42 protein-coding genes and 1 riboswitch (1 of these 43 only partly in view) are annotated in these 44,763 nt (G+C 70.1%); of the genes, 20 read left to right on the plus strand and 22 right to left on the minus strand.

The genetic code is table 11. The features are described from left to right. Both murJ and ACIQMU_RS12995 read right to left on the minus strand, forming a co-directional pair. Positions 1 to 651: the beginning of a murein biosynthesis integral membrane protein MurJ gene (murJ, locus tag ACIQMU_RS12990; RefSeq protein WP_352239216.1), read on the minus strand. 1,512 nt of this gene lie to the left of the window's left edge; the window shows 651 of its 2,163 coding nt (coding positions 1-651); it begins with the start codon at positions 649 to 651; its stop codon lies beyond the left edge, outside the window. Positions 652 to 701: 50 nt separating this feature from the next. Then, complete coding sequence (locus ACIQMU_RS12995) at positions 702 to 2,996, minus strand: DUF6049 family protein (RefSeq protein WP_402688853.1); 2,295 nt, start codon at positions 2,994 to 2,996, stop codon at positions 702 to 704. A 180-nt stretch (positions 2,997 to 3,176) separates the two neighbouring features. On the opposite strand from ACIQMU_RS12995, the gene ACIQMU_RS13000 reads away from it, so the two are divergent. After that, on the plus strand, positions 3,177 to 4,619 hold the full coding sequence (locus tag ACIQMU_RS13000) for a CCA tRNA nucleotidyltransferase (RefSeq protein ID WP_402688854.1): 1,443 nt from the start codon (positions 3,177 to 3,179) through the stop codon (positions 4,617 to 4,619). Positions 4,620 to 4,721: 102 nt separating this feature from the next. Here ACIQMU_RS13000 and ACIQMU_RS13005 read toward each other — a convergent pair whose 3' ends face one another. From ACIQMU_RS13005 to ACIQMU_RS13015, 3 genes are all read right to left on the minus strand, one after another. After that, a complete protein-coding gene (locus ACIQMU_RS13005) occupies positions 4,722 to 5,990 on the minus strand; it encodes an MFS transporter (protein WP_352239213.1) in 1,269 nt (422 codons plus the stop codon). A gap of 125 nt (positions 5,991 to 6,115) precedes the next feature. Continuing rightward, positions 6,116 to 7,198 (minus strand): inositol-3-phosphate synthase, encoded by a 1,083-nt coding sequence (locus tag ACIQMU_RS13010; protein WP_352239212.1) that lies wholly within the window; start codon positions 7,196 to 7,198, stop codon positions 6,116 to 6,118. 59 nt (positions 7,199 to 7,257) lie between these two features. Next, positions 7,258 to 7,965: a helix-turn-helix transcriptional regulator gene (locus ACIQMU_RS13015; RefSeq protein ID WP_352239211.1), complete on the minus strand. Its 708-nt coding sequence runs from the start codon at positions 7,963 to 7,965 to the stop codon at positions 7,258 to 7,260. 400 nt (positions 7,966 to 8,365) lie between these two features. Here ACIQMU_RS13015 and ACIQMU_RS13020 point away from each other — a divergent pair, with 400 nt between their 5' ends. Continuing rightward, positions 8,366 to 11,083 (plus strand): transglycosylase domain-containing protein, encoded by a 2,718-nt coding sequence (locus ACIQMU_RS13020; protein WP_402688855.1) that lies wholly within the window; start codon positions 8,366 to 8,368, stop codon positions 11,081 to 11,083. A gap of 172 nt (positions 11,084 to 11,255) precedes the next feature. Beyond that, positions 11,256 to 12,773 carry a glycosyltransferase 87 family protein gene (locus ACIQMU_RS13025; RefSeq protein WP_352239209.1) on the plus strand — a complete coding sequence of 506 codons (1,518 nt, stop codon included), beginning with the start codon at positions 11,256 to 11,258 and terminating at the stop codon, positions 12,771 to 12,773. A gap of 43 nt (positions 12,774 to 12,816) precedes the next feature. Here the strand turns inward: ACIQMU_RS13025 and ACIQMU_RS13030 are convergent, their stop codons facing one another. The 3 genes from ACIQMU_RS13030 to ACIQMU_RS13040 form a co-directional block, all read right to left on the minus strand. After that, complete coding sequence (locus tag ACIQMU_RS13030) at positions 12,817 to 13,848, minus strand: alanine racemase (protein WP_352239208.1); 1,032 nt, start codon at positions 13,846 to 13,848, stop codon at positions 12,817 to 12,819. 83 nt (positions 13,849 to 13,931) lie between these two features. After that, positions 13,932 to 15,050, minus strand: coding sequence for a peptidoglycan bridge formation glycyltransferase FemA/FemB family protein (locus tag ACIQMU_RS13035; protein WP_352239207.1), 1,119 nt, complete (start codon positions 15,048 to 15,050; stop codon positions 13,932 to 13,934). A gap of 196 nt (positions 15,051 to 15,246) precedes the next feature. After that, the gene (locus ACIQMU_RS13040) at positions 15,247 to 15,591 is read right to left on the minus strand and encodes a hypothetical protein (RefSeq protein ID WP_352239206.1); all 345 of its coding nucleotides are present in this window, start codon (positions 15,589 to 15,591) and stop codon (positions 15,247 to 15,249) included. A gap of 332 nt (positions 15,592 to 15,923) precedes the next feature. Here ACIQMU_RS13040 and rpsF point away from each other — a divergent pair, with 332 nt between their 5' ends. The 4 genes from rpsF (at position 15,924) to rplI (ending at position 17,663) form a co-directional block, all read left to right on the plus strand. Further along, on the plus strand, positions 15,924 to 16,214 hold the full coding sequence (gene rpsF, locus ACIQMU_RS13045; protein ID WP_018957345.1) for a 30S ribosomal protein S6: 291 nt from the start codon (positions 15,924 to 15,926) through the stop codon (positions 16,212 to 16,214). Positions 16,215 to 16,288: 74 nt separating this feature from the next. Beyond that, complete coding sequence (locus ACIQMU_RS13050) at positions 16,289 to 16,918, plus strand: single-stranded DNA-binding protein (RefSeq protein WP_352239205.1); 630 nt, start codon at positions 16,289 to 16,291, stop codon at positions 16,916 to 16,918. A 43-nt stretch (positions 16,919 to 16,961) separates the two neighbouring features. Beyond that, the gene (rpsR, locus tag ACIQMU_RS13055; protein WP_003967857.1) at positions 16,962 to 17,198 is read left to right on the plus strand and encodes a 30S ribosomal protein S18; all 237 of its coding nucleotides are present in this window, start codon (positions 16,962 to 16,964) and stop codon (positions 17,196 to 17,198) included. A gap of 18 nt (positions 17,199 to 17,216) precedes the next feature. Then, a complete protein-coding gene (gene rplI, locus ACIQMU_RS13060; protein WP_030576021.1) occupies positions 17,217 to 17,663 on the plus strand; it encodes a 50S ribosomal protein L9 in 447 nt (148 codons plus the stop codon). Positions 17,664 to 17,867: 204 nt separating this feature from the next. On the opposite strand, the gene ACIQMU_RS13065 is transcribed toward rplI, so the two are convergent. Continuing rightward, positions 17,868 to 19,205, minus strand: a complete 1,338-nt coding sequence (locus tag ACIQMU_RS13065) for an MATE family efflux transporter (RefSeq protein WP_402688856.1) — start codon at positions 19,203 to 19,205, stop codon at positions 17,868 to 17,870. A 458-nt stretch (positions 19,206 to 19,663) separates the two neighbouring features. Between ACIQMU_RS13065 and dnaB the strand changes: the two genes are divergently transcribed. Continuing rightward, positions 19,664 to 21,139 (plus strand): replicative DNA helicase, encoded by a 1,476-nt coding sequence (gene dnaB, locus ACIQMU_RS13070; protein ID WP_356729260.1) that lies wholly within the window; start codon positions 19,664 to 19,666, stop codon positions 21,137 to 21,139. Positions 21,140 to 21,233: 94 nt separating this feature from the next. Here dnaB and ACIQMU_RS13075 read toward each other — a convergent pair whose 3' ends face one another. From ACIQMU_RS13075 to ACIQMU_RS13085, 3 genes are all read right to left on the minus strand, one after another. Beyond that, complete coding sequence (locus ACIQMU_RS13075; protein WP_402688857.1) at positions 21,234 to 21,812, minus strand: TetR/AcrR family transcriptional regulator; 579 nt, start codon at positions 21,810 to 21,812, stop codon at positions 21,234 to 21,236. Between the two features lie 222 nt (positions 21,813 to 22,034). Continuing rightward, positions 22,035 to 23,426, minus strand: coding sequence for an amidase (locus ACIQMU_RS13080; protein ID WP_402688858.1), 1,392 nt, complete (start codon positions 23,424 to 23,426; stop codon positions 22,035 to 22,037). Next, positions 23,413 to 23,622 (minus strand): hypothetical protein, encoded by a 210-nt coding sequence (locus ACIQMU_RS13085; RefSeq protein ID WP_352239200.1) that lies wholly within the window; start codon positions 23,620 to 23,622, stop codon positions 23,413 to 23,415. Before ACIQMU_RS13085 ends, ACIQMU_RS13080 begins: the two co-directional genes overlap by 14 nt. A gap of 127 nt (positions 23,623 to 23,749) precedes the next feature. On the opposite strand from ACIQMU_RS13085, the gene ACIQMU_RS13090 reads away from it, so the two are divergent. Both ACIQMU_RS13090 and ACIQMU_RS13095 read left to right on the plus strand, forming a co-directional pair. Continuing rightward, positions 23,750 to 25,084, plus strand: coding sequence for an MFS transporter (locus ACIQMU_RS13090; protein ID WP_402688859.1), 1,335 nt, complete (start codon positions 23,750 to 23,752; stop codon positions 25,082 to 25,084). 123 nt (positions 25,085 to 25,207) lie between these two features. Next, entirely contained in the window at positions 25,208 to 26,110 is a 903-nt protein-coding gene (locus ACIQMU_RS13095) for an MBL fold metallo-hydrolase (protein ID WP_402688860.1), read from the plus strand. Between the two features lie 60 nt (positions 26,111 to 26,170). Here ACIQMU_RS13095 and ACIQMU_RS13100 read toward each other — a convergent pair whose 3' ends face one another. Then, a complete protein-coding gene (locus ACIQMU_RS13100) occupies positions 26,171 to 27,343 on the minus strand; it encodes an epoxide hydrolase (RefSeq protein ID WP_402688861.1) in 1,173 nt (390 codons plus the stop codon). A gap of 102 nt (positions 27,344 to 27,445) precedes the next feature. Here ACIQMU_RS13100 and ACIQMU_RS13105 point away from each other — a divergent pair, with 102 nt between their 5' ends. Together ACIQMU_RS13105 and ACIQMU_RS13110 are read left to right on the plus strand one after the other, a co-directional pair. Next, positions 27,446 to 28,024 (plus strand): CGNR zinc finger domain-containing protein, encoded by a 579-nt coding sequence (locus tag ACIQMU_RS13105; protein WP_352239196.1) that lies wholly within the window; start codon positions 27,446 to 27,448, stop codon positions 28,022 to 28,024. Positions 28,025 to 28,166: 142 nt separating this feature from the next. Continuing rightward, complete coding sequence (locus ACIQMU_RS13110; protein WP_402688862.1) at positions 28,167 to 28,838, plus strand: M15 family metallopeptidase; 672 nt, start codon at positions 28,167 to 28,169, stop codon at positions 28,836 to 28,838. A gap of 72 nt (positions 28,839 to 28,910) precedes the next feature. Here the strand turns inward: ACIQMU_RS13110 and ACIQMU_RS13115 are convergent, their stop codons facing one another. Together ACIQMU_RS13115 and ACIQMU_RS13120 are read right to left on the minus strand one after the other, a co-directional pair. Next, a complete protein-coding gene (locus ACIQMU_RS13115) occupies positions 28,911 to 29,645 on the minus strand; it encodes a dienelactone hydrolase family protein (protein ID WP_352239424.1) in 735 nt (244 codons plus the stop codon). A 268-nt stretch (positions 29,646 to 29,913) separates the two neighbouring features. Beyond that, entirely contained in the window at positions 29,914 to 30,489 is a 576-nt protein-coding gene (locus ACIQMU_RS13120; protein ID WP_352239194.1) for a TetR family transcriptional regulator, read from the minus strand. 150 nt (positions 30,490 to 30,639) lie between these two features. On the opposite strand from ACIQMU_RS13120, the gene ACIQMU_RS13125 reads away from it, so the two are divergent. Together ACIQMU_RS13125 and ACIQMU_RS13130 are read left to right on the plus strand one after the other, a co-directional pair. Further along, positions 30,640 to 31,224, plus strand: coding sequence for a dihydrofolate reductase family protein (locus ACIQMU_RS13125; protein WP_352239193.1), 585 nt, complete (start codon positions 30,640 to 30,642; stop codon positions 31,222 to 31,224). Positions 31,225 to 31,394: 170 nt separating this feature from the next. Continuing rightward, entirely contained in the window at positions 31,395 to 32,774 is a 1,380-nt protein-coding gene (locus ACIQMU_RS13130) for a serine hydrolase domain-containing protein (RefSeq protein ID WP_352239192.1), read from the plus strand. A 219-nt stretch (positions 32,775 to 32,993) separates the two neighbouring features. On the opposite strand, the gene ACIQMU_RS13135 is transcribed toward ACIQMU_RS13130, so the two are convergent. Further along, the gene (locus ACIQMU_RS13135) at positions 32,994 to 33,446 is read right to left on the minus strand and encodes a GNAT family N-acetyltransferase (RefSeq protein ID WP_352239191.1); all 453 of its coding nucleotides are present in this window, start codon (positions 33,444 to 33,446) and stop codon (positions 32,994 to 32,996) included. Between the two features lie 92 nt (positions 33,447 to 33,538). After that, positions 33,539 to 33,997 carry a MarR family transcriptional regulator gene (locus ACIQMU_RS13140; protein WP_352239190.1) on the minus strand — a complete coding sequence of 153 codons (459 nt, stop codon included), beginning with the start codon at positions 33,995 to 33,997 and terminating at the stop codon, positions 33,539 to 33,541. 140 nt (positions 33,998 to 34,137) lie between these two features. Here ACIQMU_RS13140 and ACIQMU_RS13145 point away from each other — a divergent pair, with 140 nt between their 5' ends. Continuing rightward, complete coding sequence (locus ACIQMU_RS13145; RefSeq protein ID WP_352239189.1) at positions 34,138 to 35,349, plus strand: MFS transporter; 1,212 nt, start codon at positions 34,138 to 34,140, stop codon at positions 35,347 to 35,349. An 81-nt stretch (positions 35,350 to 35,430) separates the two neighbouring features. On the opposite strand, the gene ACIQMU_RS13150 is transcribed toward ACIQMU_RS13145, so the two are convergent. The 4 genes from ACIQMU_RS13150 to ACIQMU_RS13165 form a co-directional block, all read right to left on the minus strand. Continuing rightward, positions 35,431 to 36,324 carry a GNAT family N-acetyltransferase gene (locus ACIQMU_RS13150; RefSeq protein WP_402688863.1) on the minus strand — a complete coding sequence of 298 codons (894 nt, stop codon included), beginning with the start codon at positions 36,322 to 36,324 and terminating at the stop codon, positions 35,431 to 35,433. A 219-nt stretch (positions 36,325 to 36,543) separates the two neighbouring features. After that, positions 36,544 to 37,023, minus strand: coding sequence for an NUDIX hydrolase (locus ACIQMU_RS13155; protein ID WP_352239187.1), 480 nt, complete (start codon positions 37,021 to 37,023; stop codon positions 36,544 to 36,546). Positions 37,024 to 37,067: 44 nt separating this feature from the next. Further along, a complete protein-coding gene (locus ACIQMU_RS13160; protein WP_352239186.1) occupies positions 37,068 to 38,192 on the minus strand; it encodes a cystathionine gamma-lyase in 1,125 nt (374 codons plus the stop codon). Positions 38,193 to 38,298: 106 nt separating this feature from the next. Next, positions 38,299 to 38,676 (minus strand): phage holin family protein, encoded by a 378-nt coding sequence (locus ACIQMU_RS13165; protein ID WP_352239185.1) that lies wholly within the window; start codon positions 38,674 to 38,676, stop codon positions 38,299 to 38,301. Positions 38,677 to 38,763: 87 nt separating this feature from the next. Here ACIQMU_RS13165 and ACIQMU_RS13170 point away from each other — a divergent pair, with 87 nt between their 5' ends. The 4 genes from ACIQMU_RS13170 (at position 38,764) to ACIQMU_RS13185 (ending at position 41,189) form a co-directional block, all read left to right on the plus strand. Next, entirely contained in the window at positions 38,764 to 39,081 is a 318-nt protein-coding gene (locus ACIQMU_RS13170; RefSeq protein WP_352239184.1) for a cupin domain-containing protein, read from the plus strand. Between the two features lie 151 nt (positions 39,082 to 39,232). After that, positions 39,233 to 39,445: a DUF5326 family protein gene (locus ACIQMU_RS13175; RefSeq protein ID WP_097865633.1), complete on the plus strand. Its 213-nt coding sequence runs from the start codon at positions 39,233 to 39,235 to the stop codon at positions 39,443 to 39,445. Between the two features lie 428 nt (positions 39,446 to 39,873). Then, positions 39,874 to 40,650: a helix-turn-helix domain-containing protein gene (locus ACIQMU_RS13180; protein ID WP_352239183.1), complete on the plus strand. Its 777-nt coding sequence runs from the start codon at positions 39,874 to 39,876 to the stop codon at positions 40,648 to 40,650. A gap of 101 nt (positions 40,651 to 40,751) precedes the next feature. Then, a complete protein-coding gene (locus ACIQMU_RS13185) occupies positions 40,752 to 41,189 on the plus strand; it encodes an SsgA family sporulation/cell division regulator (protein ID WP_024263706.1) in 438 nt (145 codons plus the stop codon). A gap of 15 nt (positions 41,190 to 41,204) precedes the next feature. Here ACIQMU_RS13185 and ACIQMU_RS13190 read toward each other — a convergent pair whose 3' ends face one another. Further along, entirely contained in the window at positions 41,205 to 42,551 is a 1,347-nt protein-coding gene (locus tag ACIQMU_RS13190) for a YibE/F family protein (protein ID WP_352239182.1), read from the minus strand. A 70-nt stretch (positions 42,552 to 42,621) separates the two neighbouring features. Next, positions 42,622 to 42,754, plus strand: a riboswitch (TPP riboswitch). Here ACIQMU_RS13190 and thiC point away from each other — a divergent pair. Continuing rightward, the gene (gene thiC / locus ACIQMU_RS13195; protein ID WP_402688864.1) at positions 42,747 to 44,567 is read left to right on the plus strand and encodes a phosphomethylpyrimidine synthase ThiC; all 1,821 of its coding nucleotides are present in this window, start codon (positions 42,747 to 42,749) and stop codon (positions 44,565 to 44,567) included. It overlaps the preceding riboswitch by 8 nt. Positions 44,568 to 44,763: the final 196 nt, after the last annotated feature.

The following is a 44,763-nucleotide window of genomic DNA, read 5'->3' on the forward strand; positions in this document are numbered from 1 at the left end:
CAGCGCGGCGCCGAGGGCGGCGGTGATCACCAGGGACCGCACGAATCCGGTGAGCCGGGAGACGAGGGTGCCGGCGGCCATGACCGCGCTGGACCTCAGGAGCCCGGAGACCTTGCCTCCGCCGCCCTTGGCGGGAGCGGGTGCGGGAGCCGGTTCGGCCTGCGGGGGTACCGGGGGCCTCCCCGCTCCCTCCTGGTCCCGGAAGAGGTGGGCGAAGGCGTCCGGCTCCTGCCGGTCGTCCGACGCCTGGGTGACGAGATCGTCGACACCGACGAACTGCGTGGTCGCCGGGCGGTCCCCGTACGGAAGGTGCCGGGAGGGGCCTGCGGGCTCGGGTGGCGGAGTCGGGGCCCAGACGCGTGGGTCGGGGGCGTACGGGGCCGCGGGCGGCTGCTGGTAGAGGGGCCCCGGCTCCTGGTAGGTGCCGGGAGGCGGCGGCGGGTGCGCGGCGCGGTCGTAGAGCGCCTCGCCCACGGGGTCCTGGGCGGCCAGGTCCCGCGCCCGGTACGGGTCGTCCTCGTAGGCGTGCTGGAGGTACGGGTCCGGCGGCGCGGAGCCGTCCTGGCCCGCGCCCGGTGGAACCGGAGGCCCGCCCGGAGACGCTGCTCCGCCCGCGCCCTGTCCGCGGTCACCGTCGTACGGCGCGTTCATCGAAACCCCTACCTCATCGTCCCCGGCCGGCCGGCCACGACAGACATCGCTCAACGGTCCACTTTCTCACCCGTTCCCGACGGGGCCCCGCTTTCCGGACCGGTGTCCGGAGTCGGGTCACTCGGCTGCCCGGGGCCGTCGCCGTTGCCGTCCGCCGTGCCGCTCGCCACGGCGCGCTTGCGGTGGGTGTACATCCTGATGCCTGCCAGGACCAGGAGCAGCAGTCCGCCGGCGATGACGAGCAGCACGGTGGGAGTCACCTCGGAGACCTTCACGGTGAAGGTCATCTCGTCGCCGTACGGGGTGCCGTTCTCGGTGAACAGCCGGGCGGTCACCTGAGCCCGGCCGTTGGCGCTGGTCGACGTGTCGAACTTCACCGACTGGCTGTGTCCGCCCGCGATGCTGACCGGCAGTGCGGTGGTGGTGCCGTCGCCGTTGAACTTGAGCCGGATGTTGTCCGAGGTCAGCCGGAGAACAAGCCGGTCGACGCCTTGCACCAGCTTGTTCTGCACGGTGACCGGGATCGTCGCGCTGCGCCCGGAGAGGGTGACGTCGGACTTCTCGATGAGCTGCACCTCGGAGGTGAGGCTCTGCAGGTAGTCGCGGACCGCGTCCCGGTACTGCTGCGCTTCCAGGGACCGCCCGCGCCAGGACGTCGACATCGAGCGGTTGATGGCGTTGCCGAAGGGCGTCACCACGCGCTCGGGCTGCGTCAGGATCGTCTCGAAGCTGTTGAGCGAGCTCTGGGTGGCCCTGATGTCCTGGAACGCCTGTGTCGGCAGTTCCTGGGCGCGGAGCTTCTTGGGGTACGCGGAGCCCCGGGGGACCTTGGCGGTGGCCCTCGGGTCGGGCTTCTCCTCGGCGGCGGCGACGAGGTCGAGGGGCTGCGTCCAGCGGCTGCCCGCCAGGCCCTCCAGGGCGCGGGCCATTGTCTGGGCCTGCGCGGTGGAGGGCATCCGGGGCGGGGCCACGACGATGCTGCGCTCGTTGTCCGGCGCCTGCTCGGTGAGTGCGAGGGTCTGGGCGAGGAACTTCTGTACCGCGAGGGTGGAGGCGCCCGCCCTCGACATGTCGCCGTCGAACAAAGTCGACAGCCGGGCGTCCGCGACGACGGCGGTGGTCCCTCCGCCGATCGGCCGCGCCGCGGTCGGCGTGTACGGGAGGCGGGAGGTCTCGCGGAAGCTGTCGCTGCGGGCGATCACGTTGTGGGCGCCCGCCGAGGTCGCCACATCGACGATGGAGGAGTCCACGGCGCCGTTCACGGGCCAGGCGAAGTCGGTGGACGGCTTCACGTGGAGGATGGTCTCCACCGCGGTGGCGGCCACCGCGGAGGCGTTCTGCAGATGGCTGAGCGTTCCGGAGACGTTCTTGCCGCGGTGCGCGATGGAGGCCAGGTCGGGGTCGGCGAAGGGCAGCGCGATGACCTTGCCGTCCTCCACCACCTTCTCCAGAGCGGTCAGCCACTGCTTGGCGACGGTCTGGTTCTTGCCCGGGACGGTGGCGCCGTCCGACTCGACCTCGTACGTGCCGGCCATCGCCGCGACGCTCGCCAGGAGGTCCGGGTCGACGACCCAGGTCACGGGGAGCCGGCTGCCCAGGGACACCATCCGCTCCAGCCGGCCCCCGGGCACCAGTTCCTTGGCCAGGTCGTCGTCGGTGAACACGGGAGTCTGCTGTTCGTCCGAGCGGGTCTCCGCCGTGACGTGGGGCGAGGCGATCAGGGGCCAGAGGAAGGTGAGCTTCGTCCTGCTGTCGCTCGCCTCGGGCTGCCACGGCAGGAACGAGCGCTCGATGCCCAGCACCCGTTCATAGGGGACCGCGGCCGTGCGGCCGGAGACCGAGACGCCGAGCTGGTAGACGCCCGGGTCGTCCAGGTCCAGCTTGTCGACGGGCACGGAGAGGGTGAAGTCCTGGCTGATCCCCTTGGCGAGCTTGGGAATCTTCACCGTGTACGCGTCCCCGACCGGGGCCGGATCGGCGCCGGGAACGTACGCGGAACGTTTCGCGGCGTCGTCGACCTCTCCCCGGCCCGAGAGCCGCGGGCCGACCCGCAGATCGACCTCGGCGGCGCTGATCGTCTCCTTGCCCTTGTTGGTGAGCGTTCCGGAGACGGTCAGGGTGTCGTCCTCGGTGGGAACGCTCGGGGAGAGCGTGTTCAGGGACACATCGACCGTACGGGAGCCCGTGGGGGCCTTGGCAGGCTCGGCGGCCGGGGCGGATCCAGCAGCCGGAACAGCTAGAAGACCGGCCAGCAGGGGCGCTCCGAGCACCGCTGCGGCCGTGCGCCGGAGCCACCGGCGGGCAGGAGGCCGACGGGCCCCCTGGAAGTCTGCCGCCTCGGCCACGCGCCTACCCGTCCCTCGTCGTCGTCAGATGCTGTCGATCGTTCGGTCCTGCGTCCCCGCATGGTAACGAGGTGCGGCGGGCCGACGTGCTGGGGTCCGTCGCACATGATCGCGGGCATCCCGCAGGGCCCCCGTAAACGATGACGCCGCGGGCGGTCCGTGCACGTACCCTTTTCTGTTGTGCCGAACGCCAACGAAGAGAACGCCAGTGCACTGAGCCAGGTGCAGCACCGCGCGGTGAGTGAGCTGCTGCGGGTGTCCCCGGTCGCCGACGACCTCGCCCGCCGATTCCAGGAGGCCGGATTCGGCCTCGCGCTGGTCGGCGGCTCGGTCCGCGACGCACTGCTGGGCAGGCTCGGGAACGACTTGGACTTCACCACCGATGCCCGCCCCGAGGACGTGCTCAAGATCGTCCGGCCCTGGGCCGACTCGGTGTGGGAGGTCGGGATCGCCTTCGGCACCGTCGGTTCCCAGAAGGACGGCTACCAGATCGAGGTCACGACCTACCGGTCCGAGGCGTACGACCGGAACTCGCGCAAGCCGGAGGTCTCCTACGGAGAGTCCATCGAGGACGACCTCGTGCGCCGCGACTTCACGGTCAACGCGATGGCCGTGGCGCTGCCGCAGAAGGAGTTCGTCGATCCGTACGGGGGCCTGAAGGACCTCGCCGAGCGGGTGCTGCGCACCCCGGGCACGCCCGAGGCGTCCTTCTCGGACGACCCGCTGCGCATGCTGCGCGCGGCCCGCTTCGCCGCGCAGCTCGACTTCGAGGTAGCCCCCGAGGTCGTCACCGCGATGACGGAGATGGCCGCGCGGATCGGCATCGTCTCCGCCGAGCGGGTCCGTGACGAGCTCAACAAGCTGCTGCTCTCCCAGCACCCGCGCAAGGGCCTGGGGCTCCTGGTCGACACCGGGCTGGCTGATCATGTGCTGCCCGAGCTTCCCGCGCTGCGCCTGGAGAGTGACGAGCATCACCGCCACAAGGACGTCTACGAGCACTCGCTGACCGTCCTGGAGCAGGCCATCGACCTGGAGGAGGACGGTCCGGACCTCGTTTTGCGCCTGGCCGCGCTGCTCCACGACATCGGCAAGCCGAGGACCCGCCGTTTCGAGAAGGACGGACGGGTCTCTTTCCATCACCACGAGGTGGTGGGCGCGAAGATGACGAAGAAGCGCATGACCGAGCTCAAGTACTCCAACGAGCTGGTCAAGGACGTGTCGAAACTCGTGGAGCTCCATCTGCGCTTCCACGGGTACGGCGACGGCGAGTGGACCGACTCCGCGGTGCGCCGGTACGTCCGTGACGCCGGGCCGCTGCTGGAGCGTCTGCACAAGCTGACCCGCTCGGACTGCACGACCCGGAACAAGCGCAAGGCGAACGCGCTCTCCCGGACCTACGACGGGCTGGAGGAGCGCATCGCTCTGCTGAAGGAGCAGGAGGAGCTCGACTCGATCCGTCCCGACCTGGACGGCAACGAGATCATGCGGATCCTCGACGTCGGCCCCGGGCCGGTGATCGGCAAGGCGTACGGGTTCCTGCTGGAGCAGCGCCTGGAGCACGGGCCGATGGAGCGGGACGCCGCGGTGGCGGCGCTCAAGGAGTGGTGGGCGCAGCAGGGCTGAGCCCACCGGGGCGTTGTTTCACGTGAAACAACGCCCCGGTGGATGTGCGGAGGGGGGTCGTTTCACGTGAAACAACGCCCCTCCGCACATCCCCCGGGGCGGCTACTGATGGGTGTCGGTGCGTCGCCGTCTGAACATCGTCACCGCGACCGCCGCGTAGAGCACCGATACGACCGCCACGACGGCGACTGATCTGCCGTCCGGCGGGAGCATCAACGCCGCTACCCCGGCAGCGCTCACGAACGCGACGTTGAAGAGCACGTCGTAGAGCGAGAAGACCCGGCCTCGGAACGCATCGTCGACCGAGGTCTGCACGACCGTGTCGGTGGCGATCTTCGAGCCCTGCGTCACGACGCCGAGCACGAAGGCGGCGATCAGCATCGGGGCGGGAGCGAAGGAGAGGCCGAGCGAGGGCACCAGCACCGCCGCCGCCCCGGCACAGCCCACGATCCATCCGTACCGGCCGAGCTGCCCCACCGCCCACGGCGTGAGGACGGCGGCGACGAAGAAGCCCGCACCGGACACCCCGACCGCCAGGCCGAGCAGGGCGAGCCCGTCGGACTCGGTGTCCGACCAGGCGTAGCGGCACAGCATGAGCAGCATCACCGTGAGTGCGCCGTAACAGAAGCGGAGCACGGTCATGGCGGCCAGCGCCCAGGCCGCGTGCGTCCGCTGGGACAGATGACCCAGCCCGGCGACGAGCCCGCGTGCGGTGACGGCCAGAGCCGCCCGCAGTCGCAGGGGAGCCCCGTCCGTGTCCGGTCCGAGCAGCGTCCGCGGCAGACTCAGGGACGCCAGCGCGGAGAGCAGGTAGAGCATCGAGCCCAGCAGCACGACCGCCGCGTCGGACTCGTCGGCCAGCAGCCGTACGGCGAAGGCGAGGCCGCCCCCGGCAGTCGCCGCCAGGGTGCCCGCGGTCGGGGAGAGGGAGTTGGCGACGACGAGGCGTTCGGTGTCGACCACTCTGGGCAGGGCGGCGGAGAGGCCGGCCAGCACGAAACGGTTGACGGCGGTGACGCAGAGGGCCGAGGCGTAGAACAGCCAGTCGGGCATCGAGGCGAGGATCAGCAGAGCCGTCGAGCAGGCCAGGGCGGCCCGCAGAAGATTCCCGTAGAGGAAGACCTGACGCCGGGGCCAGCGGTCCAGCAGCACCCCGGCGAACGGCCCGATCAAGGAGTAGGGCAGGAGGAGCACGGCCATCGCGGAAGCGATGGCGGCGGCGGACGTCTGCTTCTCCGGGGAGAAGACGACGTACGCGGCGAGGGCGACCTGGTAGACGCCGTCGGCGGACTGGGAAAGGAGCCGCACGGTGAGCAGGCGGCGGAAGTTCCGCAGGCGCAGCAGGGTGCGCAGATCACGCGCGACAGACATGGGAGCAAGCGTCACACACGTCGGGGGTCCGCGGGCGGATTACCCGGGGACCCCCGACGTGCGGCAGGAAGAGGTGAGCGTCTCCGCTCAGCTCCGGTGAGGCTGTGTCGGCCGGGAGGGCCGGTTCAGCTCTCGGTGTCGCCGTTGATGAACCTCTCGACGTTCTCGCGGGCCTCGTCGTCGAAGTACTGCACCGGCGGGGACTTCATGAAGTAGCTCGACGCCGAGAGGATCGGGCCACCGATGCCGCGGTCCTTGGCGATCTTCGCCGCACGGACGGCGTCGATGATGACACCGGCCGAGTTCGGGGAGTCCCACACCTCGAGCTTGTACTCCAGGTTCAGCGGGACATCGCCGAACGCGCGGCCCTCGAGGCGCACGTACGCCCACTTGCGGTCGTCCAGCCAGGCCACGTAGTCCGAGGGGCCGATGTGGACGTTGTCCGCACCGAGCTCGCGGTCGCGGATCTGCGAGGTGACGGCCTGCGTCTTCGAGATCTTCTTGGACTCCAGGCGCTCACGCTCGAGCATGTTCTTGAAGTCCATGTTGCCGCCGACGTTCAGCTGCATCGTGCGGTCCAGGATGACACCGCGGTCCTCGAAGAGCTTCGCCATCACGCGGTGCGTGATGGTGGCGCCCACCTGGGACTTGATGTCGTCGCCGACGATCGGGACACCGGCCTCGGTGAACTTGTCCGCCCACTCCTTGGTGCCGGCGATGAACACCGGGAGAGCGTTGACGAACGCGACCTTGGCGTCGATGGCGCACTGCGCGTAGAACTTCGCAGCGACCTCGGAGCCGACGGGCAGGTAGCAGACCAGAACGTCGACCTGCTTGTCCTTGAGGACCTGGACGACGTCCACCGGGGCGTCCGCGGACTCCTCGATCGTCTCGCGGTAGTACTTGCCGAGACCGTCGTGGGTGTGGCCGCGCTGGACGGTCACGCCCGTGTTCGGCACGTCCGCGATCTTGATGGTGTTGTTCTCGCTGGCGCCGATGGCATCCGCGAGGTCGAGGCCGACCTTCTTCGCGTCGACGTCGAAGGCGGCGACGAACTCGACGTCGCTGACGTGGTAATCGCCGAACTGGACGTGCATCAGACCGGGCACCTTGCCGGCCGGATCGGCGTCCTTGTAGTACTCGACGCCCTGCACCAGCGAGGCGGCGCAGTTGCCCACGCCTACGATGGCTACGCGAACCGAACCCATTCCGGTTGCTCCCTGTGTAATCGATGTTTCCGATGAAGTCGCCGCGGGGTGCGATGACTTCACTTGGCGGTGTCGTCGGACGGATCCGGCGGGGTGTTGTCCCGGTGCCGGGGCAGGCCGCCCGTCTCTCCAGGTGTGTCCTGCTGAGCAGAGCCCCCGGGCGAGGATCGTCGCTGATCCCGTCCCGACCGCTCGCTCTCGATGAGCTCGTTCAGCCAGCGCACTTCGCGCTCCACGGACTCCATGCCGTGCCGCTGAAGCTCAAGTGTGTAGTCGTCGAGTCGTTCGCGGGTGCGGGCCAGAGACGCGCGCATCTTCTCCAGGCGCTCCTCCAGCCGGCTGCGCCGGCCTTCGAGGACCCGCATCCGCACTTCTCGTTCGGTCTGGCCGAAGAAGGCGAAGCGGGCTGCGAAGTGCTCGTCCTCCCAGGCGTCCGGACCGGTGTGCGACAGCAGCTCCTCGAAGTGCTCCTTACCTTCTGCCGTCAACCGGTAGACGATCTTCGCCCGGCGTCCCGTCAGTGAGGAGGAGGCAGCGGCCGAGCGCCCGGAGACCGGCGGGGCGTCCGCCGGGACGCCGGCGGGCTCCTCGATCAACCAGCCGCTGGCGACCAGCGTCTTGAGGCAGGGGTAGAGGGTTCCGTAACTGAACGCACGGAAGATCCCCAGCGAGGTGTTGAGGCGTTTGCGCAGCTCATAGCCGTGCATCGGCGACTCGCGGAGCAGGCCGAGAACGGCGAACTCGAGGATGCCGGAGCGTCTGCTCACCGGTGCCTCCTCCTTCTCCCGCTGCTTCCGCCGGCACGGTCCACCGGAACAACCGGTGCCCTTATGCCGTGCTGATGTATCGACTCGATACATCAGCACGATAGATCGGTCTGTGCGCTTCGACAAGGGTCGCCTTCGTGAGCGGCGTCACATCGACGATTACCTTGGTTCGACTTGCGTTGTTTGGGGTGAAGTTCGGCCCTAGGCGGGTTTTGACCGTGCGTAGTCTGTGCGGCATGCAGACCACCGGGAACCGCGAGACGCCTTCGCGCGTCAGTCATCGCGGACTGTCGGTTGCACTGCGGACGAGCCTCCCGCAGCGGCTTGTCCGTCATTCGGGGGGACCGGATCTCAACTGCCGCTTCCAGGCGTTCTCGCCTGCCCGAGGAGTAGTCGTTCCATGAGCGAGCACCGTCGCAAAACGCCTCAGCCACAAGGCGGCGGGCGTGCCGCGGCCAGACGAGCCGCCCAGCAGCCGACCGGACGCCGAGCGGCCCCGTCACGCAGAGCCACTTCGGCATCACCTTCCGAATCGCCGTCCGAGTCACACGGTGGCCAGGAGCGCCAGTACGGCAGCCGAGCCGAGGCCCGCCGTGCTGCCCAGAGCGGCGGCCGACGGCGCGGTGGCGGATCCGACGGCCCGAGGGGCCGGGGGCGCGACGACGATGGTCCCGGCAAGAAGCGCTTTATCGACTACCCGCGGTACGGCAAGTACGGGTTCCGCCGCTGGGTGCCCTCCTGGAAGCTGGTATCGGGGCTCTGCCTGGCGTTCCTCGGCGTGCTGATGGGTATTGGAGGCATCGCCTATGCGTTTGTGGTCCCACCGGACATCAATAAAACGGCCAAGGCGCAGAACAACGTCTACTACTGGGCCGACGGCACGCAGATGGTGGCGACCGGCGGTGCGGCGAACCGTCAGATGCTCAAGTACGAGCAGATCCCGGTGGAGATGCGCAACGCCGTGATCTCGGCCGAGAACAAGAGTTTCGAGACGGACCGCGGCATCGACCCAATGGGCATAGGGCGCGCGGTGTTCAACATGGCCACGGGCGGCGAGACCCAGGGCGGCTCGACCATCACCCAGCAGTACGTGAAGAACTCCATGCTCACCCAGGACCAGACGCTCAAGCGGAAGTTCCAGGAGCTCTTCATCACCCTCAAGGTCGCCGGCGATGTGTCGAAGGAAGAGGTGATGGCCGGCTACCTCAACGTCTCGTACTACGGCCGTGGGGCTTCGGGGTTGCAGGCAGCGGCCCGCACCTACTACAACAAGGACGCCGGTGAGCTGAACGCGAGCGAGTGCGCCTTCCTCGCCACCCTGCTCAAGGGCGCGAGCTACTACGACCCCGCCGGCGCCACCGACATCGACAAGGTCAACGCGACGGAGGAGAAGAACACCAAGCGGGCCAAAGAACGGTGGAAGTGGATCCTTGACGAGCAGGTTAAGGACGGGCGCATGACGGCGGAGAAGCGCGCCACGTTCAAGGAATTCCCCATGCCGGTGCCGAAGGTGAAGGACGCCAAGCTGGGCGGCCAGACCGGCTATCTGGTGGACCTCGCCAAGAAGTACTTCCTCGCCAACAACGACCAGGGCATCGACGCCAAGGACCTCGAACTGGGCGGCTTCGAGATCCACACCACCTTCCAGAAGGAGCAGGTGGAGCAGCTCGAAGCGGCGGTGAAGAAGGTCTACAAGGCCAAGATCCGGCCCGAGGAGCGTCCCGACACGGACACGCACGTCGAGTTCGGCGGTGCTTCCGTGGACGCGAAGACCGGTGCCATCATCGCCACGTACGGCGGGCAGGACGCCACCACGCACTTCACGAACAACGCTGACGCCACCGGTGCCCAGGTCGGTTCGACGTTCAAGCCCTTCGTCCTGGCCGCCGCCATGCAGTACGGCGTGCGCGATCCCTCCGGTGGCCCGGAGCAGAGCGAATCGCAGCGCACCAAGGTCTCGCCGGAGAGCGTCTACAACGGCGACAACGGTCTGCGGATCAGGGACTACACGGGCAAGATCTGGCTGAACGAGGACGACAAGGAGTGGCGTCAGACCAACGACGGCCACCACGACTACGGTGAGATCGACCTGCGGAAGGCCATGGAGCAGTCCGCCAACTCGCCGTTCGTCCAGCTCGGCATGGACGTCGGGACGGACAAGGTCAAGGACGTCGCCGTCGCCTCTGGTCTGAAGGACGACACCTTCATGGCGGACGCGACCGTTCCCTCCTTCTCCATCGGGACCTCGTCGCCCAGCGCGATCCGTATGGCGGGCTCCTACGCCACCTTCGCCACGAGCGGCCAGCAGAACGACACGTACTCGGTGACCGAGGTGAAGCGTGAGGGCGTGACCGTCTTCAAGCACAGGAAGAAGCCCAAGCGCGCCTTCAGCCCGATCATCGCCGACAACGTCACCGACGTGCTCAAGAACGTCGTGGAGAACGGGACGGGCAAGCCCGCCCGCCTGGAGGGCCGTGAGGCCGCCGGCAAGACCGGTACGACGGACGGCAACCGGTCCGCCTGGTTCGTCGGATACACGCCGCAGATCTCGACCGCCATCAGCATGTTCCGGCTCGACGACGACGAGACGAACGAAGATCGCGAGTTCCTGGAGATGTTCGGCACGGGTGGCGAGAAGAAGATCCACGGAGCCTCGTTCCCGGCCTCCATCTGGCACGACTACATGGCCGGGGCGATGAAGGGCAAGAAGGCGATCTCCTTCCCCGAGCCGCAGGACCTGGGCGAGATGGTGTGGGGCGGCGGCGCGGCCAGTCCCAGCCCGACGCCCAGTCCCACGCCTTCGGAGACGCCCTCCGACGAGCCGTCGCCGCCCGCGACGCCGTCGCCGACCCCGACCACCCCGAGCCCTTCGCCGACACCGAGCAAGACCTGCGGCTTCTTCGACCCGGACTGCCAGGACGCCAACGGCGGAGCGAACGCCGGGGCGGACGCCGGAGGAGACAACACCGGAACATCCGAGGGCGGGGGCGACAACACCGGAACCTCCGAGGGCGGGGGCGACAACACCGGAACGTCCGACGGCGCCGACAACGGCGGCGCCCAGGGCGGGAACGGCAACCCCAACGGTGGCAACAGCATCTGGGGCAACGCCGGCTGACCGGACCCCGCGCCGGGTCTCCGCACGAGCCGGACCAGCACAGCGGTGAGGGCCGCCGTACCCGACCGGGTACGGCGGCCCTCACCGCGTTCCCGGCCGCACGCGGCGTCGTGTGGGCTTCCTGTCGTGTCCCCGGGCCGTCCTTGCCCCGGGCACAGCCCTGTACGGCAGGATGTGCGGCATGCCAAGCCCCAGCGCAGAGGACACGAGCGTGCACCAGGAACGGCCCGTCGTGCGGCCCACCGATCAGGACGAGGTCGCGGCGGCCGGCAGCGAGCTGTTCGGTGGCCGGGTGGGACGCTGGGCGCGCCTCGGCGACGGCCCGCTCACACCCGTGCGCGTCGTCGCGCTGGTCATGATCGGGATGTTCGCCCTCGGCATGGTGCAGAAGATCCCCTGCTACGAATGGGCCTGGTTCCGCGGGGCCACCTCGCAGTACACGCACGCCTGCTACTCCGACATCCCGCACCTCTTTCTGGGACGCGGGTTCGCCGACGGCCTCGTACCGTACTTCGACCGGCTGAGCGGCGATATGCAGTACCTGGAGTACCCCGTGCTGACCGGGGTGTTCATGCAGGTCGCCGCCTGGCTGACGCTGACGCCCGACAGCGACCCCGTCCAGCAGCGCGAGCAGATGTACTGGATGGTCAACGCGGGCATGCTGATGATCTGCGCCGTGATCATCGCCGTGTGCACCGTCCGTACGCACCGCCGCCGCCCCTGGGACGGCCTCCTGGTCGCGCTGGCGCCCGCGTTCGTCCTCACCGCGACCATCAACTGGGACCTGCTGGCCGTAGCCCTGACCGCCGCGGCGATGCTCATGTGGTCCCGGGGCCGGGTGCTCGCGTTCGGCATCCTCATCGGCCTGGCCACGGCCGCCAAGCTCTACCCCGTCCTGTTGCTCGGCCCGCTCCTGGTGCTCTGCTGGCGGGCGGGCAGGCTGCGCGCGTTCGGGACGGCCCTGCTGGGCGCGGGAGGGGCCTGGCTGGTGGTGAACCTGCCGGTGATGATCCTCGCCCCCGAGGGATGGCGGAAGTTCTACACCTTCAGCCAGGAGCGGCCCATCGACTTCGGCTCGTTCTGGCTGATCATCACCCAGCGCACGGGCAAGCCGATCGACGTGGAGACGGTCAACACCGCCTCGGTCGCCCTGATGGTCGTCTTCTGCGCGGGCATCGCGGGCCTGGCGCTGTCCGCGGCCCGCAGGCCCCGCTTCGCCCAGCTGGCGTTCCTGGTGGTGGCCGCGTTCATCCTGACGAACAAGGTCTACTCACCGCAGTACGTGCTCTGGCTGATCCCGCTGGCCGTGCTGGCCCGGCCCCGCTGGCGCGACTTCCTCATCTGGCAGGCGTGCGAGGTCATGTACTTCCTCGGGATCTGGTTCTACCTCGCCTACACCAGCGGCGGGGACAAGCACCAGGGGCTGCCGCAGGAGGGCTACCAGGTCGCGATCGCCCTGCACCTGCTGGGAACGCTGTACCTGTGCGCGCTGATCGTCCGGGACATCCTCCGGCCGGAGAAGGACCCGGTGCGACGGGACGGGTCGGACGATCCGTCGGGCGGGGTCCTCGACGGGGCTGCCGACGCGTTCGTGCTGGCGCCGCAGGCCCGTCCGTCCGGGCGCACGGCCCCCGCTGTCACGGGGCCTGCGGTGGAGTGGGGCGTGGCGCCCGCCCGGGACGGCGGCTGACCCGGGGTCCCGGCGCGGCCGTCCGGGGCCGCGCCGGGGCGCCTCAGCGGTCGACGAGCCGGTCGTACTGCGTGGTCGTGTGGCGCAGATGGGCGACCAGTTCGTCGCCGACCCGCGGCTCCTGGGCGTCCGAGGGAACGAACAGGATCGACACCTGCATGTGCGGCGGCTCGGCGAACCACCGCTGCTTGCCCGCCCAGACGAACGGCGACAGGTTGCGGTTGACCGTGGCCAGGCCCGCGCGGGCGACGCCCTTGGCCCGCGGCATCACGCCGTGCAGCGCCTTGGGCGCCTCCAGGCCGACCCCGTGGGACGTGCCGCCGGCCACGACGACCAGCCAGCCGTCGGACGCGGCCCGCTGCTGCCGGTAGCCGAACCGGTCGCCCTTGACGACGGGGGTGACGTCCAGAACCGCGCCCCGGTACTCGGTGGCCTCGTGGTCCCCGAGCCAGAGCCGGGTGCCGATACGGGCGCGGAAGCGGGTCTGCGGGAACTGCTGCTGGAGCCGGGCCAGCTCCTCGGCGCGCAGGTGGCTGACGAACATGGTGTGCAGCGGCAGCCGGGCCGCGCGCAGCCGGTCCATCCAGCCGATGACCTCCTCGACGGCGTCGGAACCGTCGGTGCGGTCGAGCGGCAGGTGCAGGGCGAAGCCTTCGAGCCGTACGTCCTCGATCGCCGCGTGCAGCTGGCCGAGCTCCTCCTCCTTGACGCCGTGGCGCTTCATCGAGCTCATGCACTCGATGACGACCCGGGCGCCCACCAGGGCGTGCACCCCGTCGACGGAGGAGACGGACCGGATGACGCGGTCCGGAAGCGGTACGGGCTCCTCACCGCGCCGGAAGGGGGTCAGGACGAGCAGGTCGCCGCTGAACCAGTCCTTGACGCGCGCGGCCTCGTAGGTCGTCCCGACGGCGAGGGTGTCGGATCCGAAGCGGATCGTCTCGTCGGCGAGGCGCTCGTGGCCGAAGCCGTAGCCGTTGCCCTTGCAGACGGGTACGAGACCCGGGAACTGGTCGATCACGGACTTCTGGTGCGCCCGCCAGCGCGCGGTGTCGACGTAGAGGGAGAGCGCCATGGCCGGCCCGGAACCTTTCTGGTGGCTGCGGTGAATCAGGAACTAACGGTGTGTGCGGTCCAGCTGTGCGGTGGTGAAGCGGGTCAGCGGCGCGACATATAGATGTCGAGCGCCTTGTGGAGCAGCTTGTTGAGCGGGAAGTCCCACTCGCCGACGTACTCGACGGCCTCACCGCCGGTGCCGACCTTGAACTGGATCAGGCCGAAGAGGTGGTCGGTCTCGTCCAGCGAGTCGCTGATCCCGCGCAGGTCGTAGACGGTCGCGCCCATGGCGTAGCTGTCGCGCAGCATGCGCCACTGCATCGCGTTCGACGGCCGGACCTCGCGTCCGATGTTGTCGGAGGCGCCGTACGAGTACCAGACGTGTCCGCCGACGACGAGCATCGTGGCCGCGGAGAGGTTCACGCCGTTGTGCCGGGCGAAGTAGAGCCGCATCCGGTTGGGGTCCTCGGAGTTGAGGACGGTCCACATGCGCTGGAAGTACGAGAGCGGGCGCGGCCGGAAGTGGTCGCGCACGGCGGTGATCTCGTAGAGCCGCTGCCACTCGGCCAGGTCCTCGTAGCCGCCCTGGACGACCTCGACGCCGGCCTTGTCGGCCTTCTTGATGTTGCGGCGCCACAGCTGGTTGAAGCCCTTGAGGACGTCCTCCAGCGAGCGGTTGGCCAGCGGCACCTGGAAGACGTAGCGGGGCTGTACGTCACCGAACCCGGCGCCGCCGTCCTCGCCCTGCTGCCAGCCCATCTTCCGCAGCCGGTCCGCGACCTCGAAGGCGCGCGGCTCGATGTGCGTCGCCTCGACGTCACGCAGGCGCTTGACGTCCGGGTCCTGGATGCCGGACTTGATGGCCGCCGAGTCCCAGCGCCGGATGACGACCGGCGGGCCCATCTTCACGGAGAAGGCGCCCTGCTGCTTGAGGTGGGCGAGCATCGGCTGGAGCCAGTCGTCCAGGTTCGGCGCGTACCAGTTGATCACCGGGCCCTCGGGGAGGTATGCCAGGTAGCGCTTGATCTTGGGCAGCTGGCGGTACAGGACGAGGCCGGCGCCGACGATCTCGCCGTTCTTGTCGAACCAGCCCAGACTCTCCGAGCGCCATTCGGTCTTCACATCAGCCCACGCCGGGACCTGGCAGTGACTGGCCGAGGGCAGGCTCTGGATGTACGCCAGATGCTGCTCTCGGCTGATGGTCCTCAGGGTCAGGCTCATGCGGGGCGCTCCTCGGCAGGTGTGTCCCCATCGGTCAGGGGCTCCGGCTCTCGCGCCGAAGCCTACTGCGACCGAGGGGCGCCCGGCCTGACCCCGGGGGGCCGGAGCGCACGGCGGACCGGCTCGGGCACCCGGGGTGTCCGAGCCGGTCGGTGCCCCGGCGGGTGCCCGGTGGGCACTCCGGCCGGTGCTCCGGTCAGGTGATCACGCCGCCGAAGAGGCCGCCGTGGGCCATGCCGAGGAAGAAGCCGACGGCCGCGGCGCCGAGCCCGATGATCAGGCCGAACCGTTCGCCGGTGGTCCTGGAGACGTACATCCCGTACCCACCGGTCAGGATGCCGACCAGCCCGGCCCACGAGCTGACCAGGTGCAGGTGGTGGAACATCGCCGTCACGAAGGCGAGAGCGCCCAGCACGAGGGTCACGGCGAGCAGGGTGTCCTGGAGCGGGTGCGGCTTGCCGTCCGTCGCGAAGAGCGAGCCGGTGGCCCGCCGGCCGCCCGTTCGGGGCCGGGAGCCTGCGGGGCGGATGGTCTGTGCCATGGAGTACCTCCTGGCCGGACGGATGGGCGGGTGCGTCCGGCGCCTTCCGCACCGCGGCGGATGTAGCGCCTCTCACACCGCTTCTGTCTCGATTGTGCCCTCTGAGCTCCTGATTTCAACCGGAAGCCGGTCTACGGGTAGTCTGTACGGTCTGCACCGGTGTCTGCCCAGGCCAGCGCGGCAAGTCTCTACCCGAACCCCCTCTCCGGGGCGGTTCGGCCGCGGATTGTCAGTGCTGGGTGTTCTCCTCGGGGACGCCGTTGCATCACGCATCACGACCCTCCTGCCACGGAACGACCGTGGCCGCTGAGTCCAAAGGAGGTGGGTTCCACATGCGTCACTACGAGGTGATGGTCATCCTCGACCCCGATCTCGAGGAGCGAGCAGTCTCCCCGCTGATCGAGAACTTCCTCTCCGTCGTCCGTGAGGGCGACGGAAAGGTGGAGAAGGTCGACACCTGGGGCCGTCGTCGGCTCGCCTACGAGATCAAGAAGAAGCCCGAGGGCATCTACTCGGTCATCGACCTGCAGGCCGAGCCTGCGGTCGTCAAGGAGCTCGACCGCCAGATGAACCTGAACGAGTCGGTCCTCCGGACCAAGGTCCTCCGTCCCGAGATCCACTGAGCATCTAGCTCAGCGGTTTTCGGGTTCGAGTAGCAGCAAGCAGCCAGAAGCAATCCCCGCCGAGAGGTTCACCCATGGCAGGCGAGACCGTCATCACGGTCGTCGGCAATCTCGTCGACGACCCCGAGCTGCGCTTCACCCCGTCCGGTGCGGCGGTCGCGAAGTTCCGTGTCGCGTCCACTCCCCGCATCTTCGACCGGCAGACCAATGAGTGGAAGGACGGCGAAGGGCTGTTCCTCACCTGCTCGGTCTGGCGTCAGGCGGCGGAGAACGTCGCGGAGTCGCTCCAGCGAGGCATGCGCGTCGTCGTGCAGGGCCGGCTGAAGCAGCGGTCCTACGAGGACCGTGAGGGCGTCAAGCGCACGGTCTACGAGCTGGACGTCGAGGAAGTCGGCCCCAGCCTCAAGAACGCCACGGCCAAGGTCACCAAGACCACGGGTCGCGGTGGTCAGGGCGGCCAGGGTGGATACGGCGGCGGCCAGCAGGGCGGCGGCAACAACTGGGGCGGCGGTCCCGGTGGAGGTGGCCAGCAGGGCGGCGGCGGTGCACCCGCCGACGACCCGTGGTCGACCGGCGCGCCGACCGGCGGCCAGGGCGGCGGGGGACAGCAGGGCGGCGGAAGCGGCTGGGGCGGAAGCCCCGGCGGTTCCGGCGGCTCCGGCGGTACTTCTGGCGGCGGCTACTCGGACGAGCCTCCCTTCTAGGGCTGCTCGTACCCCCACTTCTTGATCACACAGGAGAAACACCATGGCGAAGCCGCCTGTGCGCAAGCCTAAGAAGAAGGTCTGCGCGTTCTGCAAGGACAAGACCCAGTACGTGGACTACAAGGACACGAACATGCTGCGGAAGTTCATTTCCGACCGCGGCAAGATCCGTGCCCGCCGCGTCACCGGCAACTGCACGCAGCACCAGCGTGACGTCGCCACGGCAGTCAAGAACAGCCGTGAGATGGCGCTGCTGCCCTACACGTCCACCGCGCGATAAGGGAAGGGTGACAAGAGCATGAAGATCATCCTCACCCACGAGGTCTCTGGCCTCGGTGCCGCCGGCGACGTCGTCGACGTCAAGGACGGATACGCCCGTAACTACCTGGTTCCGCGTGGCTTCGCCATTCGCTGGACCAAGGGCGGCGAGAAGGACGTGGCGCAGATTCGCCGCGCCCGCAAGATCCACGAGATCGCGACGATCGAGCAGGCCAACGAGATCAAGGCCAAGCTCGAGGGCGTGAAGGTCCGTCTGGCTGTTCGCTCCGGCGACGCCGGCCGTCTCTTCGGCTCCGTGACCCCGGCCGACATCGCTTCGGCGATCAAGGCTGCCGGTGGTCCCGACGTCGACAAGCGTCGCGTCGAGCTCGGCTCGCCGATCAAGACGCTCGGCGGACACCAGGTGTCCGTCCGTCTGCACCCCGAGGTCGCAGCGAAGCTCGGCGTCGAGGTCGTTGCTGCCTAAGGGCAGAGCTCAGCTGAGTCAGTGAAGGGCCGCACCCATCGGGTGCGGCCCTTCACCGGTTTCTGGGGTGCCCGGTGTTCCACATAATGGATGCTCAGTGTTACGCGTGAAGGATGCGCGGTGTTCCGGGTGGAGAAGGCGCCGTGTTTCACGTGAAACGAACAGCAGCCCGTTTCACGTGAAACATCGCGCGAAGCGTGCGGTTCAGCGGGTGGCTCCGGTGACGATCCACCGACCTGACCTGGCACGCAGCCAGAGGGTGATGAGGCGGACGGTCATCATCAGCGTCATCGCCCACCAGAGCGCGGTGAGCCCGCCGCCGAGGGAGGGCACGAGAAGCGCGACGGGAGCGAAGACGGCGAGCGTCACCAGCATCGCCCAGGCCAGATAGCGTCCGTCGCCCGCTCCCATCAGGACGCCATCCAGGACGAAGACCACTCCGGCGATCGGCTGGGAGACCGCCACGACCAGGAGTGCGGGGAGAAGGGTGTCCTTCACCGAGGGGTCACTCGTGAAGAGCGGAATGAACAGCGGTCGGGCCAGCACGATCACGACGCCGAGCAGGATGCCGCAACCGATGCCCCACTCGACCATGCGGCGGCAGGCGTCCCGCGCGCCCTTCTCGTCGTCCGCCCCCAGATACCGACCGATGATCGCCTGCCCGGCGATGGCGATGGCGTCGAGCGCGAAGGCGGTCAGGCTCCAGAGGGAGAGAATGATCTGGTGCGCGGCGATGTCGACGTCCCCGAGCCGGGCTGCGACGGCGGTGGCGATCATCAGGACGGCACGCAGGGACAGGGTCCGGACGAGCAGGGGCGCCCCGGCCCGCGCGCCGGCCCTGATGCCGACCGCGTCGGGCCGCAGGGAGGCACCGTGCTTTCGGGCTCCGCGGACCACCACGACGAGGTAGGCGGCGGCCATGCCGACCTGGGCGATCACCGTTCCCCAGGCGGACCCGGCGATGCCGAGCCCGGCACTGTGGACGAGGGTCACGCTGAGGACGGCGTTCGCCGTGAAACCGCCGATGGCGACGTACAGCGGGGTGCGGGTGTCCTGGAGACCGCGCAGTACGCCGGTGGCGGCGAGCACGACGAGCATGGCCGGGATGCCGAGAATCGAGATCCGCAGGTAGATGATCGCGTAGGGAGCCGCGGTGTCGGACGCCCCGAAGACGCCGACGAGCCAGGGAGCTGTCGGCATGGCGATGGCGACGACGGCGGCTCCGAGCAGGAGGGCCAGCCAGATGCCGTCCATGCCCTGCCGGATGGCGGCGGGCAGATCGCCTGCCCCGACGCGGCGGGCGACGGCCGCTGTGGTGGCGTAGGCGAGAAAGACGAAGACGCTCACCGCGGTCATCAGAAGGGCTGCGGCGATGCCGAGGCCGGCCAGTTGCGGGGTGCCGAGGTGGCCGATGACTGCGCTGTCGACCATCACGAACAGGGGCTCGGCGACGAGCGCGCCGAACGCCGGAACGGCAAGGGCGAGGATCTCGCGGTCGTGCCGTCGGCGGCCGTTCTTCGGGGTCGCGGGGGCCTGGGTCATGAGGGTCAATCTAATCTTCCACAGGTAAGAGATGCAATGCGACCTTGTCCCTTACTTTTGCCCCTGCGGGGCCTTCCCTCCCGCGCCCTCCGAGGTGATCTTGAAATGTGGGGGAAAGTTTTTCTCCCCCACAGTCCGTGGACGAAGAAATGCCAGGTCAGGGCGGCTGTGCTGGTGTCGCTATGAGTTTGTCCACAGTGCTGTCCCCCGGTCCGTGCACAGGTTCGGCGGGGTTCTCCACAGCATCTGGTCCGTCGTCCACATGCCCTGTGGATAACCAGATTGGCTGACGGTGCGGAGGGGCCTACCGTGGTGCGGCGCCCGCACTCCGTTCCGGCACCGGAATCCACCGAACCAGATGCGCCGGAAGTGGAGTCGGGCGACCTGTTTGTCGGTGCCGTGCCGTAAGAAAGAGTGGCACGGCTAGGTCCGCGATGCGGACGGGAGGAGGCGGCCCGGTGAGCATTCCCGAGCCTTTGGACGACCCCTGGACCGAGGCCGGCCCCGGGGACCGTCTGCCTGTCTCCCGCCAGCGTCGCGGGGACCGCAAGGGGCGCGAGGACCGCCATGACCGCGGCTCGGACGAGGCGTGGGAGGGCGGCTCGCCCGGCTTCGAGCGCGTGCCGCCTCAGGACCTCGACGCCGAGCAGTCGGTCCTCGGCGGCATGCTGCTGTCCAAGGACGCCATCGCGGACGTCGTGGAGATCATCAAGGGCCACGACTTCTACCGTCCGGCCCACGAGACCGTCTACACGGCGATCCTCGACCTCTACGCCAAGGGCGAGCCGGCCGACCCGATCACCGTCGCCGCCGAGCTGGTCAAACGCGGCGAGATCACCAAGGTCGGCGGAGCGCCGTATCTGCACACCCTGGTGCAGTCCGTTCCGACCGCGGCCAACGCCTCGTACTACGCGGAGATCGTCCACGAGCGGGCCGTGCTCCGGCGGCTGGTCGAGGCCGGCACGAAGATCACGCAGATGGGATACGCGGCCGACGGGGACGTCGACGAGATCGTCAACTCCGCGCAGGCCGAGATCTACGCGGTCACCGAGCAGCGCACCAGCGAGGACTACCTCCCGCTCGGCGACATCATGGAGGGCGCGCTCGACGAGATCGAGGCCATCGGATCACGCAGCGGTGAGATGACCGGGGTGCCGACGGGCTTCACGGACCTCGACGCCCTGACGAACGGCATGCACCCCGGCCAGATGATCGTCATCGCGGCCCGCCCCGCCATGGGCAAGTCCACGCTGGCACTGGATTTCGCGCGCGCGGCCTCGATCAAGAACAACCTGCCCAGCGTCATCTTCTCCCTCGAAATGGGGCGCAACGAGATCGCGATGCGTCTGCTCTCGGCCGAGGCGCGGGTGGCCCTGCACCACATGCGGTCGGGCACGATGACGGACGAGGACTGGACCCGCCTCGCGCGTCGGATGCCCGAGGTATCGGCCGCGCCGCTCTACATCGACGACTCACCCAACCTGTCGATGATGGAGATCCGCGCGAAGTGCCGTCGGCTCAAGCAGCGCAACGACATCAAACTCGTGATCATCGACTATCTGCAGCTGATGCAGGCCGGTGGGTCCAAGCGGTCCGAGAGCCGCCAGCAGGAGGTCTCGGACATGTCCCGAAACCTGAAGCTGCTGGCCAAGGAGCTGGAGGTCCCGGTGATCGCGCTGTCGCAGCTGAACCGTGGTCCCGAGCAGCGCACGGACAAGAAGCCGATGGTGTCCGACCTGCGCGAGTCCGGCTCCATCGAGCAGGACGCCGACATGGTCATCCTGCTCCACCGCGAGGACGCGTACGAGAAGGAGTCACCGCGGGCGGGCGAGGCCGACATCATCGTCGGCAAGCACCGTAACGGCCCGACTGCCACCATCACCGTGGCATTCCAGGGCCACTACTCCCGCTTCGTGGACATGGCGCAGACCTGACGGGTCCCCCCGCCGCGTCCGAGCCGCCACAGCCCGCCGGCACGAGCAGCGGTGGGTCCGGGCGCCCCCCTGCCCGGGCCGCGAGGAACGCGGGTCACGGGCGGGGGTGTTCTCCGCCCGCGTCGAGGAGGCCGGTCACGAGCCGACGGGCGTACGCGGCGTCGAGCCCGGCCGGGCGGAAGAGGATGCGGTACATCATGGGGGCGACCAAGCGGTCCATCGCCGTCTCGACGTCGGGAGCGTCCTCCCGGCGGCCGAGCGCGCGGGCGAGTATGACGGCGACCTGCTCGGCCGCGTAGGCCGAGCACTGACCGGCGTTGCTGCCGTCCGGGTCGCCGAGCAGAGCGTCACGGATGTAGGCGCGGCCGGAGGGGGACGACATCTCGTCGAGGAACTGTTCGGCCCAGGCCGTCAGGTCGGACAGCAGGTCGCCGTGGCTCTCCGGCGCGGTGTCGGGCCGCAGCCGCTCCACCGCGACGTCCGACAGCAGCTCCTGAAGGTCACCCCAGCGGCGGTAGATCGTCGAGGGGGTGACTCCGGCGCGCTGGGCGACCAGCGGGACGGTCAGCGCGTCGCGGCCCCGCTCCGACAGGATCTCGCGGACAGCGGTGTGCACGGCGGTTTGGACCCGTGCACTGCGCCCGCCGGGGCGAACCATCGGCTTACGACTCATGACTCCACCTTAAAGCACGGATATTGCGTTTAGGGGGAGTGTGGCGGCTCGACGGCCGTGCCGGCTCGCCCCCTCGCCGGTCTCCTCGCCGCGGGCCTCCGGCCCGGCCCGGCCCGGGTCGGAGCCGGAGGTCAGAGGGGCCGGGTCGGAGCCGGACGCCGGGGGGGCCGGGCCGGAAGCGGCCGGTCCGCACGCCCCTCTCAGGCGGCCCGCACGCCCCTCTCAGGCGGCCGGCGCGAGCGGCCGGGCGGACTGCGTCCGCTCGTAGGCGTGGCCCACCCGCAGCAGCTGCCGCTCGCCGAAGGGCCGGCCGAGCAACTGCATGCCGATCGGCATGCCCGCCGTGTCGTGGCCCACCGGCAGGGAGAGGGCGGGCACTCCGGTGATGTTGGCCGGGGAGGACAGACGCACGTAGGCGTCGGAGACGGCCTCGGTCGAGCCGTCGGCCCAGGTGACGCTCTCCTGGCCGGCCTTCACCGCGGTCATCGGGACGGCCGGGGCGGCGATCACGTCGACCGTCTCCAGAACGCGGGCCCATTCCTCCTGCATGAGCGTCCGGGAGCGCTGGGCACGCAGATAGTCGCCCGCGCCCATCAGCTCGCCGGCTTCCAGGAGGATGCGGACGTCCGCCTGGTAGAGCTCGGGGACCGTACGCAGCGTGCCTTCGTGGTAAGCGGTGGCCTCCGGCACCATCAGCCCCCACTGGGTGGCCTGGATGTACCGGGTCATCGGGATGTCGACCGGGACGAGTCGGGCGCCGAGCGTCTCCAGGTGCGCGATGCCCCGGCGGACGGCGGTCTCCACCTCCGCGTCGACATGGTCGAAGAAGTAGTTGCGCGGCACCCCGACGCGTACGCCCGTCAGGTCAGGCTCCTGCTCCGGCCGGTGGCCGACGGCGGGGACGTCCAGCGAGGCGGGGTCACGCGGGTCGTGGCCGGCGAGGACGTCCAGGACCAGGGCCGCGTCCTGGACGGTGCGGGTGACCGGGCCGACGTGGTCCAGCGACCAGGACAGCGATGTGACGCCGTGGCGCGGCACCAGCCCGTACGTGGGCTTGAGGCCGACGACCCCGTTCAGCGCGGCGGGAACCCGGATCGACCCGCCGGTGTCGGTGCCCAGGGCGAAGGTCGCCGCCCCGGCCGCCACCGCGACGGCGGACCCGCCGCTGGAGCCTCCCGCGACCCGGCCGGGGTCCCAGGCGTTGCCGGTCTGCGGGGTGGTCAGGCCGTAGGCGAACTCGTGGGTGTGGGTCTTGCCGACCAGGACGGAGCCCGCGGCCCGCAGCCGGGCGGCGACCGTGCTGTCGGCGGCGGCGCGGTGGCCCGCCCGGACCCGGGAACTGGCGCTGGTGGGCGAACCGGCGACGTCGATCAGGTCCTTGAGCCCGGCCGGGACGCCGTGCAGCGGCCCCCGGAACGCGCCGCGGGCCGCTTCCCGCTCGGCCTCCCGCGCCGCGCTCCGGGCCTGCTCGGCGGTGACCGCGACGTACGCCTCGACGTGTGGGTCCACCTGGTCGACGCGGTCGAGGACCGAGTCCACCAGCTCGACGGGGGACAGCCGGCGCGCCCGGATCTGCTGCGCGGCGTCGGCGAGGGTCAGCTCATACGGCTGCATCGTGCTTCTCCTTTCCGGCGCGGTAGGCGCCGGCGGGCGGGGTGTCCCCGAAGTCCAGCTCGCGCAGGACCGCGACGACGGAGTGGATGTGGTCGGCGGTGGCGGCGACCGCGGCGTGGCGGTCATCGGGCAGCTGAAGACCGGCGCGGGCCGCCCAGCGGGCGGCCTCGGTCGGCGTGAGTTCGGCGGAGGACACAGGTTTCTCCTGATCAAGGGCGGGGCGGCGAAGGGCCCCATTCCAAAAGCTAACGGTTTGCGTTAGCTCGACCGTAGGCCCTACGGTCGAGCTAACGCAAATTCGTTGCGTTTACGGAAGGAGTCCCATGCCCGGCGTCATCTCCGGCGTTCAAGCGGTGGCCGACGCGCCCGCGCTGCCCGACGCACCCGTGGCGTCCGACGGGTCTGCGGCGTCCGCTGGGCCCGCGCCGGTCGTTCCCCGGGCCGCCCGCACCCGTACGAAGAGGCGCACGGCTTCTTTCGCCCTCGACGTGTCGATACTCGCGGCCCTCCTGGCCGCGTCCAGCGCTCCGACCCCCCTCTACGCCCTTTACCAGGACCGGTGGGGCCTCTCCGCGCTCGACGTCACCGTGGTCTTCAGCGCGTACGCCCTGGCCTTCCTGGTGGCCCTGCTCACGACCGGAGCGCTCTCCGACCACCTGGGGCGACGCCCCGTCCTGACGGGCGCCCTGCTCACGGCGGCCGCCTCCATGGCCCTCCTGGCCTCAGCGGACGGCGCGGGTTCCCTGACCGTGGCCCGGGTCCTGCAAGGAGCGGCCACCGGCGCGGCCACCAGCGCGGCGGGCGCGGCGCTCCTCGATCTGGAGAACCCCCGGCGCCCGGGCCGGTCCGCCCTGGCCAACAGCGTCACCCCGGTCGCCGGCATGGCCGCCGGCGTGCTCGTCTCCACCGTGCTGGTCCGCTTCGCCCCCGCTCCCACCGTCACCGTCTACGTACTGCTGGGGGCGTTGTTCCTCGTCCAGGCGATCGCGGCCGCCTTCACCACGGAGACGGCCCACCCCCACGCGGGAGCGCTGCGGTCGCTGCGCCCGCGGGTCAGCGTCCCGTCGCCGGCTCGCCGTGCCCTGCTGTCCGCGGGAGCCGCTGTCTGCACCGTCTGGGCGCTGGGCGGCTTCTACTCCTCCCTCGGTCCGGCCCTCGTACGCCTGGTGGCCCCCGACGCCCCGCAAGCGGCTCGCGGCATGGTCTTCTTCGCCCTCAGCGCCAGCGCCGCGCTGACCGTATGGGCGCTGCGGCGCAGGCCGCCCCGCGCCACGGTGACCGGCGGCTGCCTGTCCGTCCTGCCCGCCGCGGCCCTGACCCTGAGCGGTCTGCACGGTGCCGGGCTGCCCGCCGTCTACGGCGGCGCGGCGCTGGCCGGCATCGCCTTCGGCGCCGTGTCCCAGGGGGCGCTGCGTATGCTCCTCGCCTCGCTCGACGAGGGGGACCGCGCCGCGACACTGGCCGCCTACTACATCCTCAGCTACCTCTCCATGAGCCTGCCCGCCGTCGCCGCGGGCGCCGCCACCCGGCACTACGGGTTGGGGGCCACCTCACACGCCTACGCCGTCACCGCCGCTCTCCTCGCCCTGTCCGCCCTGGCGGCACTCAGCGCGCCACGAGGCCGGGCGGACCGCCCCGAAGCCGACCGTTCCCGCTGACGACGCCTGACCGTTCCCGCTGACGACGACGCCCGACCGTTCCCGCTGACGACGACCGACCCTTCCCACTGACTGACGACGACCGACCGCTTCCGCTGAAGACAACGAAGGAAACGACACACCATGCACACCTCCCCCACCGCCGTCCCCGCCCCCTCCTGGACCGTGGGCGGCGTCACCGTCCACCGCATCGACGAAATCCCCCTGCCGCCCGCGACCGGACCCTGGCTGCTGCCCGACGCCACCCCCGAGGTGGTGACCGCCCAGGACTGGCTGCACCCCCACTTCGCCGACCAGGACGGGATTCTGCGCATCGACAGCCACAGCTTCGCGTTCGTCGTGAACGGGCTGCGCGTGCTCGTCGACACCGGCATCGGCAACGGCAAGGAGCGGGCCAACCCGGCCTGGCACAACCTGCGGACCGACTTCCTGGAGCGCCTCACCGCCGCCGGTTTCGCTCCGGAGTCCGTGGATCTGGTGATCCTCACCCACCTGCACGCCGATCACGTCGGCTGGAACACACGCCAGGTGGACGGCGCATGGGTCCCGACCTTCCCCAACGCCCGTTACCTCACCTCCCGCGCGGAGCGGGAGTTCTGGGCCGCGTACGACATGGAGGAGGCCCGCGCGCAGATGTTCCGCGACTCCGTGATCCCGGTCGAACAAGCGGGTCTGCTGAGCACGGTCGACGTCCCGCACGAGGGGGTCGAGGTCGCCCCCGGCCTGCGTCTGATCCCGTCTCCCGGCCACACTCCCGGCCATGTCGCCGTGGAACTGGCAAGCCGGGGGGAGCGGGCGCTGATCTCCGGCGACTGCGTCCACCACCCCGTCCAGCTCGCCCACCCCGTCATCGGCGCCTGCGTCGACATCGACCCGCGGCAGTCCGAGGCGACCCGCCGCCAGGTGCTCGGCTCCCTCGCCGGCACGGACACCCTCCTCCTCGGCACCCACTTCGCACCGCCCACCGCCGGCCGCGTGGTCGCCCACGGGGACGCCTACCGGCTGGAGCCCGTCCCCGCCTCCTGACGCACCATGGCCAGCGGCCCATCACCCCGTCCTGCGGGATTCCGTGCCGCACAGGCGCGCTCACCGACCGGCGGCCAGCACAGCCGCGAGGCCCTCTTGCAGGTCCTTGACGAAATCGTCGGGAACCTCCAGCGACGGGAAGTGGCCGCCGGTGTCGGGCGTCCTCCAGCGGACGATCCGCCGGTACCGCTCCTGTGCCCAGGGGCGCGGGGTCTTCTCGATGTCCCGGGGGTACATGGTGACCGCTGACGGGACCTCGACCCGGAGTTCCGGGTCGAGGGAATTGTGGCTTTCGTAGTAGATGCGGGCCGCTGACGCGCCGCTCCGCGTCAGCCAGTACAGGGTGACGTCGTCAAGGATTCTGTCCATGGGGATCGTCTCGAAGGGGCTGTCCTCGGTGTCCGACCATTCGGCGAACTTGTCGAGAATCCAGGCCAGCAGCCCGACCGGTGAGTCGACGAGTGAGTAACCGATGGTCTGTGGCCGGGTCGCCTGCTGTTTCGCGTACGCCGCGCGGTGGCGCCAGAAATCGCGGGTCTCCTCCGTCCACCCGCGTTCGACCGCCGTCAGGCCGTCCGTCGTCAGACCGGGTGGCGCCTCCGCGAACAGGGTGTGCACGCCGAGCACGTGCGCCGGGAACCGGCCGCCGAGAACCGTGGTGATGTTTCCGCCCCAGTCCCCTCCGTGGGCGAGGAACTCGTCGTAGCCGAGCCTTCCCATCAGCTCCACCCACGCGGCCGCGATCCTTTCCGTTCCCCACCCGGTGGCGGCCGGCTTGTCGCTGTAACCGAAGCCGGGCAGTGACGGGACCACGATGTGGAACGCCGGCGCGTCCGCGTTCCCGGGGTCTGCCAATTCGTCCACCACGTCGATGAATTCGGCGACGCTGCCCGGCCAGCCGTGCGTCATGACCAGCGGAGTCGCATCCGCGCGTGCGGACCGGCGGTGGAGGAAATGGATCCCCAGCCCGTCGATGGTCGTGCGGAACTGGCCGATGCCGTTGAGGCGATCCTCGAAGGACCGCCAGTCGTACTCCGTGCGCCAGTAGTGCACGACCTCGGTGAGATCGGCCAGCGGCACGCCCTGGTCCCATCGGCGGCTGCCGGACGCGGCGCGGGGAACCGTCTCCGCTTCCGGCAGCCGCGCCGCCGCCAGCCGCGCGCGCAGCTCATCGAGGTCGGCGTCGGTCGCGTGGGTTGCGCACGTTCGCACGTCGGCGGTCGGGCGGGACATGAGACCTCCTGGCCATCGCGGAACCGGCCACGACTTCCGCGAACCGGCTATGGCGGTTCTCTTACTCTTTCGTGTTCGCATGCAACCGGCTAAGGTGGTTCCATGCGCGCCGGCTTCCCCGACTTTCGCCTCGGTACCGTGCTGGCCACCAGCTTCACGGGGACCCTCTCGGAGCGTCATGGCGACGCGGTGGAGCGCATCCCCACGCCGCAGCGGCTCATCGACTGGCTGGCGGTGTACGGCCTCGCCGTGGATTCCTGCGACGCCGTCGGGCTCGAACGGGCCCGGGAGCTGCGGGAGTCGATCCACGCCGCCGCGACGGCGGCCGCGCTCCAGGAAGCTCTCCCCGAGTCCGCCGTCCACGTCATCAATGAGCGCAGCGCTCAGGGCCGGGCCGCGGCGGTCCTGACGCCCGACGGCAAGCGGCGATGGAGTCTCGGCTCGGCTTCCCGCCTGGAAGACGCCCTCGGCGTGGTCGCCGCCGACACGATCAGCGTCATCGCGGGTGAACGGGACGGGAGGCTGGCCTTGTGCGCCTCGCCGACCTGCCGAGCCGCCTTCTTCGACACCAGCCGAAGCCGCACCCGCAAATGGTGCGACATGAACACCTGCGGCAACCGCCAGAAGAAGGCGCGCTTCCATGCGAACCGGCGCACCAGGAGCCCTGGGCCAGCGGAGTGACCGCCCCCTCGCACATCCCCCGGGCCGCGTGCCCGCGCCGGGGCCCCCGGGACTGCCGAGGCGACCGCACCCCGCAGCGCACGCGGGGGCTGGGCTGGACGTTTCGCGGCGGACGGCTCCCGGGCCACGAGATGATCGCGGCATGACCGAGATCGTTCTGATGTCCGACCCGAAGGTCGCAGCCGTGCCCGTTCAGGAGTGCGGTGAACCGCTCGTGGATGTGCGACGGGACGGGTCCCTGCTGGTCGACGAGCGGAAGTGGCTGGACTCCGCCGGTTCCTTCGCCCACGTGCGGGCAGGCGTGCTCGACCGCCTCCTCGCCGCGCAGGCACAGCTCCCCCGGGGGCTGCGGCTGTTGTTCGTCGAGGGGTACCGCCCGCCGTCCCTCCAGCGTCGCTACTTCGACGCGTACGCGGCCCAGTTGCGTGGCGAGCATCCGCAATGGTCCGACGGGCGGATCCGCTCGGCGGCCAGCCGTTACGTGTCCCCACCGGAGATCGCACCGCACAGCGCCGGGGCCGCCGTCGACGTGACGCTCGCCGATGGCGACGGCCGTGAACTCGACATGGGCACCCGTATGAACGCGTCGCCCGAGGAGAGCGCGGGCGGCTGCTACACGCGCGCCGACACCATCGGCGACGAGGCCCGCTCCCGCCGGGAAGTGCTCGGATCCGCGCTCGCCGCCACGGGCCTGGTCAACTACCCCACAGAGTGGTGGCACTGGTCGTACGGAGACCGCTACTGGGCCTTGGAGACGGGGGCGACGGCCGCCCTCTACGGGCCCGAGGAGCTGGGCCGGCCAGCGTCCTCGTAACCGCGCAGGGGGCGGTTCGGCCCGCTCCTGCGGCCTGGTGCCGAGGCGTACGGCGGCCTGCGGCGGCGGTTCTCAGCCGTTCGGCAGGGTGCGGGCGAGGAGGGGCAGCAGGCGGTCCCAGTGGTGTCGCAGCCCCGCCGGGTCGAAGGCGTCGGTGTCGGACATGGTGAAGCCGTGGACGGTGCCGGGGTAGATCTCGGAGGTGTAGCCGACCCCCGCGGCGTCCAGGGAGCGGTTGAGCTCGTCGAGCGCCTCGGGCGTGATGTCCGTCGCGGCGTGGCCGAAGTGGACCTCGGCCGTGAGGCGGCGCAGGCTGTCGGGACCGTCGGCGGCGACAGGCGCGTGGAACGCGGCGAGGGCGGCCACCTGCCCGGGGTGGGCCGCAGCCGTGCGGGTCGCCAGGAGGCCGCCGATGCAGTAGCCGGTCACCGCGAGCGGCCCGGTCGCCACCTCGGGCTGGGCCGTGAGGAACTCGATGTAGGAGTCGGCGTCGCGCAGGACGCGTTCGGTCGTGTGCGCCTCGATCAGCGGCATCAGCCGGCCGATGAGCGGGAGCCGGTCCTCTTCACCGATGTGCGCGGGGAGGTCGACGACCGGTGCCGGCCCGTTCCGGTAGAAGAAGTTGGGGACGAGCACGTAGTACCCGTGCCCGGCCAGCTCGCGGGCCAGCTCCCGCAGTGTGGGCCGGTCGCCGAAGGCATCCCCGTACATCAGCACCCCTGGATGCCGGCCGCCGTGCTCGGGAAGGACGGCGAAGCCGTCGGCCAGGCCGTCCGTCGTGGGGATCTGCACCGTCTTGGTGGGAATGGTGGGTCGTCCTTCCTGGGGGTGTGCCGGGCCGACGCCGTGACACCGACCTTCTCGGCGCGAGCGAACGTACAGTGCCGGTCGGTGTGACGCAACGTCATTACGCCCTGCGTCCGGGGCCGCAGGTGCGCGCCCTGGGCGAGGTCATGGGCCGCTCGACGGTGCACGGCTCGCGCGTCCGAGAGCCGACGACCGTGACGGCTTCGTCCGGACGCCCACACGCGGATCACGACACGGGAGAGCCGTGCGAGCCGACAGGGCGGAAGCGTCAGCCGGCGGGGATGGTCCGGGCGACCACGCTCTCGACCAGCCGGTCGAGACCGATGCCGCCGAGCATGTCCGGGAGCGTGAAGTGTTCCAGGAGCAGCCCGGTCATGGCCAGGTAGAGGACCAGAAAGGCGTCGTGGTCGCCCGGCAGACCCCGGTCGTGGTGGAAGGAGTGGCTGTACTCGAAGCCCGCGCGCACGGTTCGTGTCAACTGGGTGCGCAGTTCGGGGCGGCGGGTCGCCTCCAGCCGGAGTTCCAGCATGGCCAGGTAGCCGTTCCGGTCCTCGGTCATCCGCCGGATCAGCCAGTGCATCAGCTCGGTGACCAGTTCCCGTGAGGGGGCGGGGAGCATGATCTGTTCGACGTGCGCCGGGTCCGGCGTCATCCGGCTGCTGATACGGGCCCCGGTCTGCATCAGGAGGTCGTCGCGGCTGGTGAAGTAGTTCGACGCGGTGCCCACCGGTACGCCCGCCCGGGCGTCCACGGCGCGGAAGGTGAGCCCTCGGGCGCCTTCGTGCGCCAGGACGTCGACCGCCGCGTCCGTGAGCATGATCCTGCGTTCGGGGTTCTTCGCCATCAGCGTTCTTCCTGCCTGTCCGGTCTCGAAAAGAGGCTTGCACAACCACTACATGTGAAGCACTATAAGTGACGTGGTTACGGTGGGTGGTCGCGCCTGCCGTGCCATCCGGGCCGTCAGGCCCGCACCCATCGACGGAACGGGGAGCTCGTGCGCAGTCTCACTTACTTCATCGCCTGCTCGATCGACGGCTTCATCGGGGATTCCCGTGGTGACGCCTCGGCGATGATGCCCTTCGTCAGCGAGGAGTTCGTCGACTTCCTGAAGTCGGAGTACCCGGAGACCATCTCCGCCGAGGGCCGTCAGGCCCTCGGGCTCCACGACGCCGAGAACCAGCACTTCGACACCGTCGTCCAGGGGCGCCGTAGCTATCAGCTGGCGCTGGACGCGGACATCGCCAGCCCGTACGGCCACCTGCGGGAGCTCGTCGCCTCCCGGACGCTCACGGAGCCCCCTCACCGGAACGTCGAGCTGATCGCGGAGAACCCAGTCGCCCGGATCAGGGAGCTCAAGGCCGAGGACGGCGAGCTGGACATCTGGCTCTGCGGCGGGTCCCAGTTGGCTGGGGAACTGCTCGACGAGATCGACGAGCTCGTGATCAAGACCTACCCGGTGGTGTACGGAGTCGGTATGCCGATGTTCGGGTCCGGTTCCGGGGTCACCGAGTTCACCCTTGAGGGAGTGCGGACTTTCGAGAACGGCGCACTGGTCCGGACGTACCGCCGCAAGCGCTGAGCCCCACGTTCGGGCCCACCGCGCGCCGGTCGGTCGGCGCCGGCCGACTGACCGGCTCCGCAGTCTTCGGCTCCGGCCGGCTTCGATGCCGCCGGGTTTCGGCTCCAGCGGGTTTCGGCTCCGCGGAAAAGGGTTCGTCAGGAAGGGGCGTGTCGGGTAGGGGTTGCACCATGACTTCTCTAGCCGAAGACCTGCTACCCCAGACCCGGCGTGCTCTGTCGCACCGTATCGCCGTCGCACAGCGGGACGGCCGCGCCCCCTCTCTCGTGGCCGCCGTGCGACGCCAGGGGCGTACGGCCTGGAGCGGGGCGCGTGCGTGCGTCGAGGGACACGCTCCCGACGCCGATACGCAGTACCGGATCGGCTCGATCACCAAGACGTTCACGGCCGTTCTGGTCCTGCGGCTGCGGGACGAGGGCCTGGTCGGCCTGGACGATCCGCTGGAGAAGCACCTCCCCGGCACGGGCGCGGGCGGAGCGACCGTCTTCCAGTTGCTGGGGCACAGCGCGGGGCTGGGTGCCGAAGCGCCCGCCCCCTGGTGGGAACGGACGCCCGGACACCTGCGGCCCGAGCTCGCCGACGTGCTGGGCGACCGGCCGGGGACACATCCGGCCGGTCATCGCCATCACTACTCGAATCCGGGCTACACCCTGCTCGGTTCACTGGTCGAAGCGGTACGCGGAGTCTCCTGGGAGGAGGCACTGCGCCGCGAGATCCTGGAACCGCTGGGCATGCACCGGACGACGACCGCGCCAGTGGCACCGCACGCCGACGGCTGGGCCGTCCATCCCTGGGCCGACGTCATGATGAGCGAACCCGCCGAGGACCTCGGGATCATGGCGCCCGCCGGGCAGCTCTGGTCCACCGCGGAGGACCTGCTGCGGTTCGCCGCCTTCCTGATGGAGGGCGACGACCGGGTGCTTTCGGCGGCCTCCGTGCGGGAGATGCGTACTCCCGCAGCCCCGGTCGAGACGGGCGGAAGCGGCTACGGTCTGGGGCTTCAGATCGTCGGGGGCGAGGGGCTCGTGCTGTTCGGGCATTCGGGGTCGCTGCCCGGGTTCGTCGCCGGTCTCTGGGCCAGTGAGGAGGAAGACGTGGCCGCGGTCGCTCTCGCCAACGTCACCTCCGGGCTGCCCGCCGCGATGGTGGCCGCCGAACTCCTGGGTATCGTCGCCGAAGCCGAGCCGCGGATTCCGGACCCGTGGCGTCCGCTGCCCGAGGTGGACGACGAACTGCTCGCGCTGACCGGGATCTGGCACTGGGGCACCCAGACGTTCACGCTGCGGCTCACGGAGGGCCGGGGCCTACAGCTCACTCCGCTGGGCGGCAGTGGCCGTGGCGCGGCCTTCACCTACGGCTCGGACGGCACGTGGACGGGCCAGAACGGCTACTACGCGGGGGAGACCCTGAGCGTCGTACGCAAGGACGACGGCTCGGTCGACCACCTCGACCTGGGCTCGTTCGTCTTCACCCGGGACCCCTACGAGGCGGGGTCGGCCGTGCCTGGCGGAGTGGACGCGGAGGGCTGGCGCGGGCTCGGACGCGATTGAACCCATGCCGAGAAGACCTCGCCGATCAGGTCGGCAGTCCCGATGGGCCGGTGGTGTTTCACGTGAAACAGTCGTCGACCCGGCGGTCCGGTGGGCGCCCATGGGCCCGCGGCGCCCGCGGCCGACGGCAACCACCGGGCCGTAAGCACCCACCGGTCCGTCGACGCCCGCTCGTCCGCTCGGCTCCCGCTGGCCCGCTCGATTCCCGGCCCGCTCTGGTCAGAGCGCCAGTTTGAAGCCCACATGGCTGGCTGTGAAGCCGAGCCGCTCGTAGAAGCGGTGTGCGTCTTCGCGGGTGACGTCCGAGGTCAGCTGCACCAACTGGCAGTTCTGACGTCGGGATTCGTCCACCGCCCACTGGATGAGCTGGGTGCCGAGGCCGCTGCCGCGCTCGTCGGCATGGACGCGGACACCCTCGATGATCGAGCGGGTCGCGCCGCGACGGGACAGCCCCGGGACGATGGTCAGCTGCAGCGTGCCGACGACCCGGTCCTCGCGGACGGCGACGACCACGTGCTGATTCGGGTCGTCGGCCAGCCTCTGGAACGCCTCCCGGTAAGGGGCGAGATCGTCCGGTGACTCGCGCTGTGCGCCCAAGGGGTCGTCGGCGAGCATGGCGACCACCCGGGCCAGGTCATCCGGGGTGGCGGGGCGTACGGCGAGATCACTCATGATCGGAATCCTAGGACGGCCGCGGTGGGCCTTCCCGCCGGTCAGCCAGGACAGCCAGGTCAGGCCGGCTATCGGCCGGGGGCCGGTGCTGCTCAGGCCAGGACCTTCAGATCTTCGACGGCCCTGACCAGGGGAGCGAGCTCCGGGTTCTGCGCCGCCTCGTCCAGGGCCGCCCGCAGTGCGCTGTCGTTCGTCGGCCGGGCGGCCTCCAGCAGCGTGAGGCCGGCCTCGGTGACGTCGGTGTAGATGCCCCGGCGGTCGGTGTCGCACAGGTAGCGGGTGAGCAGCCCGCGGTCCTCAAGCCGGGTCACGAGCCGGGTGGTGGCGCTCTGGCTGAGGACGACGGCGTCCGCCACCTGCTTCATCTGGAGGTGCCCGCCCGTGCCGTTGTGCTGTCGGCTCAACACGTCGAGCAGGGAGTACTCGCGTGCGCTGAGCCCGTGGCCGGCCTGGAGAGCCCGTTCGATACGGGCCTCGATCTTCCCGTGGAGCAGGGAGAGCGCGCACCAGCTCTGGGCGATGGCGGTCAGGGCGGGATCGGTCGCTGTCATGTCTCTCTCCTCCGTACGGGAGCTGCGTGACTCCAGGATAGGCGACGAGTGCAATAGTCCGCGTTTGCGTATAGCCAGCGTCTGCAATTAATGTGGACGCCCGTAAGGTGCTTACGCAATTTTCCTGAAAGGTGATCCCCGTGCCCCTCGCGCTCCTCGCCCTCGCCATCGGGGCGTTCGGGATCGGAACGACCGAGTTCGTGATCATGGGGCTGCTCCCCGAGGTCGCCGGTGACTTCCGGGTCTCGATCCCCACGGCGGGCTTCCTGGTGACCGGCTACGCGCTCGGTGTGGTCCTCGGTGCCCCGCTGATGACGCTGCTGGGCACCCGCGTCACCCGCAAGCGCATGCTGATGCTCCTCATGGGGCTGTTCATCGTGGGCAACGTCGTGTCCGCGCTCGCCCCCGTCTTCGGCGTCATGCTCGCCGGACGCGTGATCGCCTCCCTCGCGCACGGTGCCTTCTTCGGCATCGGCTCGGTGGTCGCCGCCGGTCTGGTCGCCCCGCGGAAGAAGGCCGGGGCCATCGCCATGATGTTCACCGGACTCACCGTCGCCAACGTCGTCGGGGTTCCGCTCGGCACGCTCATCGGGCAGACCGCGGGCTGGCGGACCACGTTCCTCGGCGTCGCCGTTCTCGGGGTCGTGGGGCTGCTCGGCGTCGCGAAACTCGTCCCGGACCAGCCCGGGCCGGAAGGCGTGCGCATCCGCCACGAACTGGCCGCGTTCCGCAATGTCCAGGTTCTGCTGGCGATGGCCATGACCGTCCTGGGCTTCGGCGGGGTCTTCGCCGCGATCACCTACATCACTCCGATGATGACCGAGGTCGCCGGCTACTCGGCCTCGTCCGTCACCTGGCTGCTCGTCCTCTTCGGCCTCGGCATGGTGGGCGGCAACCTGATCGGCGGCAGGTTCGCCGACCGCCACCTGATGCCCATGCTGTACGCCTCGCTGGGTGCGCTCGCCGTGGTCCTCGGCCTGTTCACCGTGACCGCCCACCACAAGGTCGCCGCTGCCGTCACCATCGTCCTGATCGGCGCCCTGGGCTTCGCGACCGTGCCACCGCTGCAGAAACGGGTCCTCGATCAGGCGGCGGGTGCGCCGACACTGGCCTCCGCGGTCAACATCGGCGCCTTCAACCTCGGCAACGCCCTCTCCGCCTGGCTCGGCGGCATCGTCATCGCGGCCGGTCTCGGCTACACCGCGCCCAACTGGGTCGGCGCCGCGCTCGCCGCGTCCGCCCTGGTTCTGGCTGTGCTCTCCGGCCTGCTGGAGCGCCGGGAGACCGGCAAGGGCAGGATCGTCGCCGGGAGCAGCCCGCAACCGGCCGCCGCGGCGACGGCGCGGCACTGATCCTCGCTCCTCAGGCGGGCCGGCCCGCCGGCACCGCGGAACAGCCGCACCGCCCGCCCCAGGGGTACCGGCCGCTCCCCGTCAGCCCGTCGCGACCGTGAGCGGGGCGAACCTGTGGGCGGCGTCGCCGGGCAGCTCCGGGATGCCGTACGTCATCGCGGTGGTCCGGGACAGGGGCCCCAGCCCGCGCTCCGCCAGCCAGCCGAGCAGTTCCTTGTGCCGGGCGTCGACATCGGCCCGCAGCGGCCGGTCCGTCGTGGCGGCCAGGGCGGTGACCAGGGCCTGCGCGGTGGCGGTGTCCCGTGCGATCAGCGGCCCGATCACCCCGGACGGCCCGCTCGGCCAGAGCGCCGCGTAGCCGACCAGTTCGCCGTGCTCCTCGGCGACCTGGAGCCGGTCGGAGAAGGCGGGGAGCCGGGTGAGGAGATGCGTCCGGTCGGCGCCGAAGGCGGCGAGGTCGAGGCGGACCATCGCCCGCAGGTCGCCGGCGGCGGCCGGGCGTGTGGTCACGGCCGGCCGGGAGTGGGCGGCCGGAGCCGAGCCGGCGGGGGCGACCGGGCCGAAACGGCCGCCGACGCGTTCGGCCAGACCCACGGCGGAGAAGCCCAGGTCCTCGTACAGCGGCTGCCCCTGCTCGGTGGCGTACAGGGCGAGCGGGGTGTCCCCCGCCGCCTCCATCACATGCCGCATCAGCCGGCGGGCGATCCCTCGGCGTGCGTAGCGTCCGGCGACGAGCAGCATCCCGACCGCGGCGAGATCGGGCCCGTACGGCATGGTCAAGCAAGTCGCCGCCAGGCCCTTGCCGTCGGGGGCGTCGATTCCGTACCCGGTTCCGGCCGAGAGGAGCAGCCCCCACCGGTGTTCGTCGCGCGGCCAGCCGCGGTCCTCGCAGAGATCGGCGCAGGGAACCAGGTCTCCCCGGTTCAGGCGTCGGATCGGCAGGTCGACGAGGGAGCGGGGTGAGGGGCTGTGCATGGGGCCAGGCTGTCTGACGGGGTGATCGCGCGTCCACCGATTTCGCCGAACTGGCCGAGATCCGCAGCCGCCTGCCGCGCCGGGAGCGCACGAGCGGTTTCACGTGAAACACGGTGCCGAGCCGTATGTCCCGGGCGTGCGGCAGCGGGAGCGTCCACGGCACGGGGCGAGGAGCACGCGTCCCGGCCGGGCGAGAGCGCCTGCCCGAGGTGCGGGAGGTCAGCCCAGGTCGGGGGCGTGCATGGCCCGTACGCCTTCGATGTTGCCGTCCAGATAATGCCGCAGGGAGAGCGGAACGAGGTGCACGGCGGCGATCCCGACCCGGCTGAACGGCACCCGGACGATCTCGTACTCCCCGGAGGGTTCGTCGATCTCCGGGCCGTGCCGCAGGGAGATGTCCATCGAGGCCAGCCGGCAGACGAAGAAGTGCTGGACCTTCACCCCCGCCACGCCGCCGTCCGCGATGTGCTCCACGGTGTCGACGAAACACGGCACCACGTCGACGACCTTGGCGCCGAGTTCCTCGTCGACCTCGCGGTGCAGTGCGTCGACGACGGTGGCGTCCTCCGGTTCGACTCCGCCGCCGGGCGTGATCCAGTACGGATCGACTCCCGGCTTCGTGCGCTTGATCAGGATGAGATCGTCGCCGTCGAGCAGGATGGCGCGTGCGGTGCGCTTGACCACAGGACGTTCGGTCATGGCAAGAGGGTGGCCCGTGGAGGGCCGTCCGAAACTCTCCCGGCCTAGCGGACCGCCGCGTCCAGCGCCTGTTCGACATCGGCGAGCAGGTCCTCGGGATCCTCCGCGCCGACCGAGAAGCGGATGAAGCCCTCCGCCACGGCGTCGCCGCCCCAGCGGCCCCGGCGCTCGGCGGTCGACCGGACACCGCCGAAGCTTGTCGCGTCGTCGACCAGGCGCAGCGCGGACAGGAAGCGCTCAGCGGTCTCCCGGTCGCCCAGCTCGAAGGACACCACGGAACCGAAGCGCCGCATCTGGCGGGCCGCGACGGTGTACGACGGGTCGGTGGGAAGCCCCGGGTACCGCAGCCCGGTGACCTCCGTACGCGCGGCCAGTGCCTCGGCGAGAGCCAGGGCCGAGCTGCACTGACGGTCGATGCGCAGGTGGAGGGTGGCCAGCGAGCGATGGGCGAGCCATGCCTCCATCGGCCCCGGGATCGCCCCCACGACCTTGCGCCAGCGCCGTACGTCCGCCGTGAGCCGGGGATCGCGGCAGGTCACATGGCCGAGCAGGATGTCACCGTGCCCGGTCATGCCCTTGGTGTCGCTGGCGACCGAGAAGTCCGCGCCCAGCTCCAGCGGGCGCTGGCCGATCGGGGTGGCCAGGGTGTTGTCGACGGCGACCAGGACGCCCGCCGCGTGCGCCGCCTCCACCAGCCGCCGGATGTCGCACACGTCCAGGCCCGGATTGGACGGGCTCTCGATCCACAGCAGCTTCGCCCCGGGCAGCAGGTCCAGCTGGGCGTCTCCGCCGGTCGGCGCGGTCCGGACCTCGACGCCGTACGCCGCCAGCTGGTCCCGTACGAGGGGGAGCGCCTGGTAGCCGTCGTCCGGCAGGACCACGGCGTCGCCCGAGCGGAGCTGGGAGAGGAGCACCGCGGTGATCGCCGCCATGCCCGAGGCGAACACCGTCGTGCCCACGTCCTCACCGGGGGCCTCCAGCTCGCCGATGGCCCGCTCCAGGTGGGTCCAGGTCGGGTTGGTCTCGCGGCCGTAGGTATAGGGCCCCACCGGGTCGCCGGAGAGGTGGAAGTGCGCGGCGAACACCGGGCCGGGCAAGGTGGGTTCGAACTGCTCCGGTTCGGGAAGTCCGGCGCGTACCGCGCGCGTTCCGTCGCCCATGGTGCTCATGCCTGCTCCTCAGCTGCGCTCGCCGGAGGTGGACCGGTGTTCCCCGCACTCTTCCAGAGCCCGGGAGCGGCCTTCTCCGGAGGTCCGGCACGGCCGCGCCCCGGAATCAGCTCTCGTCGGGGAGGACGACGTTGAGCGCCCAGGACACGACCGAGATGATCAGGCCACCGAGCACCGCCGTCCAGAACCCCTCGACGTGGAAGCTGAGATCGAACACACCGGCCAGCCAGGAGGTCAGCATCAGCATCAGGGCGTTGACCACCAGGGTGATCAGCCCCAGCGTCAGAATGAACAAGGGGAACGTCAGCAGCTGGACCACCGGCTTCACCAGGAAGTTCACCAGCCCGAAGATCAGCGCGACCAGGATCAGGGTGAGGACCTTGCGGCCGGTGGTGCCGCCCTCCAGCGTGATGTTGCCGATCAGCCAGATGGCGACGGCCAGCGCACCCGCGTTGGCGACCGTCTTGACTACGAAATTCTTCATGTGTCTGATCGTGGCAGACATGATCGGTGCTGGACACCGGCAGCACGGGTACAGCCGACAGCGTGGGTACAAGGGGCGGAACGGGCCATGAAGGCATTCAGACTGGATGAGCTGGAGGCGGAGCGCGCCGCCAACGACGGTGCCTACCTCCAGTTCGTGCGGGAGCGGAACATGTCGGTCGGTCTGTACGCGCTGGACGCGGGCGCGCTCGATCCGCAGCAGCCGCATCAGCAGGACGAGGTCTACTTCGTCGTCAGCGGGCGTGCGTCGATCACGGTCGGCATGGAGACGACGCAGGTCAGCAGGGGAAGCGTCGTCTACGTCCCCGCGGGGGTGGAGCACAAGTTCCACCACATCACCGAGGACCTGCGGGTGATGGTCGTCTTCTCGCCGCCCGAGGGCTGAGCGCCTGCCGGAAGGGCCCCGGGGTTCCGTCCCCCGGGGATCCCTAGGGGCTCGATCAGGGGTCTTCAAGGGCTGCCCGGCCCCCGCGGGGGGCCCTCGCGCCTTTAGCATCGAGGCAAGGACTCAGAGAGACGAGGTAGAGGCGATGGCCGTGCGGGAGATATTCGCGGGAATGCCCTGGTGGGTGAAGTGGATCGCGGTGCCCGTCGTCGCGATCTTCGTGTTCGGCGGTCTGATCGCCAGCGTGGTCGGCTTCGTGATCAGCCTGCTCTTCAAGGCGCTGGTCTTCGTCGTCCTGGTCGGCGGGCTGATCTTCGTCGTCCGGAAGTTCATGTCGTCGTCGTCCTCACGCGGTGACTGGTAGGACACGGACCACCACATCAACGGGCCGGCGCGGGGGCCGGCCCGTCCCCGTACCGTTCCCCACTTCGCCCGGTCCCGGCCGGCCACCCGGACCGGGCGCCAGCGCGGCGCGGTCAGCTCCGGCGGGGAGGATTAGCCCAGCAGAGCTAAGTCCCGGAGGAAACCACCCATCTGCCGCAGACGGTCGATACAGTGGCATCCACTGCCGCCATCCGGAATGTGACCTTCCGTCACCATATCGATCACCTGATCGGTCCTGGGTACGACAGTCCGGTCGTTGGCCTCCGATCGCCGGCGCCCGGACCGGTCCTCGCCGGTCACGGGTCACCGGATCTCCGGTTCCCCTCCGGTCCTCGGGATCGCGGCAGGCCCGTGGGGGCGGCCCCCACGGGAGGGCCGACGGCCCGTCACCATGCCTGGGGGTGACCTTTGACCACGGCATCGAGTACCGCTGTCCCGACGTTGATCGGTTCGGTGCAGCGGGCGTTGAGGCTGCTGGAGGCTGTGGGCGCTCATCGGGACGGGGCGCCCGCCAAGCAGCTGGCGCGTGAGGCCGGGCTACCGCTGCCGACCGCGTATCACCTGCTGCGCACCCTCACCCACGAGGGCTACCTCCGCCGCGAGAACGGCGTCTTCCTCTTCGGCGCGGCCGCCGAGAACCTGACCGCGGCCCCCGGCGTCCGGACCAGCCCGCGCCCCGCCTCCGTCGCCGACTCCCTCGGCCACTGGCGCGACGTCATCGGGATGCCCGTGTACTGCGCGGTCTACTGCGACGGCGAGATCGAGCTCATCGCGGTCGCGGACGCCCCCGACACCCCGGCGGTGGAGGAGTGGGCCTCGTTCCGGGAGACCGCCCACGCCCACGCCATCGGCCAGTGCCTGCTCGCCCAGCTCGACGAGAGGGCCCGCGAGGACCACCTGGACCGGCACCCGGTGCGCCCTCTCACCCGTTACTCAGTGCGAGATCGAGCCACACTCCTTGAGCGGCTGCGCACCCTCCGACGAGGTGAACCGGTCATCGAACGCCAGGAGTACGCACTGGGGACCGTATGCGCCGCGATTCCCGTCACGGCCGGTGCCACCATTGCCGCGATGGCCATTTCCGTACCCCTGGACCGGGAAGAACGGTTGCTGCCCGCAGTCGAACAGTTACGTGGCGAAGTCGCCAGCCTCTTGCGTTCGTTCGTGTTCTCTATCAGTATCTGAAAAATCACTCCTTGTGATCTGCTATCGCGTGCACCACGATGGCGTCAATAGGGCCATAGGGGATCATTCCTGGCCAGTTTCATCTACTGCGGGGTTGAACGATGCGCGAGTCGGTTCAAGCAGAGGTCATGATGAGCTTCCTCGTCTCCGAGGAGCTCTCGTTCCGTATTCCGGTGGAGCTTCGGTACGAGGTCGGCGATCCGTACGCCATCCGTATGACGTTCCATCTTCCCGGCGATGCCCCTGTGACCTGGGCATTCGGCCGTGAACTGCTGCTGGACGGGCTCAACAGCCCCAGTGGCGACGGAGATGTGCACATCGGCCCGACCGAGCCCGAGGGTCTCGGCGATGTGCACATCCGGCTCCAGGTCGGCGCGGACCGTGCGCTGTTCCGGGCGGGGACGGCGCCGCTGGTGGCGTTCCTCGACCGGACGGACAAGCTCGTGCCGCTCGGTCAGGAACACACGCTGGGTGACTTCGACGGGAACCTGGAGGATGCGCTCGGCCGCATCCTCGCCGAGGAGCAGAACGCGGGCTGACCGGATGCCGGCCCGTCATCCCTTTCTACGGCGACGGCCCCGCCCGGCCCGCGCGGGTGCGGCCGTAGCCGTCTGTGCGCCGCCGGACCCCGGGCGGTCCGCGGAGACGACCAGCGCGGCGAGCACCGTGGTCACCGGCACCGAGGCGACCAGGCCGATCGACCCCACCAGCGTGCGGACGATCTCCTCGGCGACCAGCTCGCTGTTGGCCACCGTCCCCACGCTGCTCTGGGCGATGGAGAAGAGCAGCAGCAGCGGCAGCGCCGCGCCCGCGTACGCCAGCACCAGGGTGTTGACCACCGACGCGATGTGGTCCCTTCCGATGCGGATACCTGCCCGGTACAGACCCTTCCAACCCATCCGCGGGTCGGCCTGGTGCAGTTCCCAGACGGCGGAGGTCTGGGTGACCGTCACATCGTCGAGCACGCCGAGCGAACCGATGATGACGCCGGCCAGCAGCAGCCCGCTCATATCGATATCCGGGTAGAGGCCGTGGATGAGGCCGGTGTTGTCATCGGTGTTGCCGCTGAGATGCGCCCAGCCGATGAACAGGGAGCCCAGCAGCCCGATCAGCAGCAGTGAGATCAGTGTGCCGACGACCGCCACGGACGTACGGGCCGTCACCCCGTGACACAGGTAGAGGGCCGCCAGCATGATGGCGCTGGCCCCGATCACCGCCACGACCAGTGGGTTCGAGCCCTGAAGGATCGCCGGCAGGATGAACAGGGTCAGCACGGTGAACGACACGGCCAGCGCCACCAGCGCCATGACCCCGCGCAACCTCCCCACCAGGACCACCGCCAGCGCGAAGATCCCGGCCAGCACCGACATCGGGACCTTCCGGTCCACGTCGGTCACCGAGTACTGGAGGTCGCGCGGGGCGTCGGGGGCGTACGCGACGACCACGCCCTGGCCCTCGCTCAGCTGACGGGGCGCGTCCGGCTGGACCACCTCGACGAACGTGCGGCCCTTGTCGTCGCCGCTGGTCACCTCGATGGTTGCCTTCGCGCACTCCCCCTCCTGCTCGTTGACGGCCTCCCGGCCGGAGGGTGTGGAGGTGTCGCCGGTCGGGGGCACCTGCGCGGCGTTGACGTCCGCACAGTCGACGTTGACGACCTGGACGACCTTTCCGTCCTGGGTCTGCCGGTCGAATCCGACGCCGGTGCGCTCGTGGTCGGGCGCGCCGCCCGGCCAGAACGCGATCAGGCCGACGACGACCGCCGTCGCGAACGGGATCAGCACCGCGGCGATGACCTTGCGCAGGTGCTGGGACACCGGGGCGGCGGGCCCGTGGCTGTGTGTGTGGCCGTGGCTGTGGCCCTGGGGCGGCTGGGGTGCGGGGTCGTTTTGGGGGGAGGTCACGGGGCGATCATCGCAAGAACAGGGGTGCCCCCTGGTCAGCTCGCCGGAAAGAACGCTAGCGTGGAGGCACCTTTGCACACGCGGGAGCTCGGAGCACCGGGCTGAGAGGGCGCTGACCGCCGTACACCGATACGGATCAGCTGCGCCGACCGCCGAACCTGTTACCGGGTAATGCCGGCGTAGGGAGTAGGTCTCATGACCACAGCGGACGCACGCACGCCTGCCTCGAAACAGAACGACGGAACGCCGAACGGCACGACGCCGGGCGACGGGACGCCGAGAGACGAGGCCGGGAAGTCCATCGGCTGGCACAAGGGATACGTCCAGGGCTCACGCCCGGACCTCCTGGTGCCGGTCCGACAGGTGCACCTCACCAACGGCAACGACGTGACGCTGTACGACACGTCGGGGCCGTACACCGACCCCTCCATCGACACCGATGTCCGCCGCGGCCTCGCGCCCCTGCGGGAGAACTGGATCATCGCCCGCGGCGACACCGAGGAGTACGCGGGCCGCCCGGCCCGCCCCGAGGACGACGGGCTCAAGCACACCACGCCGCGCGGCGGACTGCGCAACCTCGACGCCGTCTTCCCCGGCCGCCCGCGCCAGCCGCGCCGCAGCCGCGACGGCCGTCCCGTCACCCAGCTCGCGTACGCCCGACGGGGGGAGATCACCCCGGAGATGGAGTACGTCGCGATCCGGGAGAACGTGGAGGCCGAGGTCGTCCGCGAGGAGATCGCGGAGGGGCGGGCGGTGCTGCCCGCCAACGTGAACCACCCCGAGATCGAGCCGATGATCATCGGCAAGCGGTTCCTGGTGAAGGTCAACGCCAACATCGGCAACTCGGCCGTCTCCTCCTCCATCGAGGAGGAGGTGGACAAGATGACGTGGGCGACGAAGTGGGGCGCCGACACGGTCATGGACCTGTCCACCGGCCGCAACATCCACACCACTCGTGAATGGGTGCTGCGCAACTCCCCCGTGCCGATCGGCACCGTGCCGCTCTACCAGGCCCTGGAGAAGGTCGACGGCCGGGCCGAGGAGCTGGCCTGGGAGATCTACAAGGACACCGTCATCGAACAGGCCGAGCAGGGCGTGGACTACATGACGGTGCACGCCGGAGTGCGCCTGCCGTACGTACCGCTGACGGCCCGTCGCAAGACCGGCATCGTCTCGCGCGGCGGTTCGATCATGGCGGCCTGGTGTCTCGCCCACCACAAGGAGTCGTTCCTCTACGAGCACTTCGAGGAGCTGTGCGAGATCCTCGCGACGTACGACGTCACCTACTCGCTGGGTGACGGACTGCGGCCCGGTTCGATCGCGGACGCCAACGACGAGGCGCAGTTCGCCGAATTGCGGACGCTGGGCGAGCTGAACACGATCGCCAAGCGGCACGGCGTCCAGACCATGATCGAGGGCCCCGGGCACGTCCCGATGCACAAGATCAAGGAGAACATCGACCTCCAGCAGGAAATCTGCGAGGAGGCGCCGTTCTACACGCTCGGCCCGCTGACCACGGACATCGCGCCCGCCTACGACCACATCACCTCCGGCATCGGCGCCGCGATGATCGCCTGGTGGGGCACCGCGATGCTCTGTTACGTCACGCCCAAGGAGCACCTGGGGCTGCCGAACCGGGATGACGTGAAGACCGGGGTCATCACCTACAAGATCGCCGCCCACGCGGCCGACCTGGCCAAGGGGCACCCGGGCGCGCAGGAGTGGGACGACGCGCTGTCCGACGCGCGGTTCGAGTTCCGCTGGGAGGACCAGTTCAACCTGGCTCTGGACCCGGACACGGCACGGGAGTTCCATGACGAGACGCTGCCCGCCGAACCGGCGAAGACGGCGCACTTCTGCTCGATGTGCGGGCCGAAGTTCTGCTCGATGAAGATCTCCCAGGACATCCGGCGTCAGCACGGAGGCTCGCAGGAGGAGATCGAGCAGGGCATGGCCGAGAAGTCGAAGGAGTTCGCGGCGGCGGGCAACCGGGTCTACCTGCCCATCGCCGACTGACCGCAGCCCCCCGTTATGTTTTTCGCGGTCCTGCAAGAGGGCCGCTGGCCTCCGGGCCCGGCATGACTGTTGCCCCCTGTCGAAGGCATGACCTGGGGGGTGGTGTCACCGGGCCCGGGAGGTGCCGTCGGAGACGCTGATGAGAGGTCCGGCCACCGTCCGGTCCGGCGCAATGCCGGGCAGTTCGCGGGCGGCA

It is taken from the genome of Streptomyces sp. NPDC091649 (assembly GCF_044756785.1).
Lineage (GTDB): Bacteria > Actinomycetota > Actinomycetes > Streptomycetales > Streptomycetaceae > Streptomyces.

Coding starts and splice junctions, on each gene's coding strand:
- ACIQMU_RS13005 (WP_352239213.1), bottom strand. CDS start 5,990: ATGTCTGTCGCGCGTGATCTGCGCACCCTGCTGCGCCTGCGGAACTTC.
- ACIQMU_RS13010 (WP_352239212.1), bottom strand. CDS start 7,198: ATGGGTTCGGTTCGCGTAGCCATCGTAGGCGTGGGCAACTGCGCCGCC.
- ACIQMU_RS13020 (WP_402688855.1), top strand. CDS start 8,366: ATGAGCGAGCACCGTCGCAAAACGCCTCAGCCACAAGGCGGCGGGCGT.
- ACIQMU_RS13025 (WP_352239209.1), top strand. CDS start 11,256: ATGTGCGGCATGCCAAGCCCCAGCGCAGAGGACACGAGCGTGCACCAG.
- ACIQMU_RS13030 (WP_352239208.1), bottom strand. CDS start 13,848: ATGGCGCTCTCCCTCTACGTCGACACCGCGCGCTGGCGGGCGCACCAG.
- ACIQMU_RS13035 (WP_352239207.1), bottom strand. CDS start 15,050: ATGAGCCTGACCCTGAGGACCATCAGCCGAGAGCAGCATCTGGCGTAC.
- ACIQMU_RS13040 (WP_352239206.1), bottom strand. CDS start 15,591: ATGGCACAGACCATCCGCCCCGCAGGCTCCCGGCCCCGAACGGGCGGC.
- rpsF (WP_018957345.1), top strand. CDS start 15,924: ATGCGTCACTACGAGGTGATGGTCATCCTCGACCCCGATCTCGAGGAG.
- ACIQMU_RS13050 (WP_352239205.1), top strand. CDS start 16,289: ATGGCAGGCGAGACCGTCATCACGGTCGTCGGCAATCTCGTCGACGAC.
- rpsR (WP_003967857.1), top strand. CDS start 16,962: ATGGCGAAGCCGCCTGTGCGCAAGCCTAAGAAGAAGGTCTGCGCGTTC.
- rplI (WP_030576021.1), top strand. CDS start 17,217: ATGAAGATCATCCTCACCCACGAGGTCTCTGGCCTCGGTGCCGCCGGC.
- ACIQMU_RS13065 (WP_402688856.1), bottom strand. CDS start 19,205: ATGACCCAGGCCCCCGCGACCCCGAAGAACGGCCGCCGACGGCACGAC.
- ACIQMU_RS13075 (WP_402688857.1), bottom strand. CDS start 21,812: ATGAGTCGTAAGCCGATGGTTCGCCCCGGCGGGCGCAGTGCACGGGTC.
- ACIQMU_RS13080 (WP_402688858.1), bottom strand. CDS start 23,426: ATGCAGCCGTATGAGCTGACCCTCGCCGACGCCGCGCAGCAGATCCGG.
- ACIQMU_RS13090 (WP_402688859.1), top strand. CDS start 23,750: ATGCCCGGCGTCATCTCCGGCGTTCAAGCGGTGGCCGACGCGCCCGCG.
- ACIQMU_RS13095 (WP_402688860.1), top strand. CDS start 25,208: ATGCACACCTCCCCCACCGCCGTCCCCGCCCCCTCCTGGACCGTGGGC.
- ACIQMU_RS13100 (WP_402688861.1), bottom strand. CDS start 27,343: ATGTCCCGCCCGACCGCCGACGTGCGAACGTGCGCAACCCACGCGACC.
- ACIQMU_RS13105 (WP_352239196.1), top strand. CDS start 27,446: ATGCGCGCCGGCTTCCCCGACTTTCGCCTCGGTACCGTGCTGGCCACC.
- ACIQMU_RS13110 (WP_402688862.1), top strand. CDS start 28,167: ATGACCGAGATCGTTCTGATGTCCGACCCGAAGGTCGCAGCCGTGCCC.
- ACIQMU_RS13120 (WP_352239194.1), bottom strand. CDS start 30,489: ATGGCGAAGAACCCCGAACGCAGGATCATGCTCACGGACGCGGCGGTC.
- ACIQMU_RS13130 (WP_352239192.1), top strand. CDS start 31,395: ATGACTTCTCTAGCCGAAGACCTGCTACCCCAGACCCGGCGTGCTCTG.
- ACIQMU_RS13135 (WP_352239191.1), bottom strand. CDS start 33,446: ATGAGTGATCTCGCCGTACGCCCCGCCACCCCGGATGACCTGGCCCGG.
- ACIQMU_RS13140 (WP_352239190.1), bottom strand. CDS start 33,997: ATGACAGCGACCGATCCCGCCCTGACCGCCATCGCCCAGAGCTGGTGC.
- ACIQMU_RS13150 (WP_402688863.1), bottom strand. CDS start 36,324: ATGCACAGCCCCTCACCCCGCTCCCTCGTCGACCTGCCGATCCGACGC.
- ACIQMU_RS13155 (WP_352239187.1), bottom strand. CDS start 37,023: ATGACCGAACGTCCTGTGGTCAAGCGCACCGCACGCGCCATCCTGCTC.
- ACIQMU_RS13160 (WP_352239186.1), bottom strand. CDS start 38,192: ATGAGCACCATGGGCGACGGAACGCGCGCGGTACGCGCCGGACTTCCC.
- ACIQMU_RS13165 (WP_352239185.1), bottom strand. CDS start 38,676: ATGAAGAATTTCGTAGTCAAGACGGTCGCCAACGCGGGTGCGCTGGCC.
- ACIQMU_RS13170 (WP_352239184.1), top strand. CDS start 38,764: ATGAAGGCATTCAGACTGGATGAGCTGGAGGCGGAGCGCGCCGCCAAC.
- ACIQMU_RS13185 (WP_024263706.1), top strand. CDS start 40,752: ATGCGCGAGTCGGTTCAAGCAGAGGTCATGATGAGCTTCCTCGTCTCC.
- thiC (WP_402688864.1), top strand. CDS start 42,747: ATGACCACAGCGGACGCACGCACGCCTGCCTCGAAACAGAACGACGGA.